This window comes from Streptomyces sp. NPDC020747, assembly GCF_044334695.1.
Lineage (GTDB): Bacteria > Actinomycetota > Actinomycetes > Streptomycetales > Streptomycetaceae > Streptomyces.
Map to the genome: position 1 here is coordinate 1 of NZ_JBIRTJ010000018.1, position 55,707 is coordinate 55,707.

The following is a 55,707-nucleotide window of genomic DNA, read 5'->3' on the forward strand; positions in this document are numbered from 1 at the left end:
CGCATCCGCAGCGAGAAAGGCATCCGCTGGGGCGGACGCCCCCTCACCACCGCAGCCTGACAAACCCGGCGAACCAACACGGTCACAGCACTAGCGATCGGCCTACGACGGCCCGAGTCCTATGCCGCCCCCGGGGACCGACCGATGGGACTGCTACCAGATAGAAGATCATGTACGGTCGAGGGGCGCACGTAGAGACATATCGATCCCCCACGCTCAACAGGCGCTGCGCAGCCGTAGCAATCAACGTGAGGAACCGCGTGATCATGACGAGAGTGCGCGACAGCAAGGTGGCAAAGGTTGGGGCTTCAGCTCTTGCCGCTGCGGCGGCTTCCCTGACCTTCGCAGCGCCTGCTCAGGCGGCCTACCCGACGAGCAACTACCAGGTCGCCGCCCCCAGCGTTTACGGCGACTACGCCGGCGGCACTATCACCTGGTTCAACCGCTCGGTCGGCCTCCAGGGGTATGTCGTTACTTCTAAGTTCATCGAGGAAGTTTGGGTAGATCACACCACGGTGTACTTCGAGGTCTATGACGGGAACGGCGTCAAGATGAACTCGACCACGAGAACTGCGTCTGGGCAAGATAACAGTGCGCAACTTAGCTACAACTTCAGCATCGGTGACCCGAACGGGCTGAAGGCCGTCGCGCGGGTGCGGATCACCGTCTGCGCCATCGGGACGGACGGCCTTCAGGATTGCTCCGACCCTACGAACTACTCCCGAGTCTACGCGTAGGAAATTAGCTCACTCGGCTTAGTTTTGCCATCCCGTCTGCCGTCGGCCCGCCCTCTTGGGGAGCGGGCCGCCGCCCGGCCCGCCACGTCAAGCGGACCTTGACGCACGTTCGAACGCTGGCGGGTCGGGCGGGGGTCTGCTCGGCTTGCCCGGGTCGATGGCAGGCGGGATGGCCTACCGCAACCACCCACGGACGTGACCCGCTGGCGCAGCCCCGGCCATCCTGGAGCCGGAGCGCCCCCGCCGGAGGCCCTAACCGCAACCCCGCGACCGCCGCCAGCTCGCCGACGCGGCCGGCATCTGCTCCCTCACGCCGCGCGGGTTGCTGGCCGCGCGGCCCGGCCGGCTGCCGGCCCACCAAACCACTCGTCAACGGTCTGTCGTTTTGCGGCGGCCCTCCGGGCTCCCCGCTGTCCGCGCCAGCCGCCGGGCGTCAGGCGTGACGGCCGCAGAGCGACAGCGGCAGCGGCCGGCGCGCGCCCAGGCGGCGGCGCGTGCGGCCCGTTGCGGGCCGTCTTGATAGACGTAAAGAAAGTCCTCCCACATCGGGCTGTCCCATATCGCAGGCCGCCCTCGTCAGCGGCTGGACGGCCGGACGCTAATTGGCCTCGGCCAGGTAGCCGACATGCGGCGATCCTCCTAGTGGTCGTAGGCGGTCAGTGAGCGCAGGACGGGCTGTCCGGTGTGGTCGTTGTGCCAGATCGCGGTGGTCAGCGCGAGGATTCGCTGCATGACACGGGCGATGACACCGCCGGGCGTGCGTCCTCGGTGCTGTTCGAGGTCGAGTTGGCCTTTGAAGGTCTCGTTGACCGACTCGATGACCTGCCGCAACGGCTTGAACAGGGGTGCTCCGGGCCGCTCCGGCTCGCCCTTGCGGGCCGGCCGCAGCAGCCGGATGTCCTGCTCGGCCAGTTCGTGCTCGAAGCCGCGTCCGAAGTAGTTTCTGTCGCCGATCAGCGTCTGGGCGGGCCGGTCGGCGACGAGGCCGGGTTCGGCGGCGAGGAGGTCCAGCAGGGTCTCGCGCTCGTCGGCCTTGGCGCCGGTCAACGCGAAGGCGACGGGCAGGCCCTGGAGGGTGCACACCAGGTGCAGCCGCAGGCCCCAGAAGAAGCGGCTGTGACTGGCGCAGTACCCGTACTCGGCCCATCCGGCCAGGTCGGAGCGTTTGACGGTCTCGCGTGAACGGCCGCATTCCACCGGTGTGGAGTCCACGATCCACACGTCGTCGCTCCACACGGAGGTGTCGGTGGCCAGCAGGCGGGTGACCCGGCGAAGCAGGTCGGCACTTTTGCGCAGCCGCTTGTTGTAGCCGGGCTGCTTGGGCAGGTACGGGAAGAGATGCCCCAGGTGGGAACCGGCGTGGCGGAGCCACCTGGCCTCGGAGGTGAAGCCGAGCATGGCCTGCATCATCGCCAGTGTGACCAGTTCGGCGTCCGTGAGCTGCGGGGCGATTCCCACGGCCGGCCGCCATGGCGCGAGATGCGGAGACGCCTTCAGCAGGTCGTCGGTCTTCACATAGAGTGCGGTTGCGAGGGTGTCCAACTCTGTCTTCACACACTGACGTTGGACGCCCTCGTCCCATGTGCGCAGCCGATCCCTCGAGGCCGATCATCCAGGTGGTACGGCTGCTACTGCTCCTTGGCGGAGGGCCGTCGCACCTCGAAGTGGAAGCATCCGTATTCCAGTGCCCTGACGTGTAGGAGCACCACGTACGGATCGTTGAACGCATCGTCGAAGGCTGCATCGAAGCCAGTCGTGGCGTCGGCCGCAATCTCCAGAAGGCGGCCACCTGCGATATGGCCCCGGGCGTCATAGCAGCGCACGGTACGCAGTGCGCCCGGCCGGGCGAAGGGGTAGTTCTCGCCGGGGGTGAACCCGCCGCAGTCATCGGCATGGATGAAGACGGGACCTTGTTCGTCGTACGCGCCCGGATCTGCACCCCTCGTAGCGGCCCAGCGACGCAACGGGGCGTACGAAACCAGGGCGATCCGCTCGCCGAGCGTGATGGGGCGCAGGCAGCAGCGCAGCGGCGAGCCCGCGTCATCGCCGGTCGCGATGTACGAGGCGCAGGGACGGCCCGCGTCGTCGACAATCCGCAGTTCCTTCAGGACGGCTGCGTCAACGGGGAGCACGGTGTATCTGGTCATGTGCCCATGCTGGATCGACACACGGGCGGTTGCTGGCAGGAAACGGACGTCACGTTGGGGCGCACCCCCGCTGAACGCAGGCCGCCTACGCGCGCCGACCCCTTGGAATCGATCATCTAGGGATGGGCGACCCCCGCCTATAGCGCCCCATGGTGGCCGCGCTCATGCCCACAGCCAGAACTATGGTGTGCCACCACATGTGCCCTTGACCTGTGCCTTCCTACGGTGTGGCGACACGAAAGCGTCCCCGCCAACCGCCTGGAAGTGGTGCCGATGTCCTCCCCCGCAACCGCTCCCCCACCCCCAGCCAGCCTCAAGCGCATCGTCGCCGCGAGTCTCATCGGCACCACCATCGAGTGGTACGACTTCTTCCTGTACGGATCAGCCGCCGCGCTCGTCTTCAACAAGCTGTTCTTCCCGGGCTCCGACCCGCTCGTCGGCACGTTGCTGTCGTTCCTGACGTACGCGGTGGGATTCGCCGCGCGGCCGCTCGGGGCGCTGGTGTTCGGGCACTACGGCGACCGGCTCGGGCGTAAGAAGCTGCTGGTCCTGAGTCTGCTGCTGATGGGCGGGGCGACCTTCGCGATCGGGCTGCTGCCCACGCACGCGACCGTCGGCACGGCGGCGCCGGTGCTGCTGACCGTGCTGCGCCTGGTGCAGGGCTTCGCGCTGGGCGGGGAGTGGGGCGGCGCGGTGCTGCTCGTGTCGGAGCACGGGGACGCGCGGCGGCGCGGGTTCTGGGCTTCTTGGCCGCAGACCGGGGCGCCCGCCGGGCAGTTGCTGGCGACGGGCGTGCTGTCGCTGCTGACCGCCGTGCTGTCGGACGCCGCCTTCACCTCGTGGGGCTGGCGCGTTCCGTTCCTGCTGTCGGGTGTGCTGGTGATCGTCGGTTTGTGGATTCGTCTGTCTGTCGATGAATCGCCTGTCTTCAAGGCGGCCCTCGCACAGGCAGAGGCGCGCAAGGCGACCCAGGACGGTGCCCCCGAGAAGCTGCCGCTGGTGTCCGTGCTTCGCCACCACTGGCGGGACGTCCTGATCGCCATGGGCGCGCGCATGGCGGAGAACATCAGCTACTACGTGATCACGGCCTTCATCCTCGTGTACGCCACCACCTCGGCCGGTCTGTCCAAGCAGACCGCGCTGAACGCGGTGCTCATCGCCTCCGCCGTCCACTTCGCGGTCATCCCACTGTGGGGCGCGCTGTCCGACCGCGTGGGCCGCCGTCCGGTGTATCTGCTGGGCGCGGCCGGTATCGGTCTGTGGATGTTCCCGTTCTTCTCGCTCATCGACACCGGGAGTTTCGGGAACCTGATCCTCGCCGTGACCGTGGGCCTGGTCCTGCACGGGGCGATGTACGCGCCGCAGGCCGCCTTCTTCTCGGAGATGTTCGCGACGCGCATGCGCTACTCCGGCGCCTCGATCGGCGCGCAGTTCGCGTCGGTCGCCGCGGGCGCGCCCGCACCGCTCATCGCGACGGCACTCCTCGCGGACTACGACAGCTCCACGCCGATCTCCCTGTACGTGATCGGGGCGGTCGTGCTGACGCTGATCGCGGTGGGCGTGGCGAAGGAGACCCGGCACCGCGACCTCGCGGACGTGGAGGCCGACGCCGGCCCCGAGGCAGAGGCGGCGAAAGCGTCCGCCCGCACCGCGGACGCCCGTACGGTCTGACTCGTCCGGTCTGAGCCGGTGGCCCCGGACCGGCCCCCGTCGCCCGTGCGTACGGGGGCCACCCGCATGTGGGGTTCAGTGCTGCCCTGCGGACGTCAACCGGTGGAGCCGCAGGGCGAGTTGGATCTCCAGCGCCCGGGCCGGGCTCTGCCAGTCGGAGCCGAGCAGTCGGCCCACCCGCTCCAGGCGCTGCGCGACCGTGTTGACGTGGACGTGCAGCTCGTCCTTGGTGCGCGCGGGGCTCATGCCGCAGGCGAAGTACGCGTCGAGGGTGTGCAGGAGATCGGTGCCGCGCTTCTCGTCGTACGTGACGACCTGGCCGATGGTGCGCTCGACGAAGCCGGAGATGTCCCTGCTGCCGGCGAGCAGCAGCCCCAGGAACCCGAAGTCCTCCGCGGCGGCGCCGTCCCCGGTGCGGCCGAGCAGCCGCAGCGCTTCCAGGCACCGCTGCCCTTCGGTGTAGGCCTCGGCCACGGTGTCCGGGCGGGCGGCGAGGTCCTGCACGGGCGCGGAAGCGCCGACGGTGACCGCCTCGTGCACGGCGGTGCCCAGCTCCTTGGCCGTGCGGCGGGCCAGCTCCGTCGCGGTGTCACCGGGGCTCAGGGGCAGCAGCAGGACGGTGCCGCCGTCGCGAGCGGCGGCCAGTCCGTGCCGGGTGGCGGCGAGGTGGGAGGCGGCGGACCACAGTCTGCGGCGGGCGGCGGCCTCCTGGTCCGCGTCGGCGGCCGTGGCGTCCAGGCGGGAGGCCAGCACCACGTGGGTGTCGTCGAGGTCGGCGTCCAGCCGGGCCGCGCGCTCGCGCAGCAGCCGGGGATCGCGGTCCCGCGCGTCGAGCAGATCGTCCAGCAGCTCACCGCGGACGCGCTGTTCGGCCTCGGAGGCCGAGCGCCGGGCGAGCAGCAGGAGCGAGGTGACCATGGCCGCCCGCTCCAGAGTGCGCTGGTCGACGGGGTCGAGCCCCGGATGGCCGCGCAGCACCAGCGCGCCGAGCAGTTCGCCACCGGCGGTCACGGCCGCGACCCAGTCGTCCCGATGCCGGACGGCGTGTCCCTCGGCCCGTGACACCTCCAGGGCATCACCGGGTGCGGTGCCCGCGTCGGCGAACCGCACGCTGCCGTCGAGGATCTCGGAGACCGCGGCCGACACGTCGTGGACCCCGCCGCCCCGCAGCACGAGTTCGGCCAGTCGGTCGTGGACGTCGGAGGCCCGCTCGATGACCCCGCTGCGGTCGCGGATGATCTCGTTGGCGCGCTCCAGGTCCGCCAGGGCCTCGCGGGTCTCGGTGAGCAGGTTCGCGGTGTCGATGGCGGCGGCCGCGAGGGCGGCGAACGAGCCGAGCAGCGCGATCTGTTCCCGCTCGAAGACCCGCGCCCGGCGGTCGGCGGCGAACAGGACGCCGATGACGTGCGGCCCGAGCATGAGCGGCACGCCGAGGATCGCCACCAGGCCCTCGTCCCGTACGCCCGCGTCGATGGTCGCGGTGTGCTGGAAGCGGTCGTCCCGGAAGTAGTCGTCGGTGACATAGGGGCGGGCGGTCTGGGCGACGAGTCCGCCGAGGCCCTCGCCCATGCCGAGCCGCAGCTGCTGGAAGCGCGCCGCGACCGAGCCCTCGGTGACCCTCATGTACGTGTCGCCCTCGGCCGGGTCGTTCAGGCTCAGGTACGCGATGTCCGTGCCCAGCAGGGAGCGGGCGCGCTGCACGATCGCCTGGAGCACGGCGTCGAGGTCCCGCAGTCCCGCCAGGTCGTGAGCCGTCTCGAAGAGCGCGGACAGCTCTGCCTCGCGTCTGCGGCGCCCCTCCAACTCCGAGCGCACACGCAGCGCGAGGAGCTTGGCACGCTCCAGAGCGGCGATCCGGTCGGGCGGCAGCCCGTCCGCGCGGGCGAGCAGCACCGGCTGCTCGTACGCGTCGGCGGACGCGCCCCGGGCCAGCAGCTCCAGGAACGGCGCCTCGGCGCTCACCTCGGAGCGCTCGGCGGACTGCGATTGATCGCGAGACATGTGCACCAGGATTACCCGTCGCACCGACAACGTGACCAGCCCTGTGGACAACTCATGCTCAGTGCGCGGTCCAGCCGCCGTCGAGGACCAGTGAGGTCCCGGTGACGAAGGACGCGGCCGGGCCGCACAGGTACGCCACGGCCTCGGCGACCTCGTCCGGTTCGATGAGGCGCTTGACCGCGCTGTCCTGGAGCAGGATCTCGCCGAGCACCCGCTCCTCGGGGATGCCGTGGGCGGCGGCCTGGTCGGCGAGCTGCTTCTCGACCAGTGGGGTGCGCACATAGGCGGGGTTCACACAGTTCGAGGTGACTCCGTGTGGGGCACCTTCCAGGGCCGCGGTCTTGGAGAGGCCCTCCAGACCGTGTTTCGCCGCCACATACGCCGACTTGAAGGCGGAGGCGCGGAGACCGTGGACGGACGACACATTGACGATGCGGCCCCAGCCCTGCCCGTACATGTGCGGCAGTGCCCCGCGGATCAGCCGGAACGGGGCCTCCAGCATCACGGTCAGCACGGTGTGGAAGGCGTCGGGCGGGAACTCCTCGATGGGGCGCACCAGTTGGAGCCCGGCATTGTTGACGAGGATGTCGGTGCCGGCCGCGGCGGACTCGGCGGCGTCCAGGTCGGTGAGGTCGAGGACGTGCGGTTGGACCGTGCCCGCGAGGCCGCGGGCCTGTTCGGTGAGAGTGTCCAGTCCCCCGGCGTCCCGGTCGACCGCCCGTACCTTGGCCCCGGCCGCGGCGAGCCGCAGTGCGCAGGCGCGACCGATGCCGCCCGCGGCGCCGGTGACGAGGGCGGTACGGCCGCCGAGGTCGAGGGACGGGGCGTGGGTGCCTGCGAGGGCGCTGGGCGCGGTCATGCCCCGACCCTAGGCAGCGGCCACACCTCGACCGATGTGGCCGCAACCCACACTTCGTGCTCAGGTCATGGGTTCGAACCACGTGGGCTCGTCGGACAGCGCCTGCTTGATCCGGAACAGCCCGTGCTCGGTCAGCTCCGGCAGCGCGTCCACGTCGAACCAGCCGACCTCCAGCGATTCGTCGTCGTTGACACGGGCCTCCCCGCCGACGGCCCGGCACCGGATGGTGATGTCCATGAACTGGCAGACGTCGCCGTTCGGGTACGTGGTCGGCGTGAGGGCCTGTACGAGGACGACGCGCTCGGCGACACACCGGACGCCCGTCTCCTCGTACACCTCCCGCACGGCGCAGGCCGCGGGCTGCTCCCCCGGGTCCGTCATTCCGGCGATGACGGCCCACTTGCCGGTGTCGGCCCGGCGCCCCAGCAGCACTCTGCCGTCGTCGTCGAAGACGACGGCGGTGACTCCGGGGAGCCAGAGCAGTTGTTGGCCGGCGGTGGCCCGGATCGTACGAATGAAGTCAGGAGTAGCCATGGGCCGACCCTAACCGCCCGGTTTCGCGGGCTCGGCGCATTCAGGACGCGTACGAGCAGGGCACTGCGGGCGTACGGCTACGCGTCACCGGCGCGTCGTCCGCGTACCGCAGCCGTGACGGCCCAGCCGAGGCCGCCCGCCGCGATCAGCACCAAGAGCATTTCCGGCGCGATTCCGACCCGGGTGGCGGGCGTCTCGGAGGAACGCAGCGGCACCTTCTGGACGAGGGAGTCCGCCACGAACATGCCGGTCTTCTGAGTGATCCTCCCGTCCGGCATGATCACGGCACTGACACCACTGGTCACCGGGACGGTGACGGTACGGCTGTGCTCGACGGCGCGGATCCGGGACATCGCGAGCTGCTGGTAGGTCATCTCGCTGCGGTCGAACGTGGCGTTGTTGCTCGGCACGGAGATCATCTGCGCGCCATGGGTGACGGTGTCGCGCACGGCCCAGTCGAAGGCGGCTTCGTAGCAGGTCGCGAGGCCGACCTTGGTGCCCGCCATGGTGAACACGCCCGGCTTGGTGCCGCGGCTGAAGTCCTGGCGGACCATGGAGGTCCAGTTGTCGTTGATGGCTCCGATGAGCGACCGCATCGGGAGGTACTCGCCGAAAGGCTGGACCTGCCGCTTGTCGTAGGTGGCGCCGGGACCCTTCTCCGGGTCCCAGAGGATCTGCTCGTTGTAGAGCTTGCCGTTCTTCTCGACGACGCCGCCGACCGAGATGGGCGCGCCGATCTCCTTGGCCGCCTTGTCGATCACGGCGTAGGCGTCGGGGTTGCGGAACGGGTCGATGTCGGAGGAGTTCTCCGGCCACAGCACGAAGTCGGGCCGGGCGACCTTGCCCGCCTCGACCTGCGCGGCGAGGCGCTCGGTCTCCCGGGCGTGGTAGTCGAGGACCGCGCGCCGCTGGGAGTTGAAGTCGAGACCCGCGCGCGGCACGTTGCCCTGGATGAGGGCGACGGTCGCGGTGCCGTTCTCGGCCTTGTCGCTGACCAGGGGCCGCGCGGCGAAGGCGCCGAGCACGGGGAGGAGGAAGCTCAGCAGCGCCACCGCGGCGGCTCCGCGGCGTACGGCACGGGTGCGCCGCGTCTCGACGGCCAGGCAGACGATCTCGTACAGGCCGAAGCCACACAGGACCACGGCGAATCCGAGTACGGGGGTGCCGCCCAGCGCGGCGAGCGGCAGGAAGACGCCGTCCGCCTGGCCGAAGGCGATCTTGCCCCAGGGAAAGCCGCCGAACGGGGCACGCGCGCGTGCCGCCTCGCCGGCGATCCACAGGGCGGCGGCCCACAGGGGCCAGCCGGGCAGCTTCGACACGACCGCGATGCCGGCGCCGACGAGCGCGACGTACACCGCCTCGATGACGACCAGCGCGATCCATGGCCCGGGCCCGACCTCCACGCCGGTCCACACGAGCAGGGGCAGCAGGAAACCGAGGCCGAAGAGGTAGCCGAGACCGAGGCCCGCCTTCCAGGTGCGGCCGCGCAGCAACCAGCCGAAGACCGCGAAGGCCGGCAGGGCCAGCCACCACAGCGTGCGCGGCGGGAAGCTGACGTAGAGCAGCACTCCGGAGAGTGCCGCGGTGGCGGCCGGAGCGAACCGGCGCATCAGCCGGACCACGCGCGAAACGGGCCGGGCCTGCGGTTCGAGCTGTTCCGGCTCGTCTACGGAGGTTGCTGTGACGGTCACCCCCGGAGTGTACGGCGGGTGGTCGCGACGCCGACAGCGCGGCCCCGATCACCTGCCCGGGGCTCCCCTCCCACCTGCTGCATCGTTTCTGCGCAACTTCCGGCCCTGCCGTCGGACGTCCAGGTCAGGTGCCCGCGACTGCCTTGACCTGCGAGGTTGGGCCCCCAGTGCTTCTCATGAGTTCGCAGGCAATCGCGACAATTCCCGCCGCCATGTGCCCCAGCTGTGCCCTCGCCCTGGGGGCGAGCCAAGGCCAGGGGTGACCATCCTCGGCCGGACAGCCGGTGCCGAGGCAGCAGTAGGACCAGTACTTATCCCGTGTTCTGGCTACCTGCGACGACTCGGCGGGAACGCCTCTGGCCTGCACAAATGGCCATGGTTGGTTGTAGACGTTGCCGGTTGTCACTCGGTATCTGGTGTCCTGGCTGTCTCCAGGCCCGCCCCGTTCTCCAGGGCTTGGCGAAGCGACGGTCGCTCAAGTGGACAGCCCGACCTTACGATCGGCGTTGTCGGATGGGGATAGCCGTCACCCGCCAGCTGCTAGTACCTCTCTGCTGGAGTGAGCATGCATTGGAACCTGCCGAGTGTGAGCGACGAGGAGCGCGAATGGGCGGAGGAGCTGTGGACCCGTTTCGGATTTGTCGGTGAGGATCTCACGCCGCTACTTAGACTGCTGCGTCACCTGCGGAGTGACTGGCGAGCCGACATGGAGGCTCGACTGACGGTAGCCCTTCAAGAAGCACTGCAGCCGATCATCCCCTGCGCCGACTGCGAAGTGGACATCTTTGAGATCGACGAGCGGTTCATGGTTAATGACCAGGTGTGGGCCGCCGCCGGACTTGAGCCTGACAGCGGATGGATGTGCGTCGAATGCCTTGAGGCGCGGCTCGGCAGAGAACTCGTTGCAGACGACTTCGCAGACCTGCCAATGAACGCCCCGGACTACCCGCACAGCCCACGGCTCGCGGACCGCATTGCGGCCAGATGAAGCCCCTACCCCCTTCAGGGGTCCACCAACGTCCACGCGAAGGCGGGGCCTACCTCCCGAGCTCCGCCAGGAAGTCGTCCACGAACTTCTCGACCTCGGCCAGGGTGTTCACTTCCTCCACGTTCAGGCGCTCGACAAAACTCACCCCGGCGTGCCGGAGCTGCCGGTCACGGCTGTGGTCGGCGGAGGCGCGGTCCCTGTGATGCGGGCCGTCGAGCTCGATGACGGCAACGCGTCCCCGATACGTGATCAGGAAATCGGGTTCGAGGACACGCCTACAGACCCGCATCCCACCAAGCGGCATGATCCCGATCGTCTCGTTGTCCGGCAGAGCGGCCTGCCGCTTCTTGAGAGCCTGGTACAGCTCAAGCTCGTACTGATTCGTGAAGTAAAGCTGATCCTCAACCCAGTGACGGGACGCAAGTCGAGGCTTACGGCCCTGATTGCTGGGCTTCGGACCGTTGACAGACTTCACCTGCTTCCGCCAGCCAGCTGCGAGCCGAGGGATCTCTGGACGGGCGTGGATCTCGTCAACGTCCTTGCCTGCTGGCCGGAGCACCATCTGCATCGCCTCTCCGATGCTTTTCAGCGCTTCCTGGTCGTAGCGGGGCAGCAGGCTCGGCTCCACCACGAGCGTGACCTTGTAGCCCTCCTCGTCCCACTGCGTGTTCCAGAGCCTGATCTCCAGCGAGGTCACGTCCGCGATCAGCTCAGCAATCTTCGCGGCCCCCTGGTGCTGCATGAGTAGTGCGCTTGTGCCCAGCAGCCACTCGCTGACTAGGGCGATGTTCTGCGGTGCGTCCAGGGAGAGGGACATGTCAGGCGAGGCCAGCTCATCACTCATGGTCGGATTGTCGCATCACCCACTGACAACCCGGGAGCCTCGCAAGGGAGTTACGTAGGGGTGGCAGTCCGCATCGCCTCCGCCATCCGCTCCGCCGCGTCCGCGCGGACCATCCCCAGGTGTACGTACGGCTTGCCGCTGTGGGTGACCATGGGGCGCACGCTGCCCCAGACGCTTTCGGGGAGGCCGAGACCGGCCAGGGCCGCCCGGATCACCTCCGCCGCGTCCGTGGCCTCTTTACGGCCGTCCCGGTAGGTCTGCATGTCCATCGCCATCAGTGAATCTCCGGGCGAGAGGCCCCACCGGATACGGGGGCCTCCGGCGGGGCATCGTGGGACGGTCGGGTGGACCGTCCCGTTTCCGGGCCTGCGCTCTTGTTGCTCGCCGTCGCGTCAGGCGCCGGAGACTTGGCGGAGTGCTTCTGCAGCCACTCCATAGTCATGGTCAGAGGCATCGCCGGGGCAGGAGTGCAGAGCATGGGTCACCCCTTGGGGCATGCGATGTGCCGGTACACGGCCACAGGGGCGCCGGACGCGCGTTCAAGGTGGCCCCGTCGGACCTGCTCCAGCGTCTTGATCGGCTTCATGCACGCGGGGCACGTCTCGCCTTTGGGCGCGTACGTCACGTACTCCCACTTGCTCGCATCTGTCTCTGCCGCTGCCGCCATGGCTGTCTCCCCGGCTCTTGTGACTCTGGCCTCAGACCGTAGGGAGGGGTGAATAGGCCGGTCCACGAAGTTGCACACGGTTGCACGAGGGGCATGTGCACCCTTGACCACCTCTTCCGCCCAGGTGAGGCTCACCGTGCAACCAAGCAGCAACCGGCTCGACACAGGGAGAGGCCCGCAATGCAGCTACGGTTCGTCGGCAAAGATCCAGAGTCCGGAGATCACGGATGCCCAGCCGTGTGGGTGGACGAGGCGACGCAGGATCTCGTGATCCAGGGCGCGAAGGCCGACGCCAACACGCTCGCCCGGACCGTCCAGGACAGCCCGCTACCGGACCATGAGGGCGTGATTCGGCTGCCACAGCGGATGATCCCGCTCGTAAGGGAGGCACTAGGTGTCGCAAAGCCTGAGTAGCTTTGCCGATCTGATCCGCTCCGTGGAGCACTCCGCCGTACACCTTGAGATGCGCGACGCGTACGCGATCTCAAACGAGGACGAGGGTTTCGCGGCCTGGAAGCAAGGGCATCGGCTCGATCCCGGTGACCGCGCATCATGGTGGCGGCCATGGCTCGACCTGGTCCAGGAGATCACAGGCAAGGGCGTCGTCATCCGCCGCGCCCGGATCGTCGGCGAGCCGCCGAGCGAGTACATCCGCTACGAGCACTCGTTCACCTTCACCAACATCGCTGCGGGCGAGGACATCCGCTGGCTTCCGAGGCGACAGGCGTCAGAACTCACGCTGCCCGGGAACGACTTCTGGCTGTTCGATAGTCGCGTCGTTCAGTTCAACGTCTTTGACGGTGAAGGCCATTGGGTGCACACCGACCAGACCGACGAGCCGGCTGTGGCACGGATGTGCTCGACCGCGTTCAACGCCGTCTGGGAACAGGCCATCCCGCACGACAAGTACGCCATCTGAGAAGCCCGGTACGCCAGTTCATGTCCACATCCCCCCTCTCCACCGCACAGGCTGCCCGCGCGGCCATTGCTTCCCGCCTGGACGAGATCCGGAGGGACGCCGGGCTCACTGGGCTTGAACTGGCGAACCGGTGCGGCTGACACAAGTCGAAGGCGTCCCGCATCGCACGGGCCAAGACCGGTCCGTCTGACGAGGACATCCGGGCATGGTGCCGGGCCTGCGGCGCCGAAGGTCAGGCGGCGGACCTGATCGCTGCCTCGCGTACCGCCGAGTCCATGTACGTCCACTGGCGGCAGATCCACCGCGACGGCATGCGGCGCATCCACGAGAAGACTTTGCCGCTGTACCAGCGCACGCTCCATTTCCGCGTCTACGCCTCGAACCTGATGCCCGGGATGCTCCAGACCGCCGACTACGCGACGGGGCTCCTGCGGTCCATCACGGACTTCCAGGGCACCCCCGACGACGTGGCCGATGCCGTACAGGCACGGCTGAACCGGTCCCGCGTCGTCCATGAGGGTGACCACCGGTTCGCCTTGCTGCTGGAAGAGACGGTGCTCCACTACCGGGTCTGCGACGACGCAGCGATGGCCGGGCAGCTCCGATACCTGCTGGAGATCATGTCCCGGCCAAACGTGTCGCTGGGAATCATCCCGTTCACGGCCCGTCGCACCGTATGGCCGCTGGAAGCCTTCGACGACGCCCAGGTGGCGGTCGAGACCCTGACGGCCGAGGTCAACATCTCCGCTCCGGGAGAGATCCGCACGTACCTCAAGGCGTTCGCCGAGCTGTCCCGGCTCGCCGTCCACGGCCGGGAGGCGAGAGAGCGCATAGCAAGGGCCGTTGACTCCTTGGGCTGAGTCCCTCAAGAGTGCGGCTCCAGACAGTGAAACGCATCGTCACGTCGCTTGACCGAGATTTTGGCCAGGACATCCCACTTTTCATCGAAGGACGCCACCTTCGGGCCACCCCAGGTCGACGGTGCGTCTGCCTCGGGCAGTATCACGAGCATGATCGTGAACTTATGCCCGTTATGGCTCTCCCCCTTAACGCCGAAATGCGCGCTCGCCAACCAAGTGTGCTGGCGCTGAGGGTCGACTTCGGCTGGCGCCCAAATCTGTGGCTGATCGTCCTTGACGAAGACGCCGAGGACCATGTCCTTGGGAATGGGACCGCTCAACTGTCCGTGGACCAACTCGCACTGACCGAGGCCCTTACCGGTAAGACCGACGCCCAGGGATGAGGTCAGGCCCTCGGGTGCGTTGTCGTCAGGCTTGTCACCCTGGTTGCCGACGATGAGGGCCGGAAGAGTGACAAACAGGGACACGACGGTGGCAAACGATGCCGCCACCGCTAGCCACGCCGCTAGCCTGCGCCGCCAGCGACTACCGGACCGAGGCCCACGTGACGGTGCAGGAGGAGTGTCCGATGTGGGTGAGGGGACGGTATGCATGGACTGGCTGCACTCCGGTGCTCGAACGGTGCTGGAAGTGGCACGAGGCCGCAGTGGCGGCCCGCGCCAGGCAGCCAAGTTTTACAGCGGTGGTTGCCGGGGTGGTCGCCATGACCCGGGGACTTCATTCCAACCGGTGAAACGGAGGCACCACGACGTCACGGCGTATCGGATGCGCGCCCCAGTCTGCGCGGGTGGCGCGCGGTGGTTGATTGCAGCGGACCCGTCAATGCCCAAGTTGCCCATGTCGCAGCACCGCTCGACGATGGAAGTGAGCAGGGAGGCCAGAGTGAGGGATCGCTTCCTGAAGTTCGGGCATCGCCGCTTCCCGAAGCATCAGACCACGCTCGCCCAGGGGGTACGCCGTAACCCCTTGCTTTCACCCGCAACGGCGACAAACGCTCTGACCAGGCGTTATGTGCGCCAAACTCATAGGGGGGACCCCCGGAGGGCCGTCCGGCCCTCCGGGGGTCCGGAATTCCCGTCGCGACCCCCTCCCCCCATACGTGCGCGTGAGGCGAGCGTCGCCTTAATGAGCACGCGACTCGCTACACAACAACTTCATAGCTTTTCAGTTCATTTTGTTTTTCATGTCTTTTATTTACTTGATTAAAATGTTCTTTGTTGCTGTTGCTGTATTGCACGCGGCATAGGCAGGGGGGTAGTAGGGGGTGGGGTGGGGCACCCCACTGCCCCCATGTTGTCCCACCTACCCGAGAATGCGCCCAGTCTCTGTGCTTGCTTTGACCACCCGCCTCTTCAATTGATGATGCCGTCCCCGTATCCACGGTCGCGGTCACGGGCGCAGTGCTGTTCTTAGTCCAGGGTCTGGTACATCTGCGCGGTCTTGCCACGCTGGCGCTGGAGTTCCCGCTCGGCGTCATCCAGCACGGTGCGCGCTTCGGAGAGTTCACGGCGGAGCTTCCCCAAGTCTGGGCGACGGGACGGAAAACCCCACCCCCCAGAACCGAGGACGGAATAGCCATCCTCGTTCTCGCCCCGACGGAGTTCGAGATCTGCGTCGGCCCAGGCCGAGACCGCAGTCCCGTACTGCTCGGCCACAGCGTCCTCGACGGCCTGCTGTTCCGCGATCTTCGGCTGCCACTCCGCGATGGTGACGAGTTCCTGGCGGCCGTGAGTTTTGCAGTACCAGGCCCCTGCGACGCCTGCGTGAGCGCCCTTTCCCTCAATCGGCCAACCATCGCCGTGCGGGCCTGGTTTCGGGCACTGCGGGGCAGCAGCGACCGGGCCGGCAGCCTTGGCCCCGGCCCTGGAAGTGCGAACTGCCTTGTTCTGCCGGGGAGTTTGCATATCAGTGCTCCCCAGTGAGATAGATGTTCTTGGCCCGCTTCACGGCTTGGATGACGTGCTCTGTGTGCTCGATGTCGAGGTTCAGAATCGACTCCCTGAGTGTGAGTGCCTGGTTGGGGTGCGTGTCGCTGGTCAGGTCGCCGATCTCCAGAACGTCCAGGAGTTCCTGACGCTTCAACTCGGTAGCGCTCGGGCTTGCGTTGAGGTTGTCGCGGTTGTGGCTCATGAAGTGATCTCCGTCCTGATGGTCTCCTCGAATGCGGTGACCCCGGCCTCGTCCATGTCTGCGAGGTGGCCGAGTTCGTGCCCCGCCACCGGAATGACCTCATCGAGCGACAGGCCCGCGTGGAGCCGAATCGTCCACGGCTCCAGCTTCGGCCGTGTCAGGCCCTTGATGGCCGTGCCGTACTCGGCGAAAAAGTCGGCGAAGTCCGGACCACCGACAGGGTCACCGAACTTGGTCCGCGTGCCGTCGTCGATTTCATCGGCGAACCAGCGGATCTCGATCAGATCCGGGTCCAGTCCGAGGCGCGGACCGTACCGGTGCACGGCGGACAAGGCGGCCGCCCCCACGTCCAGGTCGATGACCGAGGGCCGGACCTCGCTGTAGCCCGCGCCGTGTTCGCGGACCCAGCCGTCTTTCAGGGCGACCAGTTCAGCGCAGCGCATCTCGGCGTCAAACCTCACCTTGGCCTCTTCGAACTGGTCGCGGAGAAGGCTCTCGTGGGCCTGCTCCACGATAGCCATCTGATATGGCGCCAGTCCCGTCCCGGCGCTCTTGGTGGCCAACACCCTCGTGCCGATACCGGCGGCCTTCAGGACCGGGGACACCTCGTGGACCCGCAGCGTACGGAGTGTCCGTTTGTGGCCCACCCCGTACGGACTGTTGCGCGGTGCCGGTAACGAATCGACAACGTCGAACCCGTACGAGAATTCGGCCAGCTCGCCCAGCCCTTTGACCGTCTCGAACGCGTCCCTGCCGTGCTGGGTCTGAACGAAGAACTGACCTCGCAGGATCACCTCGTTGGCGACTTCGAAGATGCGCCCGCGCCCCACAGGCGGCGCCGATCCCCACGACGAGCGATTCCAATCGGAGATCCTCACCAAGGCACCCGACTCGAAAGCATTCCGTTCGGTCACGTCCCCGTCGCGATCAACGCAATTCAGCGTGACGAAAACGGCCTCGATCTCTCCCTTCGACGCGCTCTTGATCTCCAGCCCCGCGAAGTCGTTATCAATGCTGCTGAAGTGTTTGTACTCCGTCATTTACTCCACCTTCTTATTTATGCGTTCCGGACTGAAGAACCACCGGCCCCCTACCTCGATCCCGCCCAGTACGGAGGCCTTGCGTATGACGGTCCGCTGTGAGACGCCCAAGCGCCGGGCCACCTCGACGGTTCCTATCCAATCGTCGGCTGATGTCTTGTGACCGCCACGGTTTTGGCTCTGGCCGGACAGTTCGACGGCAACTTTTTGCAACACCTGCTTCTGCTCCGTGTTGAGTAGCCGCAAATGCCGGAGCGGATCCGACGACAATGCGGCCATGACGGTGTGGTAGACCAGGTTCGCCTCGGGGGAGCCTGGAGCGAGGTAGGGGCCCATCACCATGGCGCACCCCCGAAAAAGCCGCGAGGCGGGCACCGACGGCCGCCCAGCACCTTATCGAAGGCCCGGAGCGCATCGGGCGCGTATTTGTCCACCGACCAGCCGACAGCAGAGTGGCAATCACTGCACCGATACGAATCGGCGACCTTCTCGATAATGGAGCGGTCGGGCCTGTTACGCCTTGCCTTTCCGGGCTTGTTGCGTCCCATCCGATCTCCTCCTTGCTGTTGATCTTTCATCGCTTCTTCGCTGCCTTGCTTGCTCTTCTGGCCTTGCTTGCTTGCTACCTATAACGGCAGCAAGACAGCAAGTCCGAGAGTCAGGAAATGAGCTTGCTCCAGCAAGATCTCAGCCAGTCAGCAGGATCAGGGATTTCCTTGATCGGTGATTTCCTGGTCGCCGCTTGGAGCGAACGGCACGGGGCCGATGTAATGGGCGGTCTTGTTACCTTCCTTTTCAGCCCTGATGTGGCCGTGGGCGATCAGCCATTCGCGCCCGTAGTCGACCTTGGTGTTGTCACCCTTGACTGCTCCGCGAACGGCTCCGACTCCACATCCCGGCACCTGGTCGACCGCGCGGAGGATCGCCTGTAGCAGCTCTTGGGGTGGGCTGTCGTCCCCACTGCCCCCGCCTTCCCTGGGCGAGGCCGGGAAGAGGTTCACGTCGGGCTGCACGTGCCCGTCCGAGAAGTCCACGACCAGGTCACCACGCCACTGCGGCCGGGCCCCTGGAGCGGCCTCCCTGCGGATGCTGGCGTGCTGCCGCCCATCTGAAGCGGTACCCGGCAGCGCCGGACGACTATGTGTTCCGCACCCAGCAGGGCACCCCTACGAGCCCGCAATGGCTGTCCAGCCAGGTGATGGCCCAGGCCGTGAAGGCCGCCGGTCTACCGATGGGCACCAGCCCCCATGATCTGAGGCACGCGTATGCCAGCATGCTGATCCACGGCGGGGAGTCGGTGAAGGCGGTGTCCGAGCGGCTCGGTCATACGAACGCCGCCATGACCTTGAACGTCTATGCCCACCTGATGCCGGAGAGTGAGGACCGGACGAGGAAAGCCGTCGATGACGCGTTCTCCGCCGCATGTGCCCCGGAAGTGCCCTCAGCCGTCGGCAATCATGGATGACGACCTGGTCAGGGCCGGTTGATGCATCGTTTCTGCGCAACTCGTCCACAAACCGGCGCATCACCCGTTACGGTGTGCCGGAGCCTCTGACGTACGGGCCGTGGCAGGCCGGCCGGGCGGTCGGGGCCCTTCACAGGTCGGGGGCGACGGGGTGGGGTCCACAGGAATGGCGTCGGCGGCCGGTCCGGCGCCGACGCACGAGAGACGCAGCGCGTCGGACGCCACGGGCGTGATGGTGCTGGGAGCCTGCGCGGCCTGGTCCCTGATCACGGCCACGGCACATGGCGGGCGCCCCGAAGGCGTACTCCTCGCGGTGCTCGCCCTCGCCGCCGGTTACGCCTCGGGGCGGATCTGCGGAGAGTTGCTCCCGGTCGCCGCGCCCTGCGCGGGCGCGCTCGCCGGACTCGGTCTGGCGGTGGCCTCCCCGCACACCACCCAGGGGGCGCAGGTGATCTCGCCGCTCGGGCAGACCGGCGCCACCGCCGCGCTGCTGGCCCTCTCCGCGGGGTCCGCGTGCTGCGCGGCCTGGGCGGCCCGTCCGCCGGGACTGCGGCTCGTGTTCCGCCTGCTGGCCGCCGGTATCGCGGCGACCGCGGCCGTCCTGGGGTCGACGTCGGGCTTCGCGGCCTGTCTGGCGGTGCTGCTGTGCTCCCTGGCCGCCGACCGTATGCGACGCCGTGCTCTGGGGCTCGGTGGCCTCGCCCTGGCCGCGGTCATGGTGACCGGGGCGACCTGGGCGGTCACCGAGAACGTGCTGCCGGACGGGCTCACCTCGTCCCTGGAAGGGCAGCTCACCCAGCACCGCGTGCTGCTGTGGCAGGACGCGCTCGACATGGCGGGCCGGGAGCCGGGGCTGGGTGTGGGGCCCGGTCGGTTCTCGGAACTGAGCCCGACCGTCACGCAGTCGCTGCTGCCCGACGGCAAGCCCCACTCGGCGCCCTTCCAGCAGGCGGCCGAACAGGGCGTGGTCGGCGTGGCCCTGCTGGCGGCGGTGTTCTGCTGGGTCCTGTACGCCCTGTGGCGGTCGCCGCGCCCGACGCCGGTCGTACTCACGGCGGGTGCGGCCCTGACCGCACTGGCCGCGATCGCCGCGGTCGGCAACGCGCTGAGCTTCACCACGGTGACGGCGGGCGCGGGCCTGCTCGCGGGCCTCGCCACGGCCCGTCCCCTGATCGAAGAGGTGCCGCAGAACGCGATGGAGACCGGCGGACACGCCCGAAAGGACCCGCTGTCCCCGTGAGACCCGCAAGGCGCCCAACTCCCGGTAAGGCCCGCGGGACGCCGGACTCACCCTGAGACCCCAGAATGCCGAAGCCCCCGAGAAGCCCGCCGAACGCCGAGGTCCCGGTGCGGCCCGCGGTACGCCGAACCCTTGCCGCAGTCAGCGGGGCGGGAGCTGTTCCGCGGTCAGCGGGTCGTGCCCGAGGCGGCCGCCTTCAGCCGGCGGCGGATGTCCCGTACGGCCGCCTCCGCGTTGTCCACCGTGATCGTGAACGTATGGCCGTCGCCGAGGCGGAGCACCAGGCCCTCGCCGCGCCGGACGACCACGGCGGTCCCCTGTTCGGGCCGCCAGCGGTAGCCCCAGCCGCCCCACTGCCGGGGCGTCACCCGGGGCGCGAAGTCGGCGCCGATGATGTGCGACAGCGGGATGCGGCGGCGTGGGAGGCCCATGTGGCCGCAGCGCACCTCCAGGCAGTCCTTGTCGACCTTCACGGCAACGTGCACGAACGCGAGCGTGCCGAAGAGCACTAGGAGTCCCGCGGCGATGCAGCCGACCACGGACATGACGAGGGGGGCGATGCCGGACGTCCATGTGGAGTCGACGGCGAGCTCGATACCGAGCGCCAGACAGGCGGCACCACCACTCGCGAGCAGCCACTGCACACGATTGGAAGCGCGGCCGTGCCATACCTCGGGGTGCGGGGCGTCGGCAGCGCCCGGTTCGTCGTGGGGGTGGTCCCTCATGCCAGAGAGCGTACTCAGGTTCCGCGGTGCGGGCACCAGCTTGCGGACTGTCACTGCTCCGGGTGGACGCGAAGTGTCCGCTTGGTGGCGCGAGGCTCAGCGGGCGGGGCTCATCGCCTGCAGCAGACGGCCCTCGTCGTACGTCAACGCGGTCTCGGGCAGTGTCCCCTCGCGTCCGCCGAGCAACACGGTGAGGCTGCCGTGCGCGGACGCGTCCGGGGCCGGTTGCTCGCCGATCCGGCGCAGCGCCTGGGCGGCCACCGCGCCCGCGGAGCCGTGCAGGACGAGCGGGGCGACACCGGGCCGCTGCACGGCCGCGCGGATCCGCTCGGCGACCAGTTCGTAATGGGTGCAGCCCAGGACGACGGCCCTTACATCGTCGGGGGTACGCGCCGCGGCCGCGGCGATGGCGGCGTCGATGCCCGCCTGGTCCGCGTGCTCCACGGCGTCGGCCAGTCCGGGGCAGGGCACTTCGGTGACGGTCACCCCGTCGGCGAACTCCCGGATGAGGCCGCGCTGGTAGGGGCTGCCGGTGGTGGCGGGCGTCGCCCAGATCGCGACGGGTCCACCGCCCGCGGCGGCCGGCTTGATCGCCGGGACCGTGCCGATGACGGGCACCCCCGGCTCTAGGCGGGCGCGCAGCGCGGGCAGGGCGCGTACGGAGGCGGTGTTGCAGGCGACGATCAGGGCGTCGGGCCGGTGCGCGGCGGCCGCCTCGGCGACGGCGAGGGCGCGGGCGGTCACGTCCTCGGGTGTGCGGGGTCCCCACGGCATGCTGCCCGGGTCCGAGGAGAGAACGAGCTCCGCGTCGGGCCGCAGACGACGTACCGCGGTGGCCGCCGCGAGCAGTCCGATTCCGGAGTCCATGAGCGCGATCTTCACCCGGTCACCATAGACGATCCGCCTTGGCGGGCCGCGGGGGTGGTGCAGACTGCGACGGGTGAGCGCCCTTGTGTGGACCGCCGTCGGATCACTCGCCGCCTGGCTGTGGCTGCTCCTGGGCCAGGGCTTCTTCTGGCGTACGGACATGCGGTTGCCGCCTCGCCGGGAGCCGGACGACTGGCCGTCCGTCTGTGTCGTCGTACCCGCGCGGGACGAGGCCGCCGTGCTTCCCGACAGCCTGCCCTCGCTCCTCGCGCAGGACTATCCGGGGCGGGCCGAGATCTTCCTGGTGGACGACGGGAGTTCGGACGGCACCGGGGAGCTGGCCCGTGAACTGGCAGTGCGGCACGGCGGGCTGCCGCTCACCGTCGGCTCGCCCGGGGAGCCGCCCGCGGGCTGGACCGGCAAGCTCTGGGCCGTACGCCACGGCATGGGTCTGGCACGCGCGCGTGCACCCGAATATCTGCTGCTGACGGACGCCGACATCGCACACGCGCCGGACAGCCTGCGGGAGTTGGTCGCCGCGGCCCATGGCGGGGGCTTCGATCTCGTGTCCCAGATGGCCCGGCTGCGGGTGGAGAGCGTCTGGGAGCGGCTCGTGGTGCCCGCGTTCGTGTACTTCTTCGCCCAGCTGTATCCGTTCCGGTGGATCGCCGTGAAGGGGTCACGGACCGCGGCCGCGGCGGGCGGCTGTGTCCTGCTGCGCACCGAGGCCGCCGAGCGGGCCAGGATTCCGGACGCCGTGCGGCATGCCGTGATCGACGACGTCGCGGTGGCAAGGGCGGTGAAGGGCTCCGGAGGGCACATCTGGCTGGGGCTCGCGGAACACGTCGACAGTGTGCGCCCCTATCCGCGGCTGCACGATCTGTGGCGGATGGTCTCGCGCAGCGCGTACGCCCAGCTGCGGCACAACCCTCTGGTGCTGGCCGGGACGGTGGCCGGTCTCGCCGGGGTGTACCTGGTGCCGCCGGTGGCGCTGTGCGTGGGACTCGCGGCCGGCAACGCCGGTGCCGCGGTGGCGGGCGGGCTCGCGTGGCTGCTGATGACCGTGACGTACCTGCCGATGCTCCGGTATTACCGCCAGCCGCTCTGGCTCGCCCCGTCGCTCCCGGTCACCGCGCTCCTCTACCTCCTCATGACGGTGGATTCCGCGGTGCAGCACTACAGGGGGCGCGGTGCGGCCTGGAAGGGCCGCACCTACACCCGTCCCGACACGGCGCCCGAGCGGCCCTGAGCTGTCACGCCCGGCCCGGACGACCCCTGCCGGTCACTTCCTGCCGGGTGTCCAGTTCATGCCCCACCCGTACGCGTAGTCGACGGTGCGCTGTGGACTGACTCCGCGATCGGGGACGAGGAAGCGGGCCTCGCGCTGGACGACGAGGTCGCTGCCGGTGTTGGTGATGAGGGCGAGCGCGCACACCGTCGAGGGGACCGTGCACTCGCCGAGCGAGAAGTCGACGGGCGCCCCGTGCAGCGGCTGCAGGGTGACCGTAGCGTCCAGGTCCGCGAAGGAGCGCGCCCCTTCGTAGATGGTCACGAAGATGAGGACGCGGCGGAAGTCGCGTGTGTGGTCGAGGTTGATGCTGAGGTTCTCGCCGCTCGTCGAGGCCCCGGTGCGGTCGTCGCCGTCGAGATGCATGAACGGCGGCTGATGCAGTGCTCCGAAGGCGTTGCCCAGGGCCTGGACGACACCCTTGCTTCCGTCGGAGAGCTCGTACAGGGCGCACAGGTCGAGGTCGAGGTCCGCGTGCATGGCGATGGCCCGGCCCAGCTTGGCCTGCCACCCCGAGAACTGCTTGCGCACCTGCCAGTTGAGGTTCACGCGCATCACGCCGGAGGTGCCGCCCTGCTTGGTCAGCGAGACGGACGGGGCCTCCTTGGTGAGCGTGACCTTGGTCAGGCGCACCGGGGCCGTGGGAGGGGCGGGCGGTGCCGGTGGGGCGGGCGGCGGTGTCACCGGCGCGGCTGTTACCGGCGGGACGGTGACCGGCGGCGCCACGGGGGCGGACGGCGGTGCCACGGGGGCCGGCGCCGCCTGCTGCGGTTCGTCCACCGAGATCCCGAAGTCGGTGGCCAGGCCTACGAGACCACTGCTGTAGCCCTGCCCGACCGCGCGGAACTTCCAGGCGCCCTGACGCCGGTAGAACTCCCCGAGCACGAAGGCCGTCTCGACACTCGCGCCCTCGCTGTCGAAGCGCGCGACCTCAGTCCCCTGCTGTGCGTCGAGGACCCGGATGTAGAGCCCGGGCACCTGCCCGAACGTCCCGCCGTCCGAGGACGCGGCGAGCACGACCGTCTCGATCCCGGGCTCCACGCGCGCGAGGTCGACGAGCAGCGTGTCGTTGAACTGGCCGGCGACGTTCCGCTTGCCCTCGTGGCGCACCGCGCCGGAGGAGTGGGCCGGCTGGTTGTAGAAGACGAAGTCCCCGTCGGAGCGGACCTTCCCGGAAGCCAGCAGCAGGGCCGAGGCGTCGGCGTCGGGCACGCCCGGGCCCGCCTGCCATCCCAGCTCGACTCGCAGTCCGGTCGTCGGCACCGGAACGTTCGATCCCTTAGGCATTGACATGTCCGCCCCCATCGGGTGTCTCCGCGCACGACCGCGCCTGGTCACGTTCAGTTCATTCGGTTCGTTCAGCCGTTCCGCGCCAACCTAATCCCCCGAGCGGCGAACGCCCATCACCCGGTACGGGAGATCAACGACGAACCCACGAGTAACCCGCCCGGAACTCGGCTTTTACATGAACTACATGCCGACCGCCGCCCCTTTTCGCCAAGTTCGCTCGCATTGACGATCCCAGGTCACCGCCGACACGGAAAACAACCCTCTTATCGGTCTCCCCAACCAGCACATCGTGGGCTTAACTTATGTGCCATGACCTCCCCCCGCTCCACCTATGGCGGCGGTTACTATTCCGCCTCCTTCCCGGACACTCCGATCTACGACTCCCTCGTGGCCGAGCGGGGAACCCCGCAGATCGCCCCGATCCGGGTCCCCGCGGCATATGACACGGGCAGCCATCTGCCCGCGCTGCCCTCAGCACTGCCCGCACTGCCTGCCGCGCCCTCTCCGCAGGCTCCTTCGTACGCCTACCCGCAGGCCCAACAGCCCTCGCCGCTGCAGCAACAGGCCGCGCCCTACATCCCTCAGCAGGCCGGTGCGCCGCGCGGCTACCCGGGCCAGCAGGCTCCCCAGCCGCAGCGTCCGATGGCGGGCGGCACGGGCTACGAGGCGATGCGCCCCGCCGCCCCGCGTCCCGCCCCGGCCCCGTACCAGGAGCCCTACAACAACCAGCAGTACCGCGGTTACTGAGGAAAATCGGCCGAGGTCGTCCGTGTCCGCTGGCACGATGACCTCATGTCGAAGCCGGTCCTGCACTCGATCCATGTCTATCCGCTGAAGGCGGCCGGGGGTCATGCCCTGCGCGAGGCCGTCGTGGAGCCGTGGGGTCTGGCGGGTGACCGGCGCTGGGTGCTGATCGACGAGAACGACAAGGTCGTCACCCAACGTCCGCAGCCGCGCATGGCGTTGTCCGCCGTCGAGCAAGGGCCCGACGGCGGTATTCTGCTGTCCGCGCCCGGCCGTGAGCCGCTCGCCGTCCGTGTGCCCGAGCCGACCGGGACGACGACGGTGGAGATCTGGAACGACAAGGTGGAGGGTGTCGCCGCCGACGCCTCCGCGCACGCCTGGTTCAGCGACTATCTCGGCATCGGCGTACGTCTCGTACACCTCGACGACCCTGCCGTCCGCAGGCCCATCGACCCGGAGTTCGCCCGGCCCGGCGAGACCGTCAGCTTCGCCGACGGCTATCCCCTCCTGCTCACCACGCTCGGCTCGCTCGACGCCCTCAACGCGCTGATCGCGCGGGGCGACCGGCCGGGCGAGGGCCCGCTGCCGATGAACCGCTTCCGGCCGAACGTGGTGGTCGAGGGCACCGCCGCCTGGGCCGAGGACGACTGGTCCCGGATCGCCATCGGCGAGGTCACCTTCCGGGTCGCGAAGATGTGCGGGCGCTGCGTCGTGACCACCACCGACCAGGGCACCGCCGAGCGCGGCAGGGAGCCGCTGCGCACCCTCGCCCGCCACCGCCGATTCGGCGACAAGCTCGTCTTCGGGCAGAATCTCGTGCCGGAGTCTCCCGGCTCGGTCCGTGTGGGCGATCCGGTCAGGCTCCTCGAATAGGCCCTCGCCGTGGGAACACCGACGCCCGGCATGCCCGTTGAGCCTGTGTGAGAAGTTCATGAGAGGCCGGGTGCGAGGGGTGACTTCGCTCTCTCTTCGCCGGCACCGCGCGTGAACGACTCCGGTGGGGGTTATCACGGACGCGGAAGGGGGTCGGGACGTTGCGGGCCATCAGGGGACTCTGGCACTGGCGGCACAACCCGCTGCGACGTAAGACGGATCTCGTCGAGGCGTGGCTCGCGCTGGGGGCGCTGCTGCTGATCCTCGTCGCGGCACCCCTGGTCGGTGTCCTGATCGGCGGGCTCGCCCAGGACGCCCTGCAGCAGTCCGTGCGCGAGCAGCGGCTGGACCGCCATCCGGTGACGGCGACCGTCGTCAAGAAGGCGGACCGCACCCCGCTCGACCCCGATCCCGAGACGTCCTCGGGACGTGACTCGCACACGCGTGTCATCGCCGACTGGGCGGCCCCCGACGGCACCGCGCGGCGTGACACGGTCCTGGCGGCCCTCAACTCCCCGAAGCGCGGGGACCACTTCACGGTCTGGACGGACGACCAGGGCCGAATAGTCGGCCGGCCGCTGGACACCGCGACGGCGGCGACGCATGCGGTCCTGGCCGGGTTCGGCACGGCCGTCGCCTGCGCGGGACTCGTCGAGGGTTCCCGGCGGCTGGTGGTGTGGCGCATGGTGCGACGCAGGTACGACCGCCTCGACCAGGCATGGTCGCAGGCAGGCCCGGACTGGGGCAGGACGGGCACGGGCAGCTGACGGCCTCACCGCTCCGGTCAACCGGCTGGCTCCGCGCACGCTACGGTGGACCGGCCGAGATGTTCGGCACCGTCGTGAGAGGCTGTTCTCGTTCCCCGTGCGCGGAGTTGACGCGGCCGGGTGTCGACAAGAGCCTCTCAGGACCCGCGTACGACGAGGTGGGGGCACAGCAGCGCCATGGCACAGGGCACGGTCCAGGTGACGCACACCGGTACGTCGAGGTGGCGGCGCCGCACGGGTGAGTACGCATCGCTCGCCGCCGCTCTGGAGGCCGCGGCCGACGGTGATGTCCTCACCGTCGCCGCCGGAACCTACCGGGAGAACCTCGTCGTCCAGCGGGCGGTGACGCTGCGCGGCCCTGAGGGCTCACCCGGTTCCGTGCGCATCGCTCCCATCGACGGCGTACCGCTCACCGTGCGCGCCTCCGCCGTGGTCCAGGACCTGCTCGTGGAGGGCCAGGACTCGGCCGCGCCCGCCCTGCTCGTCGAGGAGGGCACACCGGAGCTCATGGACATCCGGATCGTCACCCGGTCCGCGGCCGGCATCGAGGTGCGCGGCGGCGCGCGTCCCACCGTGCGGCGCTGCACCGTCGACAACCCCGCGGGTGTCGGTATCGCCGTACTGGACGGCGGGGGCGGGGTGTTCGAGGAGTGCGAGGTCGTCGCGGCCGGCCAGTCGGGCGTCTCGGTGCGCGGCGGCGCCCATCCACGTCTTGAGCGCTGCCGGATCCACCACACCTCGGGCGCCGGCCTGTCGGTGACCGGCGAGCAGTCCGCACTCGAAGCCATCGGCTGCGAGGTGTACGAGGTCAGGGGCAGCGGGGTGCAGGTCACCGCGCGGGCCACGGCGCATCTCACCGACTGCGATGTGCACCGTACGACCGCGGACGGCATCACGCTCGACACGGACGCCGTCCTCACCCTCGCCGACTGCCGAATCCACGACATCCCGGAGAACGCGGTCGACCTGCGGTCCCGCTCGGTTCTCACCATGACCCGTTCCACGGTGCGGCAGTTCGGGCGCAACGGCCTGTCGGTCTGGGACCCGGGCACGCGCGTGGACGCCAACCAGTGCGAGATCCACGACAGTACGGGCGACTATCCCGCGGTGTGGGTCAGCGACGGCGCGACGGTGGTGCTCGACTCCTGCCGGGTGCACGACGTACCGGACGCCCTGTTCGTCCTGGACCGCGGCTCGCGCGCGGACGTCGTCGACAGCGACATCTCGCAGGTCCGCAACACCGCCGTGTCGGTGAGCGACGGCGCGACCGCTCAGCTCGACGACTGCCGGATCCGGGACGCGGCGACGGGCGCCTGGTTCCGTGACCACGGCAGCGGCGGCACGCTGAACGGCTGCACCGTGGACGGCACTCAGACGGGCGTGATCGTCACCAAGGGCGCCGACCCCACCATCGAGCGGTGCACGGTCACCTCACCCGCGGAGGCCGGCTTCTACGTGTCGGCGGGCGGACGCGGCACCTTCAACGGCTGCCGGGTCACGGGCAGCGAGGGATACGGCTTCCATGTGCTCGACGGCTGCCGTACGACGTTGAAGAAGTGCCGTACGGAGCGCTGTGCGCGCGGTGGTTACGAGTTCGCGGACGCGGGCGGCGACCAGGCGTCCGGCACGGGTCCCGTGGTCGAGGACTGCACGAGCGACGAGAGCGCGGCCGTGCGGCCTCCGTCGCAGGAGACAGCCGTACAGACCACGAGCCAGTCCCCCGGCCTGCTGGGGGCGATCCCGGGGCAGCGCATCACCGAGCAGGAGCCGCTCGTCGCTCCCCAGGAGCCCGAACAGCCCGCGCGCTCGTCGACGGCCGTGCTCGGTGAACTGGACGCGCTGGTGGGCCTGGAGAGCGTCAAGCGCGAGGTGCGGGCCCTCACCGACATGATCGAGGTGGGCCGCCGCCGCCAGCTGGCGGGTCTGAAGGCGGCCTCGGCGCGACGCCATCTGGTCTTCACGGGCTCCCCCGGTACCGGCAAGACGACGGTCGGCCGGCTGTACGGCGAGATCCTGGCCTCGCTCGGGGTCCTGGAGAAGGGGCATCTCGTCGAGGTGTCCCGGGTGGACCTGGTCGGCGAGCACATCGGCTCCACGGCCATCCGTACGCAGGAGGCCTTCGACCGGGCGCGCGGCGGAGTGCTGTTCATCGACGAGGCGTACGCGCTCTCGCCGGAGGACTCGGGGCGTGACTTCGGCCGCGAGGCCATCGACACGCTCGTGAAGCTGATGGAGGACCACCGGGAGGCGGTGGTGGTGATCGTCGCGGGCTACACGGCCGAGATGGAGCGCTTCCTGACCGTCAACCCCGGTGTGGCGTCCCGGTTCTCACGGACCATCACCTTCGGCGACTACGACCCCGAGGAGTTGCTGCGGATCGTGGAGCAGCAGGCCGAGGAGCACGAGTACCGGATCGCGCCGGGTGCGGGCGAGGCGCTGATCAAGTACTTCACGGCGATCCCGAAGGGACCCGCGTTCGGCAACGGCCGCACGGCGCGGCAGACCTTCGAGGCGATGGTGGAGCGGCACGCGGGGCGGGTCGCCCAGCTCGCCGAGCCGAGCAAGGACGACCTCACCCTCCTGTACGCGGAGGACCTGCCGGAGCTGCCCTGAGGCCCTGCGCGCATCGCCCGGCTCACACGGGCGACGCGCGCCTCGGCGTGGGGCCTCACATGGACGTCGGTTCCAGCCGGGACCCCTTGGGCTCCTCGGGTCCGCAGTCCTCCCGTGGCCCCGGCACCTCCGGCCTGAGCCGTGCGAGCAGCTTCTTCCGCTCCTCGGCGAAGGCGGGGTCGGCCTGGTAGTCGGAGTGGCCGAGGATCGGCGCGGGGAGCGGGTGGTCCTCGGTGCGGCCGTAGGCGAGAGGGTCCTTCAGGGCCTCACGGTCGACCTGGGGACCGCAGTCGCCGGGCAGCCGCATGGGGCCGCCGATGGGGTCGGTGGCCCGGTGCAGGTTGCGCCAGCAGTCGACCTCGCGGTGCAGCCCGCTGAGCGCGTCGGGCCCGAAGTGGGCCGGGAACCAGCGCCCGTAGAGCCGTTCCAGGGGCGAGCCGTACGTCAGCAGCGCGACCCGCTTGCGCACCGACGGCTTGAGCTGCCAGGCCGCGGCGGCCGCGAGGACACTGCCCTGGGAGTGGCCGGAGAGGACGAGCCGCCGGCCTTCCGCGGCACTGGTCCAGGTCGCCATGCGCCAGGTCAGGTCGGGCACGGCGCGCTCGGCGTAGCAAGGGGGCGCGAAGGGATGGGCCGCGCGCGGCCAGAACGTACCGACGTCCCACAGGATGCCGATGGTGCGCCGGGCGGAGGGGTCCTTGTAGGCGCGGCGTCCCCAGGTGACGAACAGTATGAAGCCGACGCCGATCAGCCAGGACCCGAGTGCCTGCGCCGCCTCGGCCGCTCCCTGTACGACGCCGTACGTGCCGTGCGCGGCCTCGCCCGGGGTGGCGTCGGTGGTCATCGCGCCGACCAGGGCCAGGGTGCCCAGGAGCAGCGTCACGATGGAGGTGATGCCGATGATGCGGGGCGCCCGGTCGGTGAGAGCGGCCATGGCGCGCATACGGGCGATGCGGTGGGTGCGTCCGGTGTCGGCGGGCTCGTCCTCGTAGTCGAGTTCCACCGCGGCCGTCTCGATACGGCGCAGTTGTACGGTGCGCCTGGCCAGCCAGCCGACGAGGGCGAGCAGGACGATCAGCAGCGGCGGGATGACGGAGGCCTGCCAGGTCAGCAGGACGGGCGGGCCCTCGATGGTTCCTCCGGTGCCGTCCAGCCAGTCGGCGACGCGCTGGGCCACCCCGCCGGACATCACGCCGCCCAGGGCGCAGGCCAGCATGGCGACGGCGGGCCCGGCCAGGCCGTGCATCGCGGTACGGGGGTCAGGGTGGGCGCGGTACAGGAGGTGGGCCACCACGCCGAGCACGATCACGATCAGGCACTGGACGAGTGCGATGCCGCCGAAGATCGCGTCGCCACCGGGCAGCCGGCCGTCCGACCTCCACTCCGGGCGCGACCAGCCGGCGTACAGGAGGGTGAGGGCGAGCAGGGCGAGCGAGCCGATGGGCAGCCAGCGCACCAGGGCGGCGTCGAGGTGCCGGTCGAGCCGGCGCTCGCTGCGGCCTCGACGGCAGACCACCCACACCACGACGACCCCGCCCACCACGAGCGACGCCTCCACGATCCGGCCGAGCGCCTCCAGGACGGGCGGCCCGCCGGGCTCGCGGTCGTAGTGGGCGGCGGAGGTGCCGACCGCCGCGACGATCGTCAGCAGGCCCGCGGCGGTGTGCGCCGCGCGGAGCCGGGCCACCAGCCGACGTCCGTACCAGAAGCCCGGACGCCCGAGACCTGACCGGCCGGTCTCGTCGTCGGACTCGGTCCCGTACTCGATCGGTGGCTGGGACTCGTACGCGCTCCAGGTGCGGTGCGAGAGGTACCAGAGGAGGACGGTGAGGGCGGCGGGCACCAGGGCGGCGAGGGCGAGCCGGCGGCCCGGCAGGCTCCACCAGCCGGCGTCGGGGCCGGCCGGGGAGAGAAAGCCCAGCCAGGAGTGTTCCTGGGCGCACCCGCCGGTGCCCGCGCACTGCCAGGCGGCCAGGTCGAGGGCGACCTCGCAGGCGGCGGCGACCAGCAGCACGGTGAGGGCCAGACCGGTGAGGCGGACGAGCAGGCCGTAGAGGCGCACCGTCCGCACCCGGTTGTCCCGCACCGTGGGCCGCATCCAGTGGGCGAGGTTGACCACCATGAACGGCAGGAGCAGCAGCCACAGGGCGCGGGAGCCGTTGCCGGAGGTGAGATTGCACCAGACGTACGCCTCGGGGACCGGTTTGCCCGGGTCCTCGTAGAGCCGCTTCGCCGCTTCCTTCTCCGCGTCGACGTCGCCGGCGCGGCGGAAGACCGCGGCCGTGTCGTCGCCGGTGATCCGGACGGTACGCGGATCGTTCAGCATCTCCTGGGGCGTCGTACCGCCGACGCCGTGGACCAGTAGTTCGAGTGCGGTGTCGGCCGTCGCGGGCCGCCGCTCGGAATCGTGCGCCTCGTACGTCTCGTGCGGCGAGGCATGCCTCTCTGGACGCTCCACTGTTGTTTCCCCCGTGATGCCCGTACGGCACATGTCATGTTCAGGTACAAGGATCCCGCCTCCGGGGTCGTTGCGCACCACTCGTCACGGAATCTCCCCGATCCGTGTGACAGTGACGAACGGGAGATGGCAGCGTGACGTGTGCGCGTCGCCACAGGCAGTGGCGCGACCTGCGGTGGCCCATGCGAGGATGGGGCATCCCATGGACCGGAGGTGAGGGTGAATGTCCTTGTCGGAGGGGGTCCGAGGACTTGCCGGACGTGTCGAGGCGAAGGGAACCGGAGCGGACGTGAGCGAGAATCAGAACCTCCTCGCGGAGCAGCGGCGCGCTCTGATCCTCGACGAGGTCCGGCGGCGCGGCGGTGTCCGCGTCAACGAACTCACCAGGAAACTCGGCGTGTCGGACATGACGGTCCGCCGCGATCTCGACGCGCTCGCCCGACAGGGCGTGGTCGAGAAGGTGCACGGCGGAGCGGTCCCGGTGGTCGAGGCGAGCACACACGAGCCGGGATTCGAGGCCAAGTCGGGTCTGGAGCTGACCGCCAAGGAGGACATCGCGCGGGCCGCCGCGGCGATGGTCGCACCGGGCACGGCGATCGCCCTGTCGGGCGGCACGACGACCTACGCGCTCGCCCACCAACTGCTCGACGTGCCGGACCTGACGGTCGTGACCAACTCCGTGCGGGTCGCCGATGTCTTCCACGCGGCGCAGCGCACCTCGGGGCAGCGGCAGGGAGCGGCGACGGTGGTACTGACCGGTGGTGTGCGCACGCCGTCGGACTCGCTGGTCGGGCCCGTCGCGGACCGGGCGATCGCGGCACTCCACTTCGACGTACTGTTCCTCGGCGTGCACGGCATATCGGTGGAGGCCGGCCTGTCGACGCCGAACCTGGCGGAGGCCGAGACCAACCGGCGGCTCGTCCAGTCGGCACGGCGTGTCGTCGTGGTCGCCGACCACACCAAGTGGGGCACGGTGGGCCTGAGTTCGTTCGCCGCGCTGGAACAGATCGACACGCTGGTCACGGACGACGGGCTGCCCGCCGGGGCGCGTGCCGAGATCTCCGAGCATCTGCGGCGGCTGATGGTGGCGGGCGAACCCGAGGCCGAGGCCGAGAGCGAGACGGACGCCTGACGGCGGCGGGGCATCGGTGGGCGGTACAGACAGCTGACTGGCCGCCAGCTATGGTGACGGTGCCTCGTCAACCGCCGTGTTGTGGGGCTGCGTTCGGATTCGTTCCCCGTTTGTTCCCGCGAGTTGTTCCCGCGAGGGGGTCCGTACATGGCACACCGACTGCGTCCGGTGGGACTCGACTTCGTCGAGACCGCTCCCCTGCGCCTCGTGTTCGCGAGAGGGATCGCCTCGCCTCCCGAGACCGTCTATCGCGCGCTGGCCGAGGACGTGGCCGGCTGGTCCGAGTGGTTCTCGGCGGTCAGAGCGGCCCGCCCGACCGACGACGGGACCGGGCGGCAGGTCCGGCTGAAGGGCGGGACACGCTTCGAGGAGACGATCCTCGCGGCCGAGCCCTCCGAGGTCTACACGTACCGCGTCGACGTGACGAACGCTCCCGGCACCCGCGCCCTCGTGGAGGAGTGGCGCCTCACCCCCGACGGCACGGGTACGAGAGTCCAGTGGACCTGGGCCGCCGACGGAACAGCGCCGTTCCGCTTCGCGATAAAGCTGGGGCGCGCGGGCCTGGGCAGGGCGTTCCGGGACGCGGTGACGAAGCTGGACCGACGGCTCGCTTCCATGCCCGCGTGATCCATGTCTGCGTCACGCTGAGGGGCGCCCCTCGAGGGGCGCGGGGAACTGCGCGACCACCCCGCTGCCCCGCAGCAGACGAACACCGCGCGGGCCCCCGAGCCCCTCAATCCGGCCAGACCCCCGTGGCCAACAACGACTCGATCGCGGCGGCGTACGGCTCGATGTCCAGCCCCTGACCGGCCACCCATTCATCCGAGTAGTACTTGTCCAGATAGCGGTCACCGGGGTCGCACAACAGAGTCACCACACTCCCCGTCCGCCCCGCCGCCACCATCTCGGCCACGATCTTCAGCGCGCTCCACAACCCCGTACCGGTCGAGCCGCCCGCCTTGCGCCCGATGGCCGCTTCCAGTGCCCGCACGGCGGCAATGCTCGCCGCGTCCGGCACCTTCATCATCCGGTCGATCGCTCCCGGCACGAAGCTCGGCTCCATACGCGGCCGGCCGATGCCCTCGATACGCGACCCGCAGTCGGTCGTGACGTCCGCGTCGCCCGTGGTCCAGCCCTCGAAGAAACAGGAGTTCTCCGGATCGGCCACACAGATACGGGTGTTGTGCTGCATGTAGTGCACGTACCGGGCGATGGTCGCCGACGTGCCACCCGTGCCGGCCGTGGCGACGATCCAGGCCGGCTCGGGGTAGCGCTCCAACTCCAGCTGGCGGTGGATCGATTCGGCGATGTTGTTGTTGCCGCGCCAGTCGGTGGCCCGCTCCGCGTAGGTGAACTGGTCCATGAAGTGCCCGCCGGTGTCGGCCGCGAGGGCCGCCGACTGCGCGTACATCGTCCGCGGGTCGTCCACGAAGTGGCACTGTCCGCCGTGGAATTCGATCAGGCGGCATTTCTCGGGGCTGGTCGTGCGGGGCATGACGGCGATGAAGGGCACCCCGATCAGCTTCGCGAAGTACGCCTCGGAGACCGCGGTGGAGCCGCTGGACGCCTCGATGACGGGGCGGTCGCGGCGGATCCAGCCGTTGCACAGGCCGTACAGGAACAGCGAGCGGGCCAGGCGGTGCTTGAGGCTGCCGGTGGGGTGGGTGGACTCGTCCTTGAGATAGAGGTCGATGCCCCATCCCTCGGGCAGCGGGAAGCGCAGGAGGTGGGTGTCGGCCGATCTGTTCGCGTCGGCCTGGACCTTCCGTACGGCTTCTTTGAGCCAGTGCCGGTACTCCGCGTCGCTGTGATCGACATCGAGCGTGGCCATCGGCTCATGGGTGCGGGCCTGCTGTGGGGTGCTCACGGCGGGGCTCCTTCGGTTGTGCCGACGCCGGTTCACTCGGTCGGCCACCTCGATCATATGCACCTTCCGCACGCTTCTCACCTGCATAAACACACCTTTGGGCACCTCAAAGGAACCCCTGGCACAGCCTTCTCCGGGCGGTGGGGGCGCATTCGCGCGAGTGCGCCGGAGAGCACCCGTGACGTCGTCATGCGCACTGGTGCTCGACACCGAAGGCGGGCAGACTGCACCGCATGGAACGCCGGTCCGGGCGGGGAGGCACACTGGAGCGGGATCCACCCGGGTCGCGGCGTGGCCGGACCGAAGCGGGCCCGGCAAGACCGAAGCAGACGTGGCAGGACGCGGGTACAGAGGCCGAAGCGCACAAGGGGGCGGGGCACATGGCGGAGCCGGAGTTCACGGCCACGGGCGTGCGGATCGGAAAGAGGCTGCGTTCGCTCACCCGGGCCGGACAGGTCCGGATCAGCGGCGGCAGGCTGGAGTTGCTGACCAGTTACGGCAGCGAGATCGACAGCGCGCCGGTGCAGGCGGTCCGGGCGTCGAAGCCCTGGTTCGCCCATGACGACCGGGCTTTGGCGGACGTCAACGGCACGCGCTATCTGCTCACACTGGGGGACCACGACCCGGCTCCGGGGGAACCGGGCCCACCGGCGGCCAGCCGGTTCATCGAGGCCGTGCGCAAGGCGGCGGGGCGCGGGCACTGAAGGCCCTCACGTTGCCGGTCCGGTTGCCAGGGACATCGCCAGCGACACCGCGAGTTGCGAGACCGCACCTCCTGCGTCACGCTGTTCTCACGTCACTCTGGGTTTACCGGCGATAACGCTGCGAACCAGCCCGCCGGGCACCAACCGCGGGCGGTCGTTTGCACTCAGGCCGCCCGCTGGATCCGTACTCCGTCTTCTTCCGGACCTCAATTCGGGGAGTCGCAGCCGTGATCAGCCAGCCAAGCAGGCATTGCACGGTGGAGCTCCAAGCCCTGCCGTCGCGGATCGGCCAGGTCCGCAGAATCGTATCTGCGCAATTGCGCTACTGGCATCTGGATCCGTTGATAGACCGGGCGGCGCTCGGTGTGACGGAGCTGTTGACCAACGTCCACCGGCACGCCGTGCCCGACAAGCTGTGCACCGTGGAGATCGAGCTGCTGCTCGACCGGCTCACCGTCTCGGTGCACGACCACGACCCGCGCCTTCCCGAGGTGCGGGAGGCCGACTCCTCCGCGACCTGCGGACGTGGTCTCGCGATGGTCGCCGCGTTCAGCGAGAGCTGGGGTGTGCGGCCGGACGGCGAGTCGGGCAAGGTCGTGTGGTTCACCCTTCCGGCCGCCTCCGCCACGGCGGGTCTGCCGGCCTGTCCTCCGTACGGCGCGGCCGCCGAGTCGCCCGCGCGCAGTTTCGCGGAGGTGGAGCACGCCGCCGGCACGCTCAGGACCGGACACGCTCCCGCCCGGTCGGCCGTTGCCGGCTGACCGGGCGGTGACCGGGGCCTCCTCCTCCGCTCGGCGGCGAAGGCCCGCTGTTCGGTCCACTCGGCGGCGAGGGTGCGCCGGTCCGCCCACTCGGTGGCGGTGGAGCGACCGGCCGTCCATCCGGTGGAGACGGCGTGCCCGTCCGTCTACTCGGTGGCGATGGCGCGCAGTACGTCGAGGCGTGCCGCCCGCCGGGCCGGGCGCAGGCCCGCGAGGGCTCCGGCCGCGACCCCCACGAGGGCCACCACGGTGAGCTGGAACGGCGGCACCGCGAAGGCGAAGGCGCTGTCGGACGCTCCGTCGGACGCCTTGACGAGCACCCAGCCGAGGAATCCGCCGAGTGCGAGTCCGCCCACCGTGCCGAACGCGGCGACCAGCACCGACTCCCAGCGGACCATGGCCCGCAGTTGCGCCCTGGTCTGCCCGACGGCCCTCAACAGGCCGAGTTCGCGGGTGCGTTCGTGGACCGCGAGGGTCAGTGTGTTGGCGATGCCGAGCAGTGCGATGAGCACCGCGAGGGCGAGGAGCGCGTAGACCAGGGTGAGCATCATGTCGATGCCGCCGGCCGAGGACTGCGCGTACTCGTCGCGGGTCTGCACCTCCGGATCGCCGTACGCCGTCGCGACCTTGTCGACCGCCGCCTTGCCGTCGGCCGCGCTCACGCCGTCCTTGAAGGTGACGGCCACGAGCGTGTCGGAGTCCTGGGTGCGGTGCGGGGCCCAGGCGTCGCGGGTGATGACGTAGTCGCCCGCGAGTTCGGACTGCCCGTAGACCGCGCGGACCGTGAAGGCCTGCTTCTTACCGTCGGTGAAGGCCAGTTGGGCGGTGTCGCCGGTCTTGAGGCCCTGCTTGTCGGCCTCGTTCTCGGTGATGGCGATGCCGTCGTCGCCGAGGTCCCGCATCGAGCCCTGTACGTCGCCGAGGTCGAAGGTGCGCTCCAGCGCGACCGGGTCGGTGACCGTCAACGCCCGTCCCTTGCCGTCGACTTCGGCGACACCGCGGCCTAGTCCGACCGCCGTGTCGACCTCGGGCCGCTCGGCGATCGCGGGGGCGAGCCGCGGACTCAGTCCGCTGCCGCCCGCGCCGAACGACGGGGTACTCACCGCGACATCGCCCGCGAAGGACCGGGACACCGTCTGGTCCATGGTGGCCTTCAGCGAGGCTCCGAAGACCGTGAACAGTGACACGACCGCGACGCCGATCATCAGCGCGCTGGCGGTGGCAGCCGTGCGCTTGGGGCTGCGCAGGGCGTTGCGCCTGGCCAGTCCGCCGGTGACTCCCCGCAGCTTGTCGAGCGGGCTGCCGAGGACGCGTACGGCGGTGGTCGAGGCGACCGGGCCGAGCACCACGAACGCGGCGAGCGCCAGGATCGCGCCGCTTCCGGCGAGCCACAGGGACGGGCTGACGATGACGCCGGTCAGCGTGACGGCGATCGCCAGCGCGGCAAGACCGGTGCCCACGACGGCACGGGTGCGGGACGCGCCCGACTGGTCGACGGCCGTCTCCCGCAGGGCTGCCAGTGGTGCGGTGCGCCCGGCGCGTACGGCGGGCAGCAGCGCGGAGCCGAGGCAGACCACGATGCCGACCGCGAGCGGCAGGATCATGGACAGCCCGCTGATCACCAAGTCGCCCTCGGGGAACGGGAATCCGATGGCCGGGAACAGTGCCTGGAGTCCGGCCGCGATCCCGATGCCGCCCGCGAGTCCGGCGGCGGACGCGGCCACGGCGACGACGCTCGCCTCGACCAGGGTCGACGCGGTGACCTGCCGGCGTGAGGCACCGAGAGCGCGCAACAGGGCGTTCTCGCGGGTGCGTTGGGCGACGACGATCGCGAAGGTGTTGTGGATGGAGAAGGTCGCGACCAGCAGCGCCACACCGGAGAACACCAGCAGGAAGGTGGTGAAGAGCGACAGGAACTGACCGGAGATCATGTCCGTGTTCTCCGCGGCCAGCTCCTGGCCGGTGATCGCCTCAACCCCCTTGGGCAGTACGGGAGTCAGGGCGTCCACGAGTTCCTGCTGACCGGTGCCGGGCCCGGCCCGCACCAGGATGCTCGCGGCCTCGCCGGGCTTCGCGGTCAGGTACTTCTCGGCGTCGGACCGCGTCATGCCGGTGTAGGTCACCTGGGCCATGCCGTCCTCGCCACCGAAGGTCGCCAGGCCGACGATGGTCACCTTGACCGGGTCGGGCGTCCGCAGCGTCGTCGTGTCGCCGATCCTCAGGTCGCCCTTCTCGGCGGCACCCCGGTTGACGACGACCTCGCCCGACTTCGACGGGGCACGGCCTTCGGCCAGTTGGTACGAGTTGAGCCTCGGGTCGTCGATCCAGTTGCCCGCGAGGGTGGGCGGGCCCTGGCCGCCGATGGGCTTGCCGTCGGCACCGACGAGTTGGCCGGCGCCCTGGATGTCGGGCTCGGCGGCTGCGACACCCGGGGCCTTCTCTACGGCCGTCACCAGGTCGGTGTCGACGGGCTGCCGTACGCCCTGGCTCTCGCCCGGCGTGGTGATGGTGCCGGCGCTGCGGACGACGGCGTCGGTGCCGCTCGTGGCGTTGCCGAACATCGTGTCGAAGCTGGCGCGCAGGGTGTCGCCCATGACGAGGGTGCCGGCCAGGAAGGCGACACCGAGGAGCACCGCCAGGAACGTGCCTGCGAAGCGGCGCTTGTGGGCGCGCAGGGACGAGACGCTGATGCGCACGGAGGCGTTCATGACGACTGCGCTCCCTTGCTGTTGCTGTCGAAGGCGTTCATGACGGCGGCGCCCCCTTGCTGTCGAAGGCCTTCATGCGGTCCAGGACCTTGTCGGCCGTGGGGGCTTCCATCCGGTCGACGAGGCGGCCGTCGGCGAGGAAGACGACCTCGTCGGCGTGTGCGGCGGCGACCGGGTCGTGGGTGACCATGACGACCGTGCGGTCCATCTGGCGTACGGCCCGGCCGAGCAGGTTCAGAACCTCCTCGCCGGAGCGCGAGTCGAGGTTGCCGGTGGGCTCGTCGGCGAAGACGACATCGGGTTGTCCGGCGAACGCCCTTGCCACGGCGACGCGTTGCTGCTGGCCGCCGGAGAGTTCGGAGGGCCGGTGGTGCAGCCGGTCGCGCAGGCCGACCACATCCACGAGCGCGTCGATCCACTCCTGCGACGAGGCGTCGCCCCGGCCGCCCGCGAGGTCCCTGGGCAGCGTGATGTTCTCCGCGACGGTCAGCGTCGGGACCAGGTTGAAGGCCTGGAAGACGAAGCCGATGCGGTCGCGCCGCAACAGTGTGAGGCGGCGGTCGTCGAGGCTGCTCAGTTCGGTGTCGCCGATGAACGCGGCGCCCGAGGTGAGGGTGTCCAGGCCTGCCGCGCAGTGCATCAGGGTGGACTTGCCGGAGCCCGAGGGCCCCATGATCGCGGTGAAGCGTCCGGCCCGGAAGGTGACGCTCACCCCGTCCAGGGCCCGGACGGCGGTGTCGCCGCTGCCGTACACCTTCACGGCGTCGGCGACACGTGCCGCGGTCCGCGTGGCCTTCGTGGCGGTCGCGGTGCTCATGCCGCACCGCCCTTGCCCATCCCCGGACGACCGAGGTCGGTGCGTCCGAACTGCTCGTCCAGGACGGAGAGCCGACGCCAGTACTCGTCCTCGTCGATCTCGCCGGAGGCGAAGCGCCGGCCGAGCATCGCGATCGGCGAGTCGCCGGTCGGGCGGACGTCCGTCGCGGTGCGGTCCATGCCGCGCCACGGGCCACGACGGCCGCGCCACACGGTACGGCGGAGGACGGTCACGACGCCGATGACGACGGCCGCCCAGATCAGCGGGAAGAGCAGGATCCACGGGCCGGGCCCGCCGTCCCAGTTCGCCAGGGTCTGCATCTGAAGTCATCTCCTCGGTGGGTGTTCCGGTGATGCTTCGAGACTCGCGCCGGGAGGGGGTCCGGGTCGTCGTACGGCCAGCGGCAGTACGCGTACCTCCGCGGGAGTAGGAACCGGGGTGCTCCACTGCTCCCTCGGCTGCCTCTCGATTCTGTACCTACTAGTATGTACAGTGATTTCATGAGCACCCCGGAGCGATTGATCGAGGCCACGCGCGAGCTGTTGTGGGAGCGGGGGTACGTGGGGACGAGCCCGAAGGCGATCCAGCAGCAGGCCGGAGCTGGTCAGGGCAGCATGTACCACCACTTCGCGGGCAAGCCCGATCTGGCGCTCGCCGCGATCCGGCGCACGGCGGAGGAGATGCGGGCTACCGCCGAGGGAGTACTCGGCGGCCCGGGCTCCCCGTACGAGCGGGTCGAGGCCTATCTGCGGCGCGAGCGCGATGTGCTGCGCGGCTGCCCGATCGGGCGGCTGACCATGGACCCGGACGTCATCGCGAACAACGAGCTGCGCGCGCCCGTCGACGAGACGCTGGACTGGCTGCGTGAGCGGCTCGCGCGGCTCGTCGAGGAGGGTCAGGAGCGGGGCGAGTTCGCGCCCTCGCTGGACGGCGAGGAGATCGCCGCGACGATCGTCGCCACGGTCCAGGGCGGCTATGTACTGGCGCGCGCGTCCGGCTCGACAGCCGCCTTCGACACGGGAGTTCGCGGACTGCTGTCGCTGCTCGCGCTCAACTCCCCTGCCCGTACGGACGGTTAGGCACCGCTGGAACCTGTTGGAACCTGTTGGAGGCATCGATGCACGCCATGCAGTACGAGATAACACTGCCCGCCGACTACGACATGGACGTCATCCGCGGCCGGGTTGCCCGCGTCGGACACCTCCTCGACGACTGGGACGGACTCGGCCTCAAGGCCTACCTGCTGCGCGAACGCGGGGTGGACGGCTCACTGGTCAACCAGTACGCGCCGTTCTATCTGTGGCACACACCCGAAGGCATGAACTCCTTCCTCTGGGGGCCGGGATTCCAGGGCCTCGTGAACGACTTCGGGCGCCCTGAGGTGCGGCACTGGACGGGTCTCGCGTACGAGGACGGGGGCGCCGCCGGTGCCACGCCCGAGGTCGCGGTGCGTCGGCGCGTGAGCATTCCGGAGGGAGCACCGCTCGCCGAGGTGACGGAGGAGGCGATGCGGGTGACCGGGCGGCTGGCCGCGCTGGACGGGGTCGTGGGCGCCGCTGTCGCCGTCGATCCGCGTCACTGGGAGATCGTGCATTTCTCGCTCTGGGCCCATGACTCGCCCAAGGCGGCCGGTGAGGTGTACCGGGTGCTGCATCTCTCGGCGCCGGAGCGCGACCTGCTCCGGCGGGGGCGGCAGTGGTGAACACGACGCCCGGGGCTCGTCCGGTCGCTGCGGGCGGTACCGTGCGGACGGTCCTCGGGGACGTCTCCCCAACGGAGTTGGGCGTGTGCGACGCGCACGACCACCTCTTCTTCAGCAGTCCGCGACTCCCCGATCAGGAGTTGCGTGACGCGTCGGCGGCGACGGCCGAGTTGGTGGCGTTCCGTGAGGCGGGCGGTGGGAGTGTCGTGCAGTGGACGCCGTACGGGCTGGGGCGGCGGGCCGCCGATCTGCCGCCGCTCTCCCGCGCCGCCGGGGTCCACATCGTGGCCGCCACCGGGCTGCACCAAGCCGCCCACTACTCCCCCGAGTTGATCGACCGATTGCGGCACGGTCTCGCGGACCTCTTCGTCGCCGAGCTGACGGAGGGCCTGGCGACTTCAGGGGTCCGGGCGGGGTTCGTCAAGGTCGCCGGCGGCTTCCACGCCCTCGACGCGCACGCCCGCTGGACGATGACCGCGGCGGCCGAGGCGCATCACGCGACGGGGGCGCCCATCGCCGTGCACCTGGAGCTCGGTACCGGCGCGCTCGACGTACTCGACCTGTTGTGCGGGGAGTTGGGGGTGCCCCCGGACCGGGTGGTCCTCGGGCACCTCAATCGCTCGCCCGACCCGGTGGTGCACCTTCAGGCCGCGCAGGCGGGTGCCTATCTGGCTTTTGACGGACCCTCACGGGCGAACCACGCGACGGACTGGCGGATGCCCGACGCCGTACGGGCCCTCGCCGAGGCCGGGTTCGGGGATCAGTTGCTGATCGGCGGGGACACGACGGCGGCCGGGGCCCGCTCGGTCGACGGCGGCCCCGGCATGCCGTACCTGCTGCGCCGGGTTCGCCCTCGGCTCGAACTCGCCCTGGGCAAGGACCTGGTGGAGCGCGTCCTGACCGAGAACCCCGGACGGGCCTTCGCGACGGAGTGGCGTCGGCCGTGACGTGGCGGTCGCGGGGATCCTCGTACCGTTGCCGGAGGCCCTGGTCAGATCTGGGCCAGCGCCGCGATCGGGTCGTCGAGGACCGGCTGCCACGCCAACTCCGCCGCTCCCACCAGGCTGTTGTGGTCCAGCGTGCAGGCGAGGATCGGGACGCCGCCGCTCTGGCCCCACAGGCTCCGGTCGGCCACCACGGCGCGCAGCCGCTCGGGGTCCGCGTCGAGGAGGGTGCGGTGCAGTCCGCCGAGGATGATGCGGTCCGGGTTGAGGATGTTGACCAGGCCCGCGAGGCCCAGGCCGAGCCGGTCGATCAGGGCCTGGACGGCCGTGCGTACGGTCGGGTCGGCGTACTGGTTGCGGATCAGGTCGTTGGACTGCTGGAGCAGCGACACCTCGGGGCCGGGATCGCGGCCCGCCGCCGTCAGGAACGCGAGCGGGTCCGCCTCGACGTCCAGGCAGCCGCGGCTGCCGCAGTGGCAGGGGCGCCCCTCCGGGTTGACGGTGAGGTGTCCGACCTCCAGGGCGAGCCCCGAACTGCCCATGTGCAGACGCCCGTCGAGGACGAGCGCGCCGCCGACTCCCCGGTGTCCGGTCGCCACGCACAGCAGGTCGCGGGAGCCGCGGCCCGAGCCGTGCCGGTGCTCGGCGAGTGCGGCGAGGTTGACGTCGTTGGCCGCGAAAGCCGGTCCGGTGATCCCGGCCGCGCGGACGCGCTCCGCGAAGATCTCGCGTACGGGTGCGCCGGCGGGCCAGGCCAGGTGGAGGGGGTTGAGGGCGGTGCCCTCGGGTTCGGCGACGGCCGACGGCACGGCGAGGCCCGCGCCCACGCAGCGACGGCCCGTCTCCCGAAGCAGTTCGGCGCCCGCCTCGACGACGGAGCCGAGGACCTTGGCCGGGTCGGCGTCGACGGTCTCGCAGCCGGGGGCGGTCGCGACGAGACGGCCTCCGAGGCCGACCAGGGCGGCGCGGAAGCCGTCGGCGTGCACCTGGGCGGCGAGGGCCACGGGACCGTCCTCGGCGAGTTCGAGACGGTGCGAGGGGCGGCCCTGCGAGCCGGCGGCCGCGCCGGGGCGCGCGTCGACGTGGATCAGCCCGAGGGCTTCGAGCTCGGCGGCGACCGCGCCGGCCGTCGCTCGTGTGACGCCGAGCTCGGCGGTGAGTACGGCCCGCGTGGGCGCGCGTCCGGTGTGCACGAGTTCCAGGGCGGGCCCGAGCGCACCCCGCCCCCGGTCCAGGCGTGTCCTGGTGATTCCTTCTCCCGCCGCTCCGGGGGCCGCATTGCCGCTCATGAGGGCGAGTCTCCCATGATCCGGTCGTCCCGTGGCCAGGGCAACGACCCGAAGGAACCGGACGAGCCGGACGAACCCGCCGGCCTAGAGGCCGCTCACCCGCAGCGTGACGTTCAGGCGGCCGGTCAGGCCCAACTCCGCTGGCGCCGTGCCCGCGTGCACGCGCGGTACCCCGTGGTACGCGAGCCGGGCGTCCCCGCCGAACACGAACAGGTCGCCGCTGCGCAGCTCCACGTCGGTGTAGGGGCGGGTCCGCGACCCGGTGTTGCCGAAGCGGAAGACGCAGGTGTCGCCGAGGCTCAGCGACACCACCGGGGCGTCGGACTTCTCGTCGCTGTCGCGGTGCATGCCCATGCGGGCGTCGGCGTCGTAGAAGTTGATCAGTGCGATGTCGTACGCCTCCGCCGTGGCCGCCTCCGGTCCGAGCGCGTCGGTGACCGCACGGCGCCCCAGCTCCCCCAGCCACTCGGGGAACTCCTTCACGGGCACCCCGTCCCCGTCGGCGACCGTGCGCGCATACCCGTACGGGTACCAGTGCCAGCCGAGGCAGACCTGCCTGGAGGTCATCGTGCCGCCGCCCGGTGTGCGGACCGTGCGCAGCCCCGCGGGCGGGCGTGCCCAGGCGCGGCAGGCGTCGAGGAGCTGGCTCTGGCGCTCGGCGGTCAGCCAGTCCGGCAGGTGCACGGCGCCCGGCGCGATCTCCGTACGGGCCCGGGGAAACAGCTCGGCGTCCATGGCTCCCATCCTCGCGCACGCGCTCGAATGGACGCCGGAAACCCCCTGAGCTGCGCCTCGGATAGCCTGGTCCCAATGACCGACCGTATGACGACCCCCTCGGCCGAGCTGCAGCTGGCCCGCTTCCCCGAGGACTCCCGTGACCAGCTCCGTGCGTGGGACGCCTCCGACGAGTATCTGCTGAAGCATCTCGCGGACGGCGACCAGGCACTCGACGGCACGGTGGTCGTGGTCGGCGACCGGTGGGGCGCCCTCACCACGGCCCTCGGGGCGCATCGGCCGGTGCAGATCACCGACTCGTTCCTCACCCGGGAGGCGACCCGCGCCAACCTGGCGCGCAACGGCGCGGACCAGGATTCCGTACGTCTCCTCACCACCCAGGACCCGCCCGTCGAGCGCGTCGACGTGCTGCTGGTGCGGGTGCCGAAGAGCCTGGCGCTCCTGGAGGACCAGCTGCTGCGGCTGGCGCCCGCCGTGCACGAGGGGACGGTCGTCATCGGCACCGGCATGGTGAAGGAGATCCACACCTCCACGCTGAAGCTGTTCGAGCGGATCATCGGCCCCACCCGGACCTCGCTGGCCGAGAAGAAGGCCCGGCTGATCTTCTGCACGCCGAATCCGGGGATCATCAGACCGGCCAACCCGTGGCCGCACAGCTACACACTGCCCGACGGAATCGGTCCCGCCTCCGGACGTACGGTCGTCAACCACGCGGGCGTCTTCTGCGCCGAGCGCCTCGACATCGGCACCAGGTTCTTCCTCCAGCACCTTCCGTACGAGGGCGGCGCGGAGCGCGTGGTGGACCTGGGCTGCGGCAACGGAGTCGTCGGTACGGCGATGGCGCTGGCGCGTCCTCGGGCCGAGACGCTGTTCCTGGACGAGTCGTACCAGGCGGTGACCTCGGCGGAGGCGACGTACTGGGCGAACACCGACGACACGGTGGAGTACGGCAAGGCCGAGTTCCGTGTCGGCGACGGGCTGGAGGGTGTCCCGGACGCGAGCGTCGACCTGGTGCTGAACAATCCGCCCTTCCACTCGCATCAGGCGACGTCCGACGCCACCGCCTGGCGGATGTTCACCGGGGCACGCCGTGCGCTGCGGCCGGGCGGCGAGCTGTGGGTGGTCGGCAACCGCCATCTCGGCTACCACGTGAAGCTGCGGCGTCTCTTCGGCAACAGTCAACTGGTCGCGAGCGACGCGAAGTTCGTGGTTCTGAAGGCCGTCAAGGAATCCGCGGAGTCCTGAGGCTCGTTCCGCAGGCACGCGACGGGGCTCAGGCGGCGTTCGTCTCGCCGCGCAGGGCTCGCGGGGACGCTCCCAGTTCGCGTCGGCACGCCTTGTTGAAGGCCTGGAGGTCGGGGATGCCGACCGACGCGGCGACCGCCGGGATCGACAGGGTCGAGGCCCGCAGCAGGTGGTGTGCGCGGTCCAGCCTGCGGCGCCGGATGTACGCGACGACGGTGCCGCCCGTGGTGGCGCGGAAGAGCCGGGTCAGGTGGTTGTGGGAGACGCCCGCGGCGTGGGCCACGGCGGGCACGGTGAGCGGGGCGGCGAGGTTCGCTTCTACGTAGGCGATCGCGGCGGTGACGGCGGGGTGCGGTCCGGGCCGCTCGGCCGCCGGGGCGAGATGCGCGATGCGCCACAGGGCGGTCCAGATCTCGGCCCGGGTGCGCTCCGGCTCGCCCGGTACGGAGGCGACCGCCTGGAGCAACAGCCCGGTCAGCATGGGGAGTTCGGGTCCGGCGTCCTGCATCACGGGCACGGTGTGGGGCGACCCCGCCGGGGCGATGCGCAGATGCGCGTACAGGTGTTCCGAGCGGCCCCGGTAGCGGTAGCGGACCGTCGTGCCGGGCGGTACGAGGCTGATCCGGCCGGGGCGGATGGCGTGCGCCGTTCCGTCGACGGTCAGCTCGGCCTCGTACTGGTACAGATGCAGTTGCCACAGCTCCGGCAGCCGGAACACGTCGGTGCGGCTCGCGACGCCGTGCACGCCGACGCCCGCGTTGACGACGACGGGCGGCTGCCCGAGGTGGATCTCCGTCTCCCGCATGGTGAAAAACTACCAGCGGTGGTGAAACGGGCCAACGCGCCGGACGGGCCCCGCTCCGTACGTTCGGACCATGACGAATCCCGTACATCCCCCGCCTCCTCCCCCACCCCCTGTTGCCCCTGTCCCGCCGCTGCTCAGTTCGGTGCGGATGGCGCGTTTCGTGGCCCACGGTTCGCTGCGCCTCGACGCGGTGGTGCCGGCGGAGATGAACGCCGAGGCGATCGGGTTCCTGGGGCGGGGCGTGCCGGACGTGCCCTACGGCAGCGCGGTGGCGGACGCCTACCCAGAGGGTTCCTTCGTCCGGCGGCTCCTCGACATCCCGGCGGTGGCCGGGGCCCTGCGCGGCCTCGTCGGCCCGGGCCCGCGCGTGGACCACCACGCGGTGCACGTCCGTGAGCCCCGCGAGGGGTCCGCGCAGCCGCTGCACGGTGACGCGATCATCGACGTGCGCACCGATGCCTTCGACGTCCAGCTGATGTACTACCCGCAGGACGTGACCCTCGACATGGGCGGCACCCTCAGCGTGCCGGGCAGCCATCTGCGGCGTACGAACGAATCGGACACCGGCCGCTACCAGAACCTGCTCGGCCAGTCCCGGCTCGTCTGCCCGGCCGGAACCGTGGTGTTTCTGCACCACGGCCTCTGGCACGGCGGTCGGCGCAACGACAGCGACGCGGTGCGTTACATGTTCAAGATCCGCTTCAATCCGGCCGTACGGCAGCAACGGCTGTGGGACACCTCGGACCTCGGTGACCCCCGGGTGGCCGAGGAGCTCTCGACGACCTTCCCCTGGTACGAGCCCGCCACTGGCCGGCTGGAGATCTACAACCGTGTGCTGCTGTGGCGGTCCCTCACCGGCGACGAGTCCTTCGACCTGGAGCACTGGGTGACCCGGGTCTCCAACCGCCCTCAGGAGGAGGTCGCATGACGATTCGTCAGCAGGTTCTGGTGCTCTATCTGGGCACGTCGGCGCTGGACTCGCCGGTGGTCGGCTGGTCGGTGTACGACGGCACGGGGCGTACGTCCCCCACGACCGGGGACAGTGACGAACCCCCGTACAAGTCAGGGGTGGACGCCCTGCGGGACGGCTGGCGGCTGTTCCAGGCGGCCCAGTTGATCCCGCCGTACCCGGGGAGCGAGTACGACGTGTCGTTCCTCAAGCACGAGTTCTTCTTCGAGAAGCTCGTGGAGGGCTCTGTGGACATGGAGGTCGTGGACGCGGGCTGAGGTGTCAGCCGGTGGGGCCCAGGACTCGGATGATCCGGGTCACCGTCTCCGCCATCGCCGCCCGTCCCACGGTCAGGTACTTGCGTGAGTCGACCGCCTCGGGATGGGCGGTGAGGTAGTCCCTGATCGCGCCGGTCATCGCGATGTTCAGAGCGGTGCCGACGTTCACCTTCGTGATGCCGCCCGCGACGGCCGCTCTCAGCTCGGCGTCCGGCACACCGGACGAGCCGTGCAGCACCAGCGGCACGTCGAGGGCCGCGGCGAGGCGCTTGAGGAGGTCGTGGTCGAGGGCGGCGGTACGGGTGGTCATGGCGTGCGTGCTGCCGACGGCCACGGCCAGGGCGTCCACGCCGGAGTCGGCGACGAAGGCACGCGCCTCGGCCGGATCGGTACGGGCACCCGCCGCGTGGGCGTCCAGCGGCGGCTGCCCCGTCTTGCCGCCGACCTCCCCCAACTCGGCCTCGATCCACAGACCTTGGGCGTGTGCCCAGTCGGCGGCGGCCCGGGTGGCCGCGAGGTTCTCGGCGTACGGGAGACGGGCCGCGTCGTACATGACGGAGCTGAAACCGGCGCCGGCCGCCTGTCGCAGCAGCTCGTCGCTCTGGACGTGGTCGAGGTGCAACGCGACGGGTACGGAGGCGTGTTCGGCGGCGGCGCTCGCGGCGTGGGCCAGCGGGAGCAGCCGTCCGCCGCGGAACTTCACCGCGTTCTCGCTGACTTGGAGGATGACGGGCGCGTCCGCGACCTCGGCTCCGGCGACGACCGCCTCGACGTGTTCCAGCGTGATGACGTTGAACGCGGCGACGGCGGTGCGGGACGCGGCCGCCCGGGCGACCAGTTCTCCGGCTGCTGCGAGAGGCACGGACTCTCCCTTCAGGGCGTGGCGACTACAGGACGTGGTGACGTCAGGACGTGGTGAGGACGACCGAGCGGGTGAGGTGGCGGGGCTGGTCGGGATCGAGGCCCCGGGCCGCGGCGACGGCCACGGCGAGGCGCTGGGCGCGGACGAGTTCGGCGAGCGGGTCGAGACCGCCGCCGACCCACAACGCGCCCGTGTCGCGCACCTGTTGGGCCAGCCCCTCGGGTGCCTCGCCGAGCATCCAGGTCGCGGTCCCCGAGGTGGTCACGCTGATCGGCCCGTGCCGGTACTCCATCGCCGGATAGGCCTCGGTCCACGCCAGCGAGGCCTCACGCATCTTGAGCCCGGCCTCGTTCGCCAGCCCCACGCTCCAGCCGCGCCCCAGGAACGTGAACTGCGTGCAGTCGACGAGCCCTTCGGGCAGTGGCTCCGCCAGCGCGGTACGGGCGTCGGCGACGACGGAGTCGTCGTGCAGCCCGAGATGGGCCCGCAGCAGGGTGAGCGCGGTGGTCGCGAACCGCGTCTGCACCACGGACTTCTCATCGGCGTAGTCGAGCACGGCGATGTCGTCCGCCGCCTCCATCACGGGAGTTCGCGGATCCGCGGTGATCGCGACCGTGCGCGTACGCCCCTTCAGCCGACCGAGCAGGTCGAGCACCTCGGTGGTGGTGCCGGAGCGGGTAAGGGCGACCACTCGGTCGTACGAGCGGCCGTGCGGGAACTCGGAGGCGGCGAAGGCGTCCGTCTCGCCCTGTCCCGCCTGCTCGCGCAGCACCGCGACGGCCTGTGCCATGAACCACGACGTGCCGCAGCCGACGACGGCTACCCGCTCCCCGGCGGTGGGTAGCACGTCCCCATGGACCGCGGATTCCCCCGCGGCCCGCACCCAGCACTCGGGCTGGCTCTTCAGCTCGTTCTCCACGTGGCTCACGCCGTGACCTCCCAGCCATGATGATTACTCTTGCAAGATATAGCCAGCTTTCGAGCACAATCAAGCATCACCGAGTGAACGGTGTGCGTTAGGGTCGCCGAAAGATCAGGGAACGGTCGCTGCACGGATCAACTCACGGACCGTTCGGATCAATGAGCAGATCGACGGACGGAGAGTGCGGATGTCGCGCGACGCCCGCTGGCAGGCGCTGCTGGAGCTGCTCGTGGAGCGGGGCCGGCTGGATGTCGAGGAGGCCGCGGCCGAGCTGTCGGTGTCGGCGGCCACGATCCGGCGCGACTTCGACCAGCTCGCCGAACAGCAGATGCTCGTACGCACCCGGGGCGGTGCGGTCGTGCACGGCGTCTCCTACGAGCTGCCGCTGCGCTACAAAACGGCCCGCCACGCCTCCGAGAAGCAGCGCATCGCGAAGGCCGTGGCCGATCTCGTCTCACCCGGAGAGGCGGTCGGCCTGACCGGTGGCACGACCACCACGGAGGTGGCCCGCGCCCTGGCCGTGCGCGGTGATCTCGCGTCCGGCTCGCCCGCCCTGACGATCGTCACGAACGCCCTCAACATCGCCAACGAGCTGGCCGTGCGACCCCAGTTCAAGATCGTGCTGACCGGTGGCGTCGCCCGCCCGCAGTCGTACGAGCTGGTCGGCCCCCTCGCCGACGGCGTGCTCGGCCAGATCACCCTCGACGTGGCAGTCCTCGGCGTGGTCGCCCTCGACGTGACCCATGGCGCGGCGGCGGCCGACGAGGCGGAGGCGGCCATCAACCGGTTGCTCTGCGAGCGGGCCGAGCGCGTGATCGTCGCCGCCGACTCCAGCAAGCTGGGGCAGCGGGCCTTCGCCCGGATCTGCGCGGCCGAGTCGGTGGACACGCTGGTCACGGACTCGGCGGTGAGCGGGGACATGGTGCGGCGGTTCGAGGAGGCGGGCGTCACGGTCGTCGCCGTCTGACGCGGCCACGCGGCCCATAGGGCGCGGGACTGTGTCCATGTGCGGCTCCGCCGCGTGGGCGCGACCAGCCACGACGGAGCCGCAGACGACGTACCGGTTACCCGCGGCGCGCTCAGCTCTGGAACCGATACCGCCGTTCAGGCCGCCCCGCCGCCCCATAGCGCAGCGTCACGTCCGCGCTGCCGACGGTGTGGAAGTGCTCCAGGTACCGGCGGGCGCTGACGCGGGAGATGCCGGCCAGGGTCGCGCACTCGGCGGCGGAGAGGGTGCCCTCCGCGGCGCGGAGGGTGCGTTCGATCAGTTCGGCGGTCTCGACGCTCATGCCCTTGGGGAGAGAGCCGGCGGCGGAGGCTTGCACGGTCGCTCCGGCCAGGACCCGGTCCACGTCGGCCTGGCCGTGCACGACGGTGGCGAGGAGGCGGCCCCGCTGGACGGCGTAGCGCTCCAGGCGGGCGCGCAGGTCCTCGAACTCGAACGGTTTGAGGAGGTAGTCGACGACGCCGTGGCGCACTGCCCCGCGGACCGTGTCGGCCTCCCGGGCCGCGCTGATGACCATGACGTCGCAGTCGTGGCCGGAGGTACGCAGCCGGGGGATGACGTCGAGGCCGAAGACGTCCGGCAGGTACAGGTCGAGCAGGACGAGGTCGGGGTGCAGTTCGTCGACGGCATGGGCGGCCTGCTCGCCGGTGTTGGCGACACCGACCACCCGGAACGGCTCGACGCGCTCGACGAAGGTGCGGTGGACACGGGCCACCATGAAGTCGTCGTCGACCACGAGCACGTCGATCTTGTCGGTCGTGACGGATGTGACAGATGTGTCGGTCGTGACGGACGTGCCCGGCCCACGGGGCGTGTCCGGCATGCCGGACGTACCCTTCGTCCCTTTCATCGGGCCGCTCCTTCCGCCACCGCGTCGGTGAGGTGGCTGACGGTCATGCGTGCGGTGAACATGGCCCCCTCGGGGGTGTTGGTCACCGAGATCTCACCACCGTGACGCTCGCAGACCAGCCGGGTGAGCGCCAGGCCGATGCCCCGCTCACCCTCCTGGGCCGCCTTGGTGGTGAAGCCGTGCAGGAAGACCTCCCGGGCGAGTTCCGGGGCGACGCCGGGGCCGGAGTCGCGGACCACGATCTCCACGCTGGAGGCGTCCTGCCGCAGTTCGACCTCGACCCAGGCCTCGTGGCCGTCCGCCTCACCCGCGACCGCGGCGACGGACGCGGCGTCCACGGCGTTGTCGACGAGGTTGCCGACCACGGTCGACACGTCGGCGGCGTCCTCGGGTACGAGCCGGTCGAGCGCGGTGCTGTCGGAGATCCGCAGTCTCACCTTCCGTTCGGCGGCCAGGGATGCCTTCGCCATGAGCAGGGCGGCGACGGCGGTGTCGCGGACGCGGCGGCTGAGGGTGACGTCCAGCGACTGGCGGCGCTGGTTCAACGCGCGGATGTAGCACACGACTTCGTCCTCCTCGCCGATCTCGATCAGCCCGGAGATGGTGTGCAGCTGGTTGGCGAACTCGTGGGCCTGGGCGCGCAGTAGCTCGGAGGAGCTGCGGAAGGAGCCGATCTCCCGCTCCAGCCGGGCCAGTTCGGTGCGGTCGCGAAGGGTGGTGACCGAGCCGAGCGGGCGGCCGTCCTTGGTGACGGTCATCCGGTTCATCACCAGTACCCGGCCGTGCCGGATCACTACCTCGTCGCGCTCGTGGGGCGTGCCCTTGCGGTCGCCCACCAGGACGTCCCGCAGCCGTCCCTCGATGCCGAGTTCGGCGAGGCTCTGGCCCACGCAGTCCTCGGGAAGGTCGAGGAGGCGGCGGCCCATGTCGTTGGCGAGGGTGAGCCGGTGCTGAGGGTCCAGGGCGATCACGCCCTCGGCGATCCCGTACAGCATCGCCTCGCGGTGCTCGGCAAGGCCGGCGATCTCGCGGGGTTCGAGGCCCAGGGTCTGCCGTTTGACGCGTCTGGCCAGCAGCCAGGAGCCCACCAGGCCGAGTCCGCTGGCGATGCCCAGGTAGGCGAGCAGGTACGAGGACGCGCCGTTGAGGCGCTGCCACACGGTCGGGTCGGCCTCGCCGATCATCACCGTGCCCAGGTACCGACCGAGGTTCTGCTGCGTCGCGCCGAGTACCGGGACCTGTGCCACGAGCTGGCGGCTGCCGTCCAGGGTCAGCGAGCCCGACCAGCCCCGGCCCTCGGCGGCGCCCTCGCCGAGCTCCAGCCGGTCGCCGATCGCCGTGGGGTTCGTGGAGCTGACGATCCGGCCGTCGGCGTCGGTCACCGTCACGGAGGTGACCCCGGACTGGGTCTGTGTGGAGTTCACCAGCGGGGCGAGGGCCTCCAGCGGCGCGGGCCGTACGAGCTGGCTGCGGACCAGGGGGTTGGCGGCCAGCTGCTCGGCCAGCGCGGCGACACGGCGGCCCTCCACGCGGTTGAAGGTCGCCTCCGACTGGGCGAGGGAGACCGCGGCGACGGCCAGCAGCACCACCACGACGATGGCGAGCTGGAGCACCAGCATCTCGCCCGCGAGGGTCTGACGGCGGAAGGTGGCGACCACGACGTACTCAATCTCTCGGGCCGACACGGCGTTGGGCGGCTCGTCTGGAGGATCGCCCCATCATGGACCCGGCTCACGTCAAGGAAAAGGGGCGAGAAGGGTCGAGCGGGGAGCCGGGGCAGCAAGACCCGCCGCCTCCCTCCGCACACGCGCACCACACCCCCTGCCCGCACGCGCAAGACGCCGGTGACCGCAAAGACCACAACCTCCGTTGGTTCCGGAAGAGAGACAGGCGGCAGGCGTACGGGCAACATGTGGCCCACGTCACCCTCCCCACAGGGCTTCCCCCGACCTCATCGACGTACCGACAGGTGGTGGCATTCGTGCGCCTGCGCACCCTCCTCGCCCTGTTCGGGGCCGCCGTGCTCGTGCTCGTGGGCCCTCCATTGCTCACGGCGGGCAGCGACTCCGCGACGGGCACGCAGATCCCGGGCCTGCGCTTCATGGTCCCCAACACGCCCGGCGGCGGCTACGACATCACGGCCCGCACGGCCGCGAAGAACGCCGAGGACGCCGAACTCACGCACAACATCGAGGTGTTCAACCTGCCCGGCGCCGGCGGCACCGTCGGACTGAGCCGGCTGGTGAGCGAGCACGGCAACGGCAAGCTCGCCATGTCGATGGGCCTCGGTGTCGTGGGCGCCGTCCGCTCCAACGACGCGCCCAAGACGCTCGCCGACACCACCCCGATCGCCCGGCTCACCGAGGAGCAGGACGTCGTGGTGGTCGGCAAGGACTCCCCGTACAAGACGATCGACCAGCTCGTCGAGGCCTGGAAGAAGGACCCGGGCAAGCTTCCGGTGGGCGGCGGTTCCTCGCCCGGCGGGCCCGACCATCTCGCGCCCATGCTGATGGCGAAGGCCGCCGGTATCGCCCCGAAGGACGTCAACTACGTGCCCTTCGACGGCGGTGGCGAGCTGCTCGCCTCGATCCTCGGCAACAAGGTCGCCTTCGGGGTGTCGGGGGTCGGGGAGTACCTCGACCAGATCAAGGCGGGCGAACTCCGGATTCTCGCGGTCACCGGCCCGGAGCGGGTCGACGAACTCGCGGACGCGCCCACGCTGAAGGAGTCCGGCTACGACGTGGACTTCACCAACTGGCGGGGCATCGTGGCCCCGCCCGGCCTGTCGGACGCCGAGCGCGACAAGCTCGTACGCCTCGTCGAGGAGCTGCACGACTCCCCCGAGTGGCAGAAGTCGATGCAGCAGAACGGCTGGGACGACGCCTTCCTCACCGGCGAGAAGTTCGGTGACTTCCTCGACGCCCAGGACAAGCGCGTGGTTTCGGTACTGAAGGAGCTGGGACTGTGACGACGCCGACCACCGACGCCTCCCCGACGCCACCCACCAACGAACGGCGGTCGTGGCTGCGTGACCACTCCGAACTCGGCGTCTGCGTCCTGCTGTTGGCCCTCGGCGCGCTCGTCCTGGGCGACGCGCTCACCATGGACGTCGAGACCACCCAGCGCGGTCCCGTCGGGCCGAGGACCGTGCCGATCGTGGTCGGCGTCGGGCTGCTCGTCATCGCGGCCCTGCTCGCCGTGGACGTACTGCGCGGCGGCCGTGGCGAGGCCGAGGGCGGCGAGGACATCGATCTGTCCGAACCGGCCGACTGGCGCACGGTGTTGCTGCTCGCCGGGGTGTTCCTGGGCGCGGCCGTCCTCATCGAGCCCGCCGGCTTCCCCGTCGCGGGCGCGCTCCTCTTCTGGGGAGCGGCCTTCGCGCTCGGCAGCCGCCGCTTCGACCGGGACCCGCTCATCGCGGCCGTGCTCTCCCTCGCCACGTACGTGATCTTCAACAACCTGCTCGGAGTACCGCTGCCCGGCGGCCCGCTGATGGGAGTGCTGTGATGGACGCCCTCAACTCCCTGATGGACGGGTTCGGTACGGCGCTCACCCCGATCAACCTGCTGTGGGCCGCCATCGGCGTGCTGCTCGGCACGGCGATCGGCGTGCTGCCCGGTATCGGCCCCGCGATGGCGGTCGCCCTGCTGCTGCCGGTGACGTACGGCCTGAACCCGACCGGCGCGTTCATCATGTTCGCCGGCATCTACTACGGCGCGATGTTCGGCGGCTCGACCACCTCGATCCTGTTGAACACGCCGGGCGAGAGCGCGGCCGTGGTCGCGGCCATGGAGGGCAACCCGATGGCCAAGTCGGGGCGCGGTGCGCAGGCGCTCGCTGCCGCCGCCATCGGCCACTTCGCGGGCGGTCTGATCGGCACGATCCTGCTGGTGATGCTCGCGCCGACGGTCGCCGAACTGGCGGTGGACATCGGTGCGCCGGACTACTTCGCCATCATGGTGCTCGCGTTCATCGCCGTGACGTCCGTCCTCGGTTCGTCCCGTATCCGAGGGCTCGCGTCCCTGCTGATCGGACTGACGATCGGGCTGGTCGGCCTGGACCAGATGACCGGGCAGCAGCGGCTTACCTTCGGCTCGCTCCAACTCGCCGACGGTATCGACGTGGTGATCGTCGCGGTCGGCCTCTTCGCGATCGGCGAGGCCCTGTGGGTGGCCGCGCATCTGCGGCGCAGTACGGGCGAGCCGATACCGGTGGGCCGGCCGTGGCTGGGCAAGGCCGATGTGCGGCGGACCTGGAAGTCGTGGCTGCGCGGGCCGTTCATCGGTTTCCCGTTCGGCGCGATCCCGGCGGGCGGCGCCGAGATCCCCACCTTCCTGTCGTACGTCACGGAGAAGCGCCTGTCGAAGCACAAGGACGAGTGGGGCAAGGGCGCGATCGAGGGTGTGGCGGGGCCGGAGTCGGCGGCGTCGGCCTCGGCGGCGGGCACGCTGGTGTCCATGCTGACCCTGGGGCTGCCGACCACGGCGGTCGCGGCGGTCATGCTGGCCGCCTTCCAGCAGTACGGCATCCAGCCGGGCCCGCTCCTCTTCGAGCGCGAACCCGACCTGGTGTGGGGCCTCATCGCCTCCCTCTTCGTCGGCATGGTCCTGCTGCTCGCGCTCAACCTGCCGCTCGCGCCGGTGTGGGCGAAGCTGCTGCGCATCCCGCGGCCCTACCTGTACGCCGGGATCATGTTCTTCGCGGCGGTCGGCG

55 protein-coding genes (1 of these 55 only partly in view) are annotated in these 55,707 nt (G+C 70.3%); 26 read left to right on the plus strand and 29 right to left on the minus strand.

Annotation, left to right across the window (positions count from 1 at the left end):
• The first annotated feature begins 275 nt into the window (after window positions 1-275).
• Entirely contained in the window at window positions 276-737 is a 462-nt protein-coding gene (locus tag ACH4YP_RS37680) for a hypothetical protein (protein WP_398495466.1), read from the plus strand.
• Between the two features lie 639 nt (window positions 738-1,376).
• On the opposite strand, the gene ACH4YP_RS37685 is transcribed toward ACH4YP_RS37680, so the two are convergent.
• Window positions 1,377-2,291, minus strand: coding sequence for an IS982 family transposase (locus tag ACH4YP_RS37685; protein ID WP_398495468.1), 915 nt, complete (start codon window positions 2,289-2,291; stop codon window positions 1,377-1,379).
• 74 nt (window positions 2,292-2,365) lie between these two features.
• A complete protein-coding gene (locus ACH4YP_RS37690; RefSeq protein WP_398495470.1) occupies window positions 2,366-2,884 on the minus strand; it encodes a DUF1203 domain-containing protein in 519 nt (172 codons plus the stop codon).
• A gap of 273 nt (window positions 2,885-3,157) precedes the next feature.
• Here ACH4YP_RS37690 and ACH4YP_RS37695 point away from each other — a divergent pair, with 273 nt between their 5' ends.
• The gene (locus tag ACH4YP_RS37695; RefSeq protein WP_361058969.1) at window positions 3,158-4,555 is read left to right on the plus strand and encodes an MFS transporter; all 1,398 of its coding nucleotides are present in this window, start codon (window positions 3,158-3,160) and stop codon (window positions 4,553-4,555) included.
• Window positions 4,556-4,630: 75 nt separating this feature from the next.
• On the opposite strand, the gene ACH4YP_RS37700 is transcribed toward ACH4YP_RS37695, so the two are convergent.
• The 4 genes from ACH4YP_RS37700 to lnt all read right to left on the minus strand — a co-directional run bounded on the left by ACH4YP_RS37700 (window position 4,631) and on the right by lnt (window position 9,640).
• Window positions 4,631-6,556: a helix-turn-helix domain-containing protein gene (locus ACH4YP_RS37700; protein WP_398495472.1), complete on the minus strand. Its 1,926-nt coding sequence runs from the start codon at window positions 6,554-6,556 to the stop codon at window positions 4,631-4,633.
• Between the two features lie 58 nt (window positions 6,557-6,614).
• Window positions 6,615-7,415 (minus strand): 3-hydroxybutyrate dehydrogenase, encoded by an 801-nt coding sequence (locus ACH4YP_RS37705; protein WP_361058973.1) that lies wholly within the window; start codon window positions 7,413-7,415, stop codon window positions 6,615-6,617.
• A gap of 60 nt (window positions 7,416-7,475) precedes the next feature.
• Window positions 7,476-7,949 carry an NUDIX domain-containing protein gene (locus ACH4YP_RS37710; protein WP_361058975.1) on the minus strand — a complete coding sequence of 158 codons (474 nt, stop codon included), beginning with the start codon at window positions 7,947-7,949 and terminating at the stop codon, window positions 7,476-7,478.
• Window positions 7,950-8,026: 77 nt separating this feature from the next.
• Window positions 8,027-9,640, minus strand: coding sequence for an apolipoprotein N-acyltransferase (gene lnt, locus ACH4YP_RS37715; RefSeq protein ID WP_361058977.1), 1,614 nt, complete (start codon window positions 9,638-9,640; stop codon window positions 8,027-8,029).
• Between the two features lie 586 nt (window positions 9,641-10,226).
• On the opposite strand from lnt, the gene ACH4YP_RS37720 reads away from it, so the two are divergent.
• Window positions 10,227-10,628, plus strand: a complete 402-nt coding sequence (locus tag ACH4YP_RS37720) for a hypothetical protein (RefSeq protein WP_398495474.1) — start codon at window positions 10,227-10,229, stop codon at window positions 10,626-10,628.
• A gap of 49 nt (window positions 10,629-10,677) precedes the next feature.
• On the opposite strand, the gene ACH4YP_RS37725 is transcribed toward ACH4YP_RS37720, so the two are convergent.
• Together ACH4YP_RS37725 and ACH4YP_RS37730 are read right to left on the minus strand one after the other, a co-directional pair.
• Complete coding sequence (locus ACH4YP_RS37725; RefSeq protein WP_398495476.1) at window positions 10,678-11,472, minus strand: DUF559 domain-containing protein; 795 nt, start codon at window positions 11,470-11,472, stop codon at window positions 10,678-10,680.
• Window positions 11,473-11,522: 50 nt separating this feature from the next.
• Complete coding sequence (locus ACH4YP_RS37730; protein WP_398495478.1) at window positions 11,523-11,741, minus strand: hypothetical protein; 219 nt, start codon at window positions 11,739-11,741, stop codon at window positions 11,523-11,525.
• Between the two features lie 792 nt (window positions 11,742-12,533).
• Between ACH4YP_RS37730 and ACH4YP_RS37735 the strand changes: the two genes are divergently transcribed.
• Complete coding sequence (locus ACH4YP_RS37735) at window positions 12,534-13,058, plus strand: DUF6879 family protein (RefSeq protein WP_398495480.1); 525 nt, start codon at window positions 12,534-12,536, stop codon at window positions 13,056-13,058.
• A 161-nt stretch (window positions 13,059-13,219) separates the two neighbouring features.
• Entirely contained in the window at window positions 13,220-13,918 is a 699-nt protein-coding gene (locus ACH4YP_RS37740; RefSeq protein ID WP_398495768.1) for a DUF5753 domain-containing protein, read from the plus strand.
• 5 nt (window positions 13,919-13,923) lie between these two features.
• On the opposite strand, the gene ACH4YP_RS37745 is transcribed toward ACH4YP_RS37740, so the two are convergent.
• From ACH4YP_RS37745 to ACH4YP_RS37770, 6 genes are all read right to left on the minus strand, one after another.
• Window positions 13,924-14,385, minus strand: coding sequence for a hypothetical protein (locus tag ACH4YP_RS37745; RefSeq protein WP_398495482.1), 462 nt, complete (start codon window positions 14,383-14,385; stop codon window positions 13,924-13,926).
• Window positions 14,386-15,327: 942 nt separating this feature from the next.
• The gene (locus tag ACH4YP_RS37750) at window positions 15,328-15,822 is read right to left on the minus strand and encodes a hypothetical protein (RefSeq protein ID WP_398495483.1); all 495 of its coding nucleotides are present in this window, start codon (window positions 15,820-15,822) and stop codon (window positions 15,328-15,330) included.
• 1 nt (window position 15,823) lies between these two features.
• Window positions 15,824-16,048 carry a hypothetical protein gene (locus tag ACH4YP_RS37755; RefSeq protein WP_398495485.1) on the minus strand — a complete coding sequence of 75 codons (225 nt, stop codon included), beginning with the start codon at window positions 16,046-16,048 and terminating at the stop codon, window positions 15,824-15,826.
• Window positions 16,045-17,088: a hypothetical protein gene (locus tag ACH4YP_RS37760; protein WP_398495487.1), complete on the minus strand. Its 1,044-nt coding sequence runs from the start codon at window positions 17,086-17,088 to the stop codon at window positions 16,045-16,047. The genes ACH4YP_RS37755 and ACH4YP_RS37760 overlap by 4 nt, the downstream gene beginning before the upstream one ends.
• Window positions 17,089-17,430 carry a hypothetical protein gene (locus ACH4YP_RS37765; RefSeq protein ID WP_398495489.1) on the minus strand — a complete coding sequence of 114 codons (342 nt, stop codon included), beginning with the start codon at window positions 17,428-17,430 and terminating at the stop codon, window positions 17,089-17,091.
• Between the two features lie 362 nt (window positions 17,431-17,792).
• Window positions 17,793-18,122 (minus strand): hypothetical protein, encoded by a 330-nt coding sequence (locus ACH4YP_RS37770; RefSeq protein ID WP_398495786.1) that lies wholly within the window; start codon window positions 18,120-18,122, stop codon window positions 17,793-17,795.
• Here ACH4YP_RS37770 and ACH4YP_RS37775 point away from each other — a divergent pair.
• Both ACH4YP_RS37775 and ACH4YP_RS37780 read left to right on the plus strand, forming a co-directional pair.
• On the plus strand, window positions 18,032-18,553 hold the full coding sequence (locus tag ACH4YP_RS37775; protein WP_398495491.1) for a tyrosine-type recombinase/integrase: 522 nt from the start codon (window positions 18,032-18,034) through the stop codon (window positions 18,551-18,553). The two genes, ACH4YP_RS37770 and ACH4YP_RS37775, sit on opposite strands and share 91 nt — an antisense overlap.
• A 166-nt stretch (window positions 18,554-18,719) precedes the next feature.
• Window positions 18,720-19,793, plus strand: a complete 1,074-nt coding sequence (locus ACH4YP_RS37780; protein ID WP_398495770.1) for an O-antigen ligase family protein — start codon at window positions 18,720-18,722, stop codon at window positions 19,791-19,793.
• Between the two features lie 167 nt (window positions 19,794-19,960).
• Here ACH4YP_RS37780 and ACH4YP_RS37785 read toward each other — a convergent pair whose 3' ends face one another.
• A complete protein-coding gene (locus ACH4YP_RS37785) occupies window positions 19,961-20,518 on the minus strand; it encodes a hypothetical protein (RefSeq protein WP_361058980.1) in 558 nt (185 codons plus the stop codon).
• A 96-nt stretch (window positions 20,519-20,614) separates the two neighbouring features.
• Window positions 20,615-21,400: an aspartate/glutamate racemase family protein gene (locus ACH4YP_RS37790; RefSeq protein ID WP_361058982.1), complete on the minus strand. Its 786-nt coding sequence runs from the start codon at window positions 21,398-21,400 to the stop codon at window positions 20,615-20,617.
• A gap of 58 nt (window positions 21,401-21,458) precedes the next feature.
• On the opposite strand from ACH4YP_RS37790, the gene ACH4YP_RS37795 reads away from it, so the two are divergent.
• On the plus strand, window positions 21,459-22,634 hold the full coding sequence (locus tag ACH4YP_RS37795) for a glycosyltransferase (protein WP_398495493.1): 1,176 nt from the start codon (window positions 21,459-21,461) through the stop codon (window positions 22,632-22,634).
• Window positions 22,635-22,667: 33 nt separating this feature from the next.
• Here the strand turns inward: ACH4YP_RS37795 and ACH4YP_RS37800 are convergent, their stop codons facing one another.
• On the minus strand, window positions 22,668-23,978 hold the full coding sequence (locus ACH4YP_RS37800) for a TerD family protein (RefSeq protein ID WP_361058986.1): 1,311 nt from the start codon (window positions 23,976-23,978) through the stop codon (window positions 22,668-22,670).
• A 294-nt stretch (window positions 23,979-24,272) separates the two neighbouring features.
• Between ACH4YP_RS37800 and ACH4YP_RS37805 the strand changes: the two genes are divergently transcribed.
• The 4 genes from ACH4YP_RS37805 to ACH4YP_RS37820 all read left to right on the plus strand — a co-directional run bounded on the left by ACH4YP_RS37805 (window position 24,273) and on the right by ACH4YP_RS37820 (window position 28,960).
• Window positions 24,273-24,710, plus strand: a complete 438-nt coding sequence (locus tag ACH4YP_RS37805) for a DUF6643 family protein (protein ID WP_361058988.1) — start codon at window positions 24,273-24,275, stop codon at window positions 24,708-24,710.
• Window positions 24,711-24,755: 45 nt separating this feature from the next.
• The gene (locus ACH4YP_RS37810) at window positions 24,756-25,580 is read left to right on the plus strand and encodes an MOSC domain-containing protein (RefSeq protein ID WP_398495495.1); all 825 of its coding nucleotides are present in this window, start codon (window positions 24,756-24,758) and stop codon (window positions 25,578-25,580) included.
• Between the two features lie 161 nt (window positions 25,581-25,741).
• Window positions 25,742-26,347, plus strand: coding sequence for a hypothetical protein (locus ACH4YP_RS37815; RefSeq protein WP_361058992.1), 606 nt, complete (start codon window positions 25,742-25,744; stop codon window positions 26,345-26,347).
• A gap of 177 nt (window positions 26,348-26,524) precedes the next feature.
• A complete protein-coding gene (locus tag ACH4YP_RS37820; protein ID WP_398495497.1) occupies window positions 26,525-28,960 on the plus strand; it encodes a right-handed parallel beta-helix repeat-containing protein in 2,436 nt (811 codons plus the stop codon).
• Window positions 28,961-29,015: 55 nt separating this feature from the next.
• On the opposite strand, the gene ACH4YP_RS37825 is transcribed toward ACH4YP_RS37820, so the two are convergent.
• Window positions 29,016-31,451 (minus strand): hypothetical protein, encoded by a 2,436-nt coding sequence (locus ACH4YP_RS37825; protein WP_398495499.1) that lies wholly within the window; start codon window positions 31,449-31,451, stop codon window positions 29,016-29,018.
• Between the two features lie 256 nt (window positions 31,452-31,707).
• On the opposite strand from ACH4YP_RS37825, the gene ACH4YP_RS37830 reads away from it, so the two are divergent.
• Window positions 31,708-32,550, plus strand: coding sequence for a DeoR/GlpR family DNA-binding transcription regulator (locus tag ACH4YP_RS37830; protein ID WP_361058996.1), 843 nt, complete (start codon window positions 31,708-31,710; stop codon window positions 32,548-32,550).
• Between the two features lie 147 nt (window positions 32,551-32,697).
• The gene (locus tag ACH4YP_RS37835) at window positions 32,698-33,177 is read left to right on the plus strand and encodes an SRPBCC family protein (RefSeq protein WP_361058998.1); all 480 of its coding nucleotides are present in this window, start codon (window positions 32,698-32,700) and stop codon (window positions 33,175-33,177) included.
• 106 nt (window positions 33,178-33,283) lie between these two features.
• Here the strand turns inward: ACH4YP_RS37835 and ACH4YP_RS37840 are convergent, their stop codons facing one another.
• Window positions 33,284-34,381: a PLP-dependent cysteine synthase family protein gene (locus tag ACH4YP_RS37840; protein WP_361059065.1), complete on the minus strand. Its 1,098-nt coding sequence runs from the start codon at window positions 34,379-34,381 to the stop codon at window positions 33,284-33,286.
• 416 nt (window positions 34,382-34,797) lie between these two features.
• Between ACH4YP_RS37840 and ACH4YP_RS37845 the strand changes: the two genes are divergently transcribed.
• Window positions 34,798-35,121 carry a hypothetical protein gene (locus ACH4YP_RS37845; protein ID WP_361059000.1) on the plus strand — a complete coding sequence of 108 codons (324 nt, stop codon included), beginning with the start codon at window positions 34,798-34,800 and terminating at the stop codon, window positions 35,119-35,121.
• A 227-nt stretch (window positions 35,122-35,348) separates the two neighbouring features.
• Window positions 35,349-35,882: an ATP-binding protein gene (locus ACH4YP_RS37850; protein WP_361059002.1), complete on the plus strand. Its 534-nt coding sequence runs from the start codon at window positions 35,349-35,351 to the stop codon at window positions 35,880-35,882.
• Between the two features lie 146 nt (window positions 35,883-36,028).
• Here the strand turns inward: ACH4YP_RS37850 and ACH4YP_RS37855 are convergent, their stop codons facing one another.
• The 3 genes from ACH4YP_RS37855 to ACH4YP_RS37865 are packed head-to-tail and all read right to left on the minus strand — an operon-like array spanning window position 36,029 to window position 39,727.
• Window positions 36,029-38,590 carry an ABC transporter permease gene (locus ACH4YP_RS37855; RefSeq protein WP_398495501.1) on the minus strand — a complete coding sequence of 854 codons (2,562 nt, stop codon included), beginning with the start codon at window positions 38,588-38,590 and terminating at the stop codon, window positions 36,029-36,031.
• Window positions 38,591-38,627: 37 nt separating this feature from the next.
• Complete coding sequence (locus ACH4YP_RS37860) at window positions 38,628-39,407, minus strand: ABC transporter ATP-binding protein (protein ID WP_361059006.1); 780 nt, start codon at window positions 39,405-39,407, stop codon at window positions 38,628-38,630.
• The gene (locus ACH4YP_RS37865) at window positions 39,404-39,727 is read right to left on the minus strand and encodes an SHOCT domain-containing protein (RefSeq protein ID WP_361059008.1); all 324 of its coding nucleotides are present in this window, start codon (window positions 39,725-39,727) and stop codon (window positions 39,404-39,406) included. The genes ACH4YP_RS37860 and ACH4YP_RS37865 overlap by 4 nt, the downstream gene beginning before the upstream one ends.
• 180 nt (window positions 39,728-39,907) lie before the next feature.
• On the opposite strand from ACH4YP_RS37865, the gene ACH4YP_RS37870 reads away from it, so the two are divergent.
• From ACH4YP_RS37870 to ACH4YP_RS37880, 3 genes are read left to right on the plus strand one after another with little or no spacing between them, the layout of a single operon-like run.
• Window positions 39,908-40,486 carry a TetR/AcrR family transcriptional regulator gene (locus ACH4YP_RS37870; RefSeq protein WP_361059010.1) on the plus strand — a complete coding sequence of 193 codons (579 nt, stop codon included), beginning with the start codon at window positions 39,908-39,910 and terminating at the stop codon, window positions 40,484-40,486.
• A gap of 38 nt (window positions 40,487-40,524) precedes the next feature.
• Window positions 40,525-41,109 (plus strand): DUF4865 family protein, encoded by a 585-nt coding sequence (locus ACH4YP_RS37875; RefSeq protein ID WP_398495503.1) that lies wholly within the window; start codon window positions 40,525-40,527, stop codon window positions 41,107-41,109.
• A gap of 41 nt (window positions 41,110-41,150) precedes the next feature.
• Window positions 41,151-42,056 carry a phosphotriesterase gene (locus tag ACH4YP_RS37880; protein ID WP_361059067.1) on the plus strand — a complete coding sequence of 302 codons (906 nt, stop codon included), beginning with the start codon at window positions 41,151-41,153 and terminating at the stop codon, window positions 42,054-42,056.
• Window positions 42,057-42,100: 44 nt separating this feature from the next.
• Here the strand turns inward: ACH4YP_RS37880 and ACH4YP_RS37885 are convergent, their stop codons facing one another.
• Entirely contained in the window at window positions 42,101-43,342 is a 1,242-nt protein-coding gene (locus tag ACH4YP_RS37885) for an ROK family protein (protein WP_398495505.1), read from the minus strand.
• Between the two features lie 84 nt (window positions 43,343-43,426).
• Window positions 43,427-44,077, minus strand: a complete 651-nt coding sequence (locus ACH4YP_RS37890; RefSeq protein ID WP_398495507.1) for an alpha-ketoglutarate-dependent dioxygenase AlkB family protein — start codon at window positions 44,075-44,077, stop codon at window positions 43,427-43,429.
• 75 nt (window positions 44,078-44,152) lie between these two features.
• Here ACH4YP_RS37890 and ACH4YP_RS37895 point away from each other — a divergent pair, with 75 nt between their 5' ends.
• A complete protein-coding gene (locus ACH4YP_RS37895; RefSeq protein WP_398495509.1) occupies window positions 44,153-45,322 on the plus strand; it encodes a methyltransferase in 1,170 nt (389 codons plus the stop codon).
• Between the two features lie 28 nt (window positions 45,323-45,350).
• Here ACH4YP_RS37895 and ACH4YP_RS37900 read toward each other — a convergent pair whose 3' ends face one another.
• Window positions 45,351-46,127, minus strand: coding sequence for a helix-turn-helix domain-containing protein (locus tag ACH4YP_RS37900; protein ID WP_398495511.1), 777 nt, complete (start codon window positions 46,125-46,127; stop codon window positions 45,351-45,353).
• A 70-nt stretch (window positions 46,128-46,197) separates the two neighbouring features.
• On the opposite strand from ACH4YP_RS37900, the gene ACH4YP_RS37905 reads away from it, so the two are divergent.
• Both ACH4YP_RS37905 and ACH4YP_RS37910 read left to right on the plus strand, forming a co-directional pair.
• Window positions 46,198-47,055 carry a phytanoyl-CoA dioxygenase family protein gene (locus tag ACH4YP_RS37905; RefSeq protein WP_398495513.1) on the plus strand — a complete coding sequence of 286 codons (858 nt, stop codon included), beginning with the start codon at window positions 46,198-46,200 and terminating at the stop codon, window positions 47,053-47,055.
• A gap of 2 nt (window positions 47,056-47,057) precedes the next feature.
• Window positions 47,058-47,354, plus strand: a complete 297-nt coding sequence (locus ACH4YP_RS37910; RefSeq protein ID WP_398495772.1) for a hypothetical protein — start codon at window positions 47,058-47,060, stop codon at window positions 47,352-47,354.
• Between the two features lie 4 nt (window positions 47,355-47,358).
• Here ACH4YP_RS37910 and ACH4YP_RS37915 read toward each other — a convergent pair whose 3' ends face one another.
• Window positions 47,359-48,216 (minus strand): ketose-bisphosphate aldolase, encoded by an 858-nt coding sequence (locus ACH4YP_RS37915; protein WP_398495515.1) that lies wholly within the window; start codon window positions 48,214-48,216, stop codon window positions 47,359-47,361.
• Between the two features lie 43 nt (window positions 48,217-48,259).
• The gene (locus ACH4YP_RS37920; protein ID WP_361059030.1) at window positions 48,260-49,144 is read right to left on the minus strand and encodes an SIS domain-containing protein; all 885 of its coding nucleotides are present in this window, start codon (window positions 49,142-49,144) and stop codon (window positions 48,260-48,262) included.
• A gap of 181 nt (window positions 49,145-49,325) precedes the next feature.
• On the opposite strand from ACH4YP_RS37920, the gene ACH4YP_RS37925 reads away from it, so the two are divergent.
• Complete coding sequence (locus tag ACH4YP_RS37925; RefSeq protein ID WP_361059032.1) at window positions 49,326-50,105, plus strand: DeoR/GlpR family DNA-binding transcription regulator; 780 nt, start codon at window positions 49,326-49,328, stop codon at window positions 50,103-50,105.
• 112 nt (window positions 50,106-50,217) lie between these two features.
• Here the strand turns inward: ACH4YP_RS37925 and ACH4YP_RS37930 are convergent, their stop codons facing one another.
• Window positions 50,218-50,994 carry a response regulator gene (locus tag ACH4YP_RS37930; protein ID WP_398495516.1) on the minus strand — a complete coding sequence of 259 codons (777 nt, stop codon included), beginning with the start codon at window positions 50,992-50,994 and terminating at the stop codon, window positions 50,218-50,220.
• Window positions 50,991-52,652, minus strand: coding sequence for an ATP-binding protein (locus ACH4YP_RS37935; RefSeq protein ID WP_398495518.1), 1,662 nt, complete (start codon window positions 52,650-52,652; stop codon window positions 50,991-50,993). Before ACH4YP_RS37935 ends, ACH4YP_RS37930 begins: the two co-directional genes overlap by 4 nt.
• A gap of 323 nt (window positions 52,653-52,975) precedes the next feature.
• Between ACH4YP_RS37935 and ACH4YP_RS37940 the strand changes: the two genes are divergently transcribed.
• The 3 genes in view from ACH4YP_RS37940 to ACH4YP_RS37950 are tightly spaced (each overlapping or abutting the next) and all read left to right on the plus strand, a layout consistent with a single transcriptional unit that may run on beyond the window.
• Window positions 52,976-53,962, plus strand: a complete 987-nt coding sequence (locus ACH4YP_RS37940; RefSeq protein WP_055610677.1) for a tripartite tricarboxylate transporter substrate binding protein — start codon at window positions 52,976-52,978, stop codon at window positions 53,960-53,962.
• The gene (locus ACH4YP_RS37945; RefSeq protein ID WP_361059038.1) at window positions 53,959-54,501 is read left to right on the plus strand and encodes a tripartite tricarboxylate transporter TctB family protein; all 543 of its coding nucleotides are present in this window, start codon (window positions 53,959-53,961) and stop codon (window positions 54,499-54,501) included. Before ACH4YP_RS37940 ends, ACH4YP_RS37945 begins: the two co-directional genes overlap by 4 nt.
• Window positions 54,501-55,707: the 5' portion of a tripartite tricarboxylate transporter permease gene (locus ACH4YP_RS37950; RefSeq protein ID WP_361059040.1), read on the plus strand. 287 nt of this gene lie beyond the right edge of the window; 1,207 of the gene's 1,494 nt are visible here — the first part of the coding sequence; the start codon lies at window positions 54,501-54,503; its stop codon lies off the right edge, out of view. Before ACH4YP_RS37945 ends, ACH4YP_RS37950 begins: the two co-directional genes overlap by 1 nt.

Bases quoted from the DNA above. Each gene is read 5' to 3' on its own strand.
- ACH4YP_RS37690 (WP_398495470.1), bottom strand. From the start codon at position 2,884: ATGACCAGATACACCGTGCTCCCCGTTGACGCAGCCGTCCTGAAGGAA.
- ACH4YP_RS37695 (WP_361058969.1), top strand. From the start codon at position 3,158: ATGTCCTCCCCCGCAACCGCTCCCCCACCCCCAGCCAGCCTCAAGCGC.
- ACH4YP_RS37700 (WP_398495472.1), bottom strand. From the start codon at position 6,556: ATGTCTCGCGATCAATCGCAGTCCGCCGAGCGCTCCGAGGTGAGCGCC.
- ACH4YP_RS37705 (WP_361058973.1), bottom strand. From the start codon at position 7,415: ATGACCGCGCCCAGCGCCCTCGCAGGCACCCACGCCCCGTCCCTCGAC.
- ACH4YP_RS37710 (WP_361058975.1), bottom strand. From the start codon at position 7,949: ATGGCTACTCCTGACTTCATTCGTACGATCCGGGCCACCGCCGGCCAA.
- ACH4YP_RS37725 (WP_398495476.1), bottom strand. From the start codon at position 11,472: ATGAGTGATGAGCTGGCCTCGCCTGACATGTCCCTCTCCCTGGACGCA.
- ACH4YP_RS37730 (WP_398495478.1), bottom strand. From the start codon at position 11,741: ATGGACATGCAGACCTACCGGGACGGCCGTAAAGAGGCCACGGACGCG.
- ACH4YP_RS37750 (WP_398495483.1), bottom strand. From the start codon at position 15,822: ATGCAAACTCCCCGGCAGAACAAGGCAGTTCGCACTTCCAGGGCCGGG.
- ACH4YP_RS37755 (WP_398495485.1), bottom strand. From the start codon at position 16,048: ATGAGCCACAACCGCGACAACCTCAACGCAAGCCCGAGCGCTACCGAG.
- ACH4YP_RS37760 (WP_398495487.1), bottom strand. From the start codon at position 17,088: ATGACGGAGTACAAACACTTCAGCAGCATTGATAACGACTTCGCGGGG.
- ACH4YP_RS37765 (WP_398495489.1), bottom strand. From the start codon at position 17,430: ATGGTGATGGGCCCCTACCTCGCTCCAGGCTCCCCCGAGGCGAACCTG.
- ACH4YP_RS37780 (WP_398495770.1), top strand. From the start codon at position 18,720: ATGGCGTCGGCGGCCGGTCCGGCGCCGACGCACGAGAGACGCAGCGCG.
- ACH4YP_RS37785 (WP_361058980.1), bottom strand. From the start codon at position 20,518: ATGAGGGACCACCCCCACGACGAACCGGGCGCTGCCGACGCCCCGCAC.
- ACH4YP_RS37800 (WP_361058986.1), bottom strand. From the start codon at position 23,978: ATGGGGGCGGACATGTCAATGCCTAAGGGATCGAACGTTCCGGTGCCG.
- ACH4YP_RS37805 (WP_361058988.1), top strand. From the start codon at position 24,273: ATGACCTCCCCCCGCTCCACCTATGGCGGCGGTTACTATTCCGCCTCC.
- ACH4YP_RS37810 (WP_398495495.1), top strand. From the start codon at position 24,756: ATGTCGAAGCCGGTCCTGCACTCGATCCATGTCTATCCGCTGAAGGCG.
- ACH4YP_RS37820 (WP_398495497.1), top strand. From the start codon at position 26,525: ATGGCACAGGGCACGGTCCAGGTGACGCACACCGGTACGTCGAGGTGG.
- ACH4YP_RS37825 (WP_398495499.1), bottom strand. From the start codon at position 31,451: ATGTGCCGTACGGGCATCACGGGGGAAACAACAGTGGAGCGTCCAGAG.
- ACH4YP_RS37835 (WP_361058998.1), top strand. From the start codon at position 32,698: ATGGCACACCGACTGCGTCCGGTGGGACTCGACTTCGTCGAGACCGCT.
- ACH4YP_RS37840 (WP_361059065.1), bottom strand. From the start codon at position 34,381: ATGGCCACGCTCGATGTCGATCACAGCGACGCGGAGTACCGGCACTGG.
- ACH4YP_RS37845 (WP_361059000.1), top strand. From the start codon at position 34,798: ATGGCGGAGCCGGAGTTCACGGCCACGGGCGTGCGGATCGGAAAGAGG.
- ACH4YP_RS37855 (WP_398495501.1), bottom strand. From the start codon at position 38,590: ATGAACGCCTCCGTGCGCATCAGCGTCTCGTCCCTGCGCGCCCACAAG.
- ACH4YP_RS37860 (WP_361059006.1), bottom strand. From the start codon at position 39,407: ATGAGCACCGCGACCGCCACGAAGGCCACGCGGACCGCGGCACGTGTC.
- ACH4YP_RS37865 (WP_361059008.1), bottom strand. From the start codon at position 39,727: ATGCAGACCCTGGCGAACTGGGACGGCGGGCCCGGCCCGTGGATCCTG.
- ACH4YP_RS37870 (WP_361059010.1), top strand. From the start codon at position 39,908: ATGAGCACCCCGGAGCGATTGATCGAGGCCACGCGCGAGCTGTTGTGG.
- ACH4YP_RS37875 (WP_398495503.1), top strand. From the start codon at position 40,525: ATGCACGCCATGCAGTACGAGATAACACTGCCCGCCGACTACGACATG.
- ACH4YP_RS37885 (WP_398495505.1), bottom strand. From the start codon at position 43,342: ATGAGCGGCAATGCGGCCCCCGGAGCGGCGGGAGAAGGAATCACCAGG.
- ACH4YP_RS37890 (WP_398495507.1), bottom strand. From the start codon at position 44,077: ATGGACGCCGAGCTGTTTCCCCGGGCCCGTACGGAGATCGCGCCGGGC.
- ACH4YP_RS37895 (WP_398495509.1), top strand. From the start codon at position 44,153: ATGACCGACCGTATGACGACCCCCTCGGCCGAGCTGCAGCTGGCCCGC.
- ACH4YP_RS37900 (WP_398495511.1), bottom strand. From the start codon at position 46,127: ATGCGGGAGACGGAGATCCACCTCGGGCAGCCGCCCGTCGTCGTCAAC.
- ACH4YP_RS37905 (WP_398495513.1), top strand. From the start codon at position 46,198: ATGACGAATCCCGTACATCCCCCGCCTCCTCCCCCACCCCCTGTTGCC.
- ACH4YP_RS37925 (WP_361059032.1), top strand. From the start codon at position 49,326: ATGTCGCGCGACGCCCGCTGGCAGGCGCTGCTGGAGCTGCTCGTGGAG.
- ACH4YP_RS37930 (WP_398495516.1), bottom strand. From the start codon at position 50,994: ATGAAAGGGACGAAGGGTACGTCCGGCATGCCGGACACGCCCCGTGGG.